Origin of the sequence: Flavobacterium undicola, assembly GCF_009909155.2 — a bacterium.
GTDB lineage: Bacteria > Bacteroidota > Bacteroidia > Flavobacteriales > Flavobacteriaceae > Flavobacterium > Flavobacterium undicola.
This window is the reverse complement of record NZ_JAAAPM020000014.1, coordinates 57,672-109,051: the sequence shown is the minus strand read 5'-3', so window position 1 is coordinate 109,051 and position 51,380 is coordinate 57,672. Positions and strand designations below refer to the sequence as shown.

Here is a 51,380-nt window from a genome sequence, read left to right as displayed (position 1 = left end):
AAAAATCCTCTTGAAAATCTACAAATTTATTTTACGATAACTCCATAGTGTGACGGATGTGTAATCGGTTCCGTTCAACACGAGTTTCATTGTTCGTGCTGCGCACGCAACGAAACTCTAACTGTTATGCGCAAGTTTTATTAATTATTGACGCGTATTATATTTTTCTCAAATATATACAAATTATCTTAATAAAAATAAAAGTTCTGTTTTAGCCCCGATAGCAGTGAAAATCCTTTTTTGAGTCTTTTCGAAAAAAAGATTGCAACGAATAGCGGGAGGGATGCTCATTGAAAACACAAAAAGTTCTGCTTCTAAAGAGAAAAGATTGTGAAATAAATTCAATTACGATTGGTGGTAGAATGAAAAAGATTCTGAAACAAGTTCAGAATAAAAAAAATCCCCAACTACTTTCGTAATTGGGGACTCTGTTATTGATGCGGTCTACTTTCTGCTACTGCATTCTGAGTATTATTCGTTAACAATAACCCATTCTCCAGTTGCTAATAAGGCTTCCGCTTTTTTGTATTTCATAGATTCCGTTTTTCCGGTAGCTATTTGTTGTACAGTTACGGTATCGTTGCGATTGATTTTTGGCATCTCTCTTACGATAGTTTCCGTTACCTGACGTTGTTGTGTTTCGCCAGCTTCACGATTGATATTTTCGCTATTTGGAATTTCGTCTCTCGTTAGTTGTAATTTTTCTTTTGGACGAACTACTTCTCTTGCTTCTTCAATTTCAGGAACTGCTTGTTGAGGTAAATCACCCTTGAACAAGAATGAAATTACTTCTTTGTTGATTCCGTTCAACATGCTGTTGAATAAATTGAAAGCTTCAAATTTATAGATAAGCAATGGATCCTTTTGTTCGTGAACGGCTAATTGAACTGATTGTTTCAATTCGTCCATTTTACGCAAGTGTTTTTTCCAGGCTTCATCAACAATAGAAAGCGTGATGTTTTTCTCGAAATCAGCTACTAATTGTCTCCCTTCTGTTTCGTACGCTTTTTTCAAATCAGTTACTACACTTAATGATTTTACACCATCAGTAAAAGGAACTACAATGCGCTCAAACTGATTGTTTGGATCTTCGAAAATGTTTTTCACGATAGGGAAAGCTTCTCTGGCACTACGCTCACATTTTTCAGTGTAATAGTGTAAAGCTTCTTTGTATACTTTTCCAGTCAATTCGATTTCTGTTAATCTGGTAAATTCAGCTTCAGTTACAGGAGAAGTGATAGAGAAATAACGAATCAAATCAAATTCGAAAGTCTTGTAATCATTAGTTGCTTTGGTATTTTGAACAAAAAGTTCGCAAGTATCATACAACATATTAGCGATATCCAGTTTCAAACGCTCCCCGAACAAAGCGTGACGACGACGTTTGTAAACTACTTCACGTTGTGCATTCATTACGTCATCATACTCTAATAAACGTTTACGAACACCAAAGTTGTTTTCTTCTACTTTTTTCTGAGCACGTTCGATAGATTTAGTCATCATCGAATGTTGGATTACTTCGCCTTCTTCCAATCCCATTCTGTCCATTACTTTAGCCACTCTTTCAGAACCAAATAAACGCATTAGGTTATCTTCAAGAGAAACATAAAATTGTGAACTTCCCGGATCTCCCTGACGACCAGCACGACCACGTAACTGACGGTCAACACGACGAGAATCATGACGCTCCGTACCTACAATTGCTAATCCACCCGCCGCTTTTACTTCGGCAGTTAATTTAATATCGGTACCACGACCAGCCATGTTGGTAGCAATTGTTACCACACCTGCTTTTCCTGCTTCTTCCACAATTTGAGCTTCTTGCTTGTGCATTTTTGCATTCAAAACGTTGTGAGTTACCCCACGCATTTTCAACATTCGACTTAATAATTCAGAAATCTCAACAGAAGTTGTACCAATAAGAACCGGACGACCTGCATTAGATAATTGAGTTACATCTTCAATAACGGCATTGAATTTTTCACGAGTCGTTTTGTAGATGAAATCTTCTTTATCATGTCTTGAAATTCCTCTGTTTGTTGGGATTTCAACAACATCTAATTTGTAGATTTCCCAAAGTTCTCCAGCTTCAGTAACTGCAGTACCGGTCATTCCACCTAGTTTGTTGTACATTCTAAAGTAGTTTTGCAAAGTTACCGTTGCAAAAGTTTGAGTAGCTGCCTCGATTTTTACGTTTTCTTTGGCTTCAATCGCCTGGTGTAATCCGTCAGAATAACGACGACCATCCATGATACGACCTGTTTGCTCATCGACAATCAAAATTTTGTTGTCCATGATTACATATTCTACATCTTTTTCAAAAAGGCTGTAGGCTTTTAAAAGCTGTGTCAAAGTATGAATACGTTCGCTTTTGATACTGAAATCCTGAAATAATCTTTCTTTTTCTTCAGCTTCAGCGTCTTTGTCTAATTTTTTCTTTTCGATGTTGGCAATTTCAGTTCCAATATCCGGTAAAACGAAAAAGTCAGCATCAGTATCTCCTGAAAGGAATTTGATTCCGTTATCAGTCAATTCTACCTGATTGTTTTTTTCTTCGATAACAAAATACAATGCTTCGTCAACCTTTGGCATTTCGCGGTTGTTGTCTTGCATGTATTGGTTTTCAGTTTTTTGAAGCAATTGTTTGATTCCTTCTTCACTTAAAAACTTAATCAAAGCTTTGTTTTTTGGTAAACTTCTGTAAGCTCTTAAAAGCATGAAACCACCCTCTTTAGTGTTTCCTTCTTTGATTAATCTTTTAGCTTCAGTTAAGAAACCTGTTGCTAATTGACGTTGTAAACCAACAAGAGTTTCGATTTTTGGTTTTAACTCGTTAAATTCATGACGGTCTCCTTGCGGAACCGGACCAGAAATAATCAATGGAGTTCTGGCATCATCAATTAATACCGAATCCACCTCATCGACAATAGCAAAATTATGTTTTCTTTGAACCAAGTCTGATGGCGAGTGTGCCATGTTATCTCTCAGGTAATCAAAACCAAATTCGTTATTGGTACCATAAGTAATATCAGCATCATAGGCTTTTTTTCTACCTTCTGAATTCGGTTGGTGATTGTCGATACAATCAACAGTCATTCCGTGGAATTCGAATAAAGGTGCTTTCCAAGTACTATCACGTTTAGCCAAATAGTCATTCACAGTTACTAAATGTACTCCGTTTCCAGTTAACGCATTTAAATACAATGGCAAGGTTGCAACTAAAGTTTTACCTTCTCCTGTTTGCATTTCGGCAACTTTACCTTGGTGCAAAACCATACCACCAATTAATTGCACATCATAGTGAATCATATCCCAGGTAATTTCTTTACCAGCAGCGTTCCATTTGTTTAACCAAATAGCTTTGTCGCCTTCAATAGATACATAAGTTTTTGTAGCCGAAAATTCACGGTCTTTTGCGGTTGCAGTAACCGTAATTTCTGAATTTTCTTTGAAACGTTTTGCAGTTTCTTTTACTACAGCAAAAGCTTCAGGAAGAATATCCATTAAGGTTTTTTCTGAAATAGCATAGGCTTCTTTTTCAAGATTGTCAATCTCTACATAGATGTCTTCTCTTTTGTCGATATCTTCAATGCCTTCTACTTCAGCTTTTAAAGCTTCTATTTTAGTATCGGCAGCAGCGCGAGCCTCTTTGATGACTTCTTTAAAATAAGCTGTTCTGTCTCTAAGTTCATCGTGAGATAAAGCACTTAATTGACTTTCGAAAGTTTTTATTTTATTGATATAAGGTTGTAAAGCTTTAACATCTTTCTCCGATTTGTCTCCGACAAAAGCTTTAATAATGCTGTTTATAAAACTCATAATGGGTTTGTATTTCTAAATTAATTGTCTCTCTATGTTGAACCAAAAAAAAAGCCTCTTTTGAGACTTTTTCTTAGTTTTTTTTAATATTCATCCTCATTCCAAAGATAATCTTCGTCAGTAGGGTAATCCGGCCAAATTTCTTCCATTGACTCGTATATTTCGCCTTCATCTTCAATAGATTGTAGATTTTCTACTACTTCTAATGGAGCTCCTGCACGTATAGCGTAATCAATAAGTTCGTCTTTGTTAGCAGGCCATGGGGCATCACTAAGATAGGATGCTAATTCTAATGTCCAATACATCTTTTGTCGATTTAGTTTTGTGCAAAAATAAATTTTTTACTGAAAAAGACAAGTAAAAAACCATTTATTTTTAATTAAATTTAAGAACGTGTTTTTTTAAATTCCAAAAAAGAAATTCCAAATTCCAAAAAAAGTCTTTGAAGGCTTGGGATTTGGGATTTTAAAATTGGAATTTTAAGAAAGTTTTACTTTCGAGGAATCCATTTTACTTCCTCGGCGTTTAAATCATGGGACAACTTTCGTGCCAACACAAAAAGATAGTCAGAAAGTCGGTTTAAATAGCTAATAACTATTTCAGAGACTGCTTCGTTATGACTTAAATGCACGGTTAGGCGTTCGGCACGGCGACAAATACAGCGTGCAATATGACAATGTGACACAGTAGGGTGACCTCCTGGCAAAACAAAATGAGTCATTTGAGGCAACTCCATTTCCATAGCGTCAATTTCTTTTTCTAATAATTCGATATCAGCTGCTATAATTCCTAATTTTTGTAAACGAGGAGCGCCATTTTTTAAAATTTCTTTTTCAGCAGGTGTTGCCAGAATCGCACCAACGGTAAAAAGACGGTCTTGAATTTCTATTAAGATTTCTTTGTAATGCGAATTGATGTCCTGATCCCGAATCAACCCGATATAAGAATTCAATTCATCGACAGTTCCATAACTTTCTATTCGGATATCATCTTTAGGAACGCGGGTTCCTCCAAAAAGCGAGGTTGTTCCTTTGTCTCCTGTTTTAGTATATATTTTCATTTTTTTTGTTTTTCCTCCCCCCAGCCCCCTCCGAAGGAGGGGGAGACTGTGTGGAGTTTCTTTGTCTTATTTTTGATTGTAGATTAACGATTTCTGATTTTGCGTTAGGGAATAAAAAAATATCCTAATTTTAGAACTTTTACTTCTGAAATCAAATAATCAAAAATCTTTTTTTGTCTTTAGCTGTTAGTTGTTGTGTTTTTTACTTTATCAACCAATAATAAATTCCATAAATCACAATCACTATTAGAATTATTTGGTTAATTAATAAATCATATCTTTTTTTAGGGATTTTGTGTTCAGGATATTTTATATCCCATTTTCCTTTTTCCGCAAATTTAAATAACATTTTTGGCGTAACTGCGATACGTTCAACTTGGCTATTCGGTGGTTTAAAAAAAAATCCACCAATACTTCCGAATCCTTCTTCTTTAGTATGAAAGTACCATAAATATGTCGACATATCAACGTTAAAATGTTCCGAATATTTTTCAATTAGTTCGTCAAAGTCATCTCCAGAGCAACCAAGATCATTTTCAATGTCGCTGTTTTTAGTTACTTTTTTAGTACCAGTTAAATCTTTTACGAACTCTAAAATTTCGGTTATGTTTTTCATACTGGAAGGTGTTAAAAATATTTGCCAACTGCTTTCTAAATTCTGCTTTCTAAATTCTGCTAACTGATTACTGCCTTCTGAACACTGATTACTTCGTATTGTCACTTTCAATCAATCCGTCTCTCAAACGAATAATTCGGTGGGCATAGGATGCAATTTCTTCTTCGTGTGTTACTAAAATTACCGTATTTCCATTTTCATGAATTTCGTTAAAAAGTTTCATGATTTCTACCGATGTTTTACTGTCTAAATTTCCTGTGGGTTCATCAGCAAGAATAATCGAAGGTTTGTTGACTAAAGCTCTGGCTACAGCTACACGCTGGCGTTGTCCTCCCGAAAGTTGGTTGGGTTGGTGATCCATTCGGTCAGCAAGATCCACTTGTTTTAAGACTTCAGTCGCTCTTTTATTGCGTTCTAATTTTGGGTGTCCCGCATAAATCATTGGTAATGCCACATTGTCCAGTGCTGTAGTTCGGGGTAATAAATTGAACGTTTGAAAAACAAAACCAATTTCTTTATTGCGAATTTCGGCTAGTTCGTCGTCCTTCATTTTACTGACATCTTTTCCGTTTAAAATATAACTTCCCGATGTTGGAGTATCTAAGCAACCTAAAAGATTCATTAATGTCGATTTCCCGGAACCTGAAGGTCCCATAAGCGCTACGTATTCTCCTTTTTTTATTTCTAAATCAATACCTTTTAGTACATAAACGATTTCGTTTCCCAGTACAAAATCTCGTTTAATATTAGATATTTTAATTAATGGTTGGGTCATTGAATTTTAAGATTTAAGATTTTAAAAGTACAAAAGACTTTTGATAAAGTAGCTATTTTTTGAATTTGTTAGATTTATACTCTAAAATTAGAATAGCTTAAATATGATTTAAACTCATAGATAATTAAAATTTGGTCTTTTTTCTGTTTTTAATAAATAAAAAGCCGCTTTTAAGTTTTATATAATTTTGATAATAAATTATATAATTCACGTTTTATCTTTTTAATTTTACAATATTCCCATGTCATCGTTATTATTTTTGGTTTTTTTATTAAAAAATCACTAATTTGCTTTATATTAGCTAACAGAGTATTTAATTTTAATTAAAATAAAAAAATTATGAAAAGTACAAATTTGTTATTAGGAGTAGCGGTAATCGCATTAGGATTTACATCATGTAAGGATGAAAAAGAAGAGCAAGCAGAAAAAACAGTTGATATGTATGTTGTTTATGCGGATTCATTAGGAAATGTAGCGCCAGCTGATGCTGGGGAAAATTGGCAGGGAATTGAAGCTACTTATCAAGTAAAAAGTGAAGCCGCCGAAGCCGCATTAGCAGATTTAAAAGATAAAGAAAAAGCGCAGTTACGTATTGATGCCAGTAGAGCGAAGTATGAAGAATTAAAAGCTAAAGTGGATGCTGAAATGGCAGTAAAACAAGCAGCTGCTACTGCACCTGTAAATTCAAAACAGCAATTGAGAGATGCTTTGTTTGGGCAAGGAAAAATTGGCGATGATATGGATTTCAGTTGGGTAAATAAAGACAATATCCTTAGTGTTTATCGACAATTTATACATACATCGGAAAATAATAAAGATAAATATTCTCGTGAGGATTGGGATGAGATCAAATTAATGTACGAAGCTTTAGATAGCAGAAAAAACACTGTTGAGAAAGAAGGGCTTTCTTCTTCAGACAATAGAGAAATTGCAGGATTGAAATTTAAATTTGCTCCAATGTTAAAGGTTAATAGAATGGGAGCAAAAGCAGGAGAAATGAAAAGAGCAAAAGAATAATTGATTAAATATTTTATAGGTATTTATCAGTTTAAGAAAATGACAGTCAGAAATGGCTGTCATTTTTTTTTTAGATGCGAATTATAAAATGCTCTTTGGGTTGTTCTCTTCTAAAGAAAACCAATCCCCATTGAAAGGTGTCAATTGTGACGCTTACTTTTGGATGTTTTTTAATATCCTCCCAAGCTTCTTCCATTTCTGGAGACCAATGAATATCGTCAAAAATCCAGATGCTGTCGTTAGTAATGGTTGGTAATAAAAGTTCGAAATAATCTAAAGTGGCTTGTTTGGAATGATTGCCGTCGAAGTAGATTAAGTCGTGAGGTATGAGTTGTGAGGTATGAGTTGTGAGATATTCTGAAAATTCAGTTACTACAGGATTTACATTGTTGATATTATACAATTGCAATTGATTTTTTGCAATTGCCATTGTGTTTGGGCAACCTTCTAAAGTGGTTATTTTTGCTTTTGTCCCGAGGCTTCGGGATCCTAAGGCGAGGGCAGAAGTGGCTAATCCTAATGAAGTGCCTAATTCTAAAATGGTTGATGGTTGAAAATAATTGGAAATACGGAAAAGTAATTGAGCTCGTCTTGGCGAAATTCCTGCTGTTTTGGCTATTTGGGCAATAATTCGGGTATTCGATTTAAAAACTTTTGAGCCTGCTCCAAAATCAGTCACTTCAATGCTGTTTTTATTTTCTAAAAGTGCATTTCGATATTCTTTTAAAAGGGAATATTCTGGTATTGATTTTTTGTCATAAAAACATTTGGTAATCAGAGTGAATACAAAAGGGGAGTGCACCGCATGTTCGTTCTTAGAATGCCAAAGGAATTTTAGATAAGCTTTAATTTGGAAAAACATAAATTAATAAAGGATTTTTCTTTTTTGTTTCTAAAAATAAATTGCCACAGACCTGTCTGTAGCAAAAATAAAAGAATTTAAATCGTGTAAACTTTTAGTCAGCTAGTTAAATATTTTATTTACACTTTTTAATACACACTTTTCTAAAATCAATTGGGAAACCTTCGTATTGCAATAAAACTCTACCTTCAGTAACTGAAGACTCGATGCCTTTATTTACTGTTTTTCCATTTAGTTTTTGAGTGATTACTCCATTTTTTGAAGTGACAACTATTTTGTTCCATTCTCCAATAGGTTTTTCAGCATCAAGAAAACGTTTGGCAACGACACTTTTTCCTGGTTCTGTTTTCTTTCCATTGATGTTTAAAGTTACTTCCTGAAGAAAAACAAAATCACCGGTGGCTCCTTCTTTTATTTGAAACTGAATTCCTTTTGGCCACAAAACATCAGGAGTTTCGGATGGGACAAGGTACATAACACCGCTATTTTTAGAATTATTTTTTTTAGCAAATTGAGTATCGGTGTTCCAACGGTATTCCACTGTCAATTGGAAATTACGAAACGATTGTTCCGACATTAGGTAACCCGCCTTTGGACCATACATTCGAATCATATTATTTTCTACCGAAAAAAGATCAGCTGCATTAGTCTGCTTGCCTTTTTCTTCTCCAAAAGCATACCATCCTTTTAAGTCTTTTTGGTTAAAAAGAGCAATGCATTTTTGGGCGTTATTATTTTGCGAAAATAAAAATAGAATGATAATTAATGAATGATAGATATGATTCATGATGAGTTGAAATTTTGAATTTTTATGTTTGGGTAAAAGTTAAATTAGATAAAATCTTCTCGCAGCGGAGTGAAGCTATCCACCAGCTTTACATATTCGCTTAAGGTTTGGATACAATGATTTAGGTTAGATGCTATTTTGAAAACATCTCCCTCGTTCAAAAGGTATTCTCTGTCTTCTACAAACAATTTTAAAGAACCAGAGGCTATGTAAGTAATCTGTTCGTGAACGTGTTTGTGAGGATGATCTGGAGTTTCCATTGGGCCATTAAGGAATTCCATTATGGTAACCATCAAATGGTCAAGGTGCACTACTTTTCGCATCAATGACGGATTGGAGTTGATAGATTCAAAACCTTCTGTGCTTTTTATTACTTCCATGAGAGTTTGTTTATAGGAGGCTCAAAGTACTAAAATATTTTTCTATTACACAATTCATCTTGTCTTTATGTATAAGAGGCTTGAATTTTATTAATTCATGAGTTTGAAAACAGGGACTATTTGATATGAATATTTTGGGTGTCTTCCTGAATTAACCAAGGTCTTTTATCTTCGGATTTTGTAGTTATTTTACAATTTGTAAAAGTAACAGCATCGGCATGTCTCACAAAAAAGCCAAACGCATTCGTGTTCCCAAAATAACTGCCTTCTGGATATTTACCATCGTATTCCATAACAGTTTGATTGGTTGTTTGAATTCCTCCCTTTAATTCGAAATTTAGATTTTCGAAAGTTACATTCTGGATGTTGTGTCCTTTTATTCCTGTAATAATGGAAGGATATTGTTGGGTGAAATTAGTCCCCGTTATATTTTTAAAATAAATATTTGAAATGGTTCCAATGCGGGTTTTTCTATTAGGAACAGTTCTTTTTCTATCGGCTAATAGGATGAAAATGGCTTGTCCACAATTTGAAATTTGGCAATCGCGAAAATTTAAATTATCAATTACCGCTCCATCCATGGATTCTATACAGAAAGCTGAATTTTGATATGCATTTTTTAGCGTAAGTTCAGAAACATCAAAATTCATAAAACTTCCTAAACCATCGGTACCTAATTTAAAGCAATTTCCAGCTTTTACGTTTAGTTTGTCTAAGGTACATCGTCTTACAATGATGTCTTTACAGCCATATTCGCTACCGCTTTTAAAACAAATACCATCGTCTTCTGATTCAATATAGCTGTCTTCAATAAGTACTTTATGACAATCAACAATGTCAATACCGTCACGATTGGGTGTAAGCTGTCCTGTGTTTACTTTTATTTTTTGAATAGTAATATTTTCAGATTCAATATAAACCTGAGTCCAACAAGCAGGTTTAATAAGAGTTATATTGGATACCGTAATGGTATTACAACCTACAAAGGCTAGGATAGAAGGACGGTCTTTTTCGGTGCCTATTTCTTTTACATGCATCCAGGGCTCAAAATCACCTTGTCCGTTAATAGTTCCACCTCCAGTGATGGTTACGTTTTTTACTTTGTTACCATAAATTAGTCTTCTCTGACAATCTTCGAGCATTCTATTAGGATATTTTGTGTCAATAAGATGATGTGGATAATCTTTTTCATCATCTGATTTTATACCTAAAATAGTTGCTGAAGCATCGATTTTTAAAATTAAATTGTTTACCAATAGCAGTTGTCCAGTTAAGAAAATACCTTTTTCTAAAAGTACGGTGCCTCCTGACTTTTTGCAAGCATCGATTGCTTTTTGAATGGCAGCTTGATCATTTGTGATTCCGTCACCTTTTGCACCAAAAGCACGTACATTATAGTTGTGTTGATTTATTTGAGCATTGGAAAATAGAATGAATAGGGTGAAGAAAAGTGTTATAAAGTTTTTTTTCATGTGCAGTAGAAATAGTGGTAAGTGCAGTATTTAATGAATAAATTCTATTAGTGAGTTAATCAAGGGATTAGGCAGAGAATAATTTATAAAAATAACCCATTGGAAGTAATGCTAAAAAGCAAATACCAATAATGGGTTATTTATTAAAATTGAAAGATTTAGAAAATTATTTGTCTCTGTTAGGCATAGGTGTCAAATCGGTTAAATCGGCAATTTTTATGGGATTTCCTGATTCGATACTATTTCGGGCAGCGATACCAATTAAAACAGACATAGCGCCGTCTCTACTTCCGGCAGATCTTTCAAATGGGTCAGCGGTACCAGCTGTTCTGAATATTTTATCATGAAGTCTTTGATCGCCTCCTCCGTGTCCGCCTTTTTCAGTCGGAATAGTTACTTTTTCAAAATCTTTCCAAAGTTTATGTACTATAATTGTTTCGTGGTCTGCTTCTTCCAAGGCAGATTGTTCCATTTCTTTTGCATGCATTTCGGCCTGATCCACTTTTGTTTTTTTATCGTAAGGAATATCCAATGAAGCTTCAATACGTCCTTCAGTACCGTTAAAAGCTAATCTCCAGCCTTCAAAAGGAGAATAGGTGGTGAGTGAGTAGTTTACAGTGGCATTGTTAGCATATTTTATTTGTGCTGACATTTTATCATAAATATCAATTTCATTTCTGAATAGGCAGTTGTCCCTGATATAACCATCATGTTTTTCATTGGCTACATAAAGATCCATTAAGTGTTGGTCTTTAGTTATGTCAAAATAGTAATTGCAAGTTGTTTTATGATCACAACTTCTACAGTTTTTACCTCTAAAAGGATTTTTTCCACCATAGTGTTCTAAATCCCCCAAGGCAAAAACTTCTACTGGATCTGAATTGAGCCACCAATTCAAAAGGTCAAAATGATGTGTAGCTTTGTGTACCCAAAGTGAACCTCCACTTTCTTTTTGACCATGCCATCTTCTAAAATAGGAAGCACCGTGATAGGTGTTTAAATACCAATGGAAATCAACAGATGTGATTTTTCCAATAGTATTATTGGCTAATAATTCTTTTATTTTAGTACTATAAGGACTCCATCTATAATTAAAACCTACAATCAAATTTTTACCTGATTTTCTTTCGGCATTTAGAATTTCCTGACATTTATTTTCGTCTGTAGTAAGTGGTTTTTCGGTAAGTACATCATAACCAGATTCCAATCCTTTAATGATGAAATGATGGTGTGTAGAATCTTTTGTGGTAACAATAATTAAATCAGGTTTGGTCTTTTTTAGCATATCGTCAAAATTCGCAAATGTAGGACAGTTGACACCAATGAATTTTTTCGCATATTCTAATCTTCCTGGATTAATATCGCAAAGTCCTACAAATTCAAGAATGTCTGAATATTCCTGAACTAATCTTTTTCCCCAGAAACTAATGCCTCTGACTCCAGTTCCAACAAGAACAATTCGAAGTTTTTTAGTGTTATCAAAATCAAAAGAACTAAGAGGGAATGCTGTATAAGCTGCAAGCATACTTATAGACGTTAAAAATTTTCTTCTAGTGACATCCATAAATTTTTGGTTTTAATTTTGGTTAATTAATAAATTTAATAAATGATTGGTTTTTTAGGTTTTTAAATGTAATTAATTTATTGATAAGTTGTTATGCCTTATTATATTTTGGCTAAGGAAACAAACGTTTTAATAGAAGTCTTTATATATAAAAAGGCTGTCCGAAAATCACTTTTCGGACAGCCTTATTTTAATTTACTAAATGTGTTTAATTTACTATTGATTTGGAAAACCATAATCGTTAGATACCTTACCGCCCGAAGCTTGAATAGTTGCAGCAGGAATAGCTACTAAATAAAGCGGAGCATAATTTGCTGTAAAATCAGCCGGAAGGTAACCTCCAAATACCCCATTAGTATTTACTTCCCAAGGTTTAGATGTATCATTAACAAGATCAATTCCATAAGCTACTTTTGCATAACCTGCTGTTGTAGCAGCTGTAATTTCTGGAGTTGTTAAAGGTTTGAATAATCCTTTTATAGCTAACATCGATTTCTTTAAGGTAACAGTGGCAGGAGCAATCCAGTCAGTAGCAGTACCTCTCCATCCAGGGAATAACAATGGATACAACGGATCAGATTCGGAAACATAATTATTACCTGTTAGTATGTCATTTAAGCCCAAAGTTTGTGCTTGTGCGAGGGTATAGGTTTTTGTATAGATATAGCTGGAAATAACATTACCATTTGGAAAAGTGTAAGAACCGTTAGCACGAAGCGCATCAGCCATTGCTGTCATTTGCGTTTGTAGTTCATTTACTTTCTTTCCTAATAATCCCCAACGAACTAAATCCATTTTACGTTGACCTTCTCCTCCTAACTCAAATGCACGTTCGTCTTGAATAGCAGTTAAAAGTGATGCTCCTGATTTACTATTAACATAAGTTGTAGTTTTGATAGTATATTCAGTATCGCTTGGATTAAAAGCACGTCGACGAATTTTTAATAATTCAGTTCTGGCATTAGTATCATCTCCAAGGACTGAGTAAGTTTCGGCTAATAATAATATCATGTCTCCCATACGCATTACTGGTGCATTAATACCAGCTACTCTTTGTTGGGTAGCATATTTTTTATCTGTCATACGGGAATAATCCCATTTGTTTAAAGATAAGCCTCCAGATGTAGTACTTCCTTTTTTGAATAGAAGCATTTTTTCATCAGCAACTCCACCTAATCCTGTTGTGGTAACAGTAACATCACGTCTTAAATCTTTGTTGTCAAACATACCAAAATAGTAGGTGGGAAAAAAGCGTATTTGTCCATAAGCTTTTGGAGGATAGGCTGTACTACCTCCACCAGAAGGACGACCAAAAGCATAAGGACGTTCTGTGGAACTTCCGGCTGTTTGACTTACTTCAAAAATCATTTCAGGACTTATATTATAGTCCATTCCGCTTTGGAAAACAGCTTGAAAAGGATTACTGAATTTTTGTACAGGTGTTCTTGAATCAGTAGTTACCAATTTTGCATTTCCTTCATATACTAACTTTTTTAAATAAGTGTTCGCTAATGTATAATATTTTAAATAATCGGTTCTACGAACCATTTTTCCTTTGGTGCTATGGGATTGAATAACATCTCCGTCACCTGTATAGCTAGGTGGTCTAAGCGCATAACCTCCTCTTATTAGGGCTAAACGTCCTATTAATCCTTGGACGTATTCTTTAGTCATACGGGTTGCTGTTGTAGCGTTCCCCACCGAATTTAATCGAGACATCATTGGTTCCACTCTAATTAGATTATTTAATTCAGATTCCTGAATAATATTTCGATCTGTCAAACCTTCATTTTTATAGTCTGATTCTGATAATATTGGTTTTGTAAAGTAAATTACATCTCCCCAGTTTCTGGTTAATTCAAAATACATCGTAGCACGAATGGCAACTGCTTCACCATACAAATGTGTTAAAGTGGAGACTTTTGTTTTGTCTGCAGCAATATAAGCAGCATTTTTTTCGAAAGCCGCAATAATCACATTGCAACGATTAATTGTTTTATAGATTCCATTCCAGGCATCTGGCGGATTATCTGCTAAAGTTGGGGTTTTATAGTATAAATTTTCTCCATTATAACGTCCGGAGTTAGATACAAATTCAGGTCCTAATTCAATGTCAGACCCTACACCAGTTACTTCATAAAACAATCTGTTGGAATGTATTCCAGATTCAGAACTAACTAATTGATAGGCTCCTAATAATGCTTTATCTGCTTCTGATGCTGACTGAAAAACAAATTCAGAGTCAAAATTGGAATCCGATTGGGTTTCAAGATATTCCTGACATGAGGTAAACATCATGGCAGATAAAAGTCCTAAGTATATTATTTTTCTTTTCATTTTTATATTTTTTTTAATTAATTGCCAACTTAGAATTTAACACTTATCCCAAGAGTGAAAGTGCGTGCTTTAGGGTATGCTCCAAAGTCCATTCCGGGAGTTGGGTAAGTACTGTTTCTACCGTTACCAGCGTCAACCTCAGGATCGTATCCAGAGTATTTTGTCCAGATCCAGGCATTTACAACAGTTGCATATACTCTTAAATTTTGAATAGCTACTTTCTTTGATATATCTGTTGGTAAAGTATATCCTAAAGTTACGTTGTTTAACCTTAAAAACGAACCATCTTCAATTCCGCCTGAGTGTATTACTGCACGTTCGTGAAACGGCATATAGGTTTTTGCATTAGCATTTAATGCGCTTAAAGCAGCAGGATCATAAATTCTTACTAAATCTCCACTTGAATTTACATCAAATAAAGTATAAGCATTTTGTGTAGATGTATTGAAATTACGGAATGGCGCTTTGTTTCCAAAAGAATTTCCTAATTTATTGGCATTGTATATATCATTACCGTAAGAACCATTAAATCCTAACAATAAATCAAATGATTTATAAGAGGCGTTAACATTGAATCCACCAGTAAATTTAGCATTAGTGTTACCTATGATTGTTGCATCGTCTGTTTCGTTAATATTTGCAGCATCAGTTGTCGTGTTTAGTTTTTTAAGTTTCATCATACCAGGGTAAGCTGCGTTCGCTGGAAGACCAGGGAAAGTTCCTAAAACACTACTTGTGTTAGTTATTCCGGATTTTAGTGTATATGCTTTTGTGGTAGCGTTGTAATCAAAATCATCAGTTGTGTAGAATCCATCGTATTTGTATCCACGAATTAACCCAACAGGATCTCCTACTTTGAAAGCATAATCTCCATTAAGAGGTGAGATTGTTGTTGATGCCCATCCACTGTTATAATAATTGTAATTTATTCCTTCAGAAAGTGATTCTACTTTATTTCTGTTAAAAGAAATATTCATATTAGCAGATAATTTAAAATCTCCATCTTTAAGGATATCTCCTCCCAAAGAAATCTCAAGACCAATATTACGAGTTTGACCAATATTATCCATTTGATTTTGATAACCTGTGTAAGGAGGTAGGTTTTTTGGTAACAAAAGATCTTTGGTTGTATTCCAATAGGCATCAACGGTTCCGTATAATCTATTGTCAAATAATCCATAGTCGATACCAAAATTTCTTGTTATAGTTGTTTCCCATTTTAAATTAGGGTTTATTAACATAGAAGTGGAAGGGATATAAATACCGTTATTGATTTCATTATATGCGTATCCAGTGCTTCCTGTCCAATTCTCTGTCCATAGACCAGGAGAAATTTGGTCATTACCCACCTGACCGTAGCTTAAGCGAAATTTTAAATTGCTGATTACTTTTGAATTTTGTAAAAATGATTCATCTGAGGCTCTCCAGGCAAAAGCAGCAGCTGGAAAATACCCCCATCTGTTTGCAGGAGCAAAGTTGCTGGAACCATCGGCACGTAATGTTGCTGTAAATATATATTTGTCTTTAAAAGTATAGTTTACACGCCCGAAAAATGAGGCTAAATGTCCAGGGACATCATAAGTATTCTCAATTTTTACAGCGGTTTGATCTCCTTGCTGACTCATTAAAGCAAATGCTCTGTTGTAATCAAATGAAATAGGATAATTAATACCGGAAAGACTAGTGTTTTCGCCTTCTTTACTGTTTATCTCTTGTCCTATTAACACATTTAAATTATGATTGTCTCCTAATTTTAAGAATTTATAATTAGCAGTATTTACTAAACGATATCCTTTTTCATAATTTTTACTAATTGTAGCATCTCCTCCTCTTACACCAACAGTGTTTTTTGCAAATGCACCGGTAAATTGATAGCGTGAACTGTAATTTCTAGTTGTACCATAATCAGTACGTAAAGTCAGTGCTTCATTAACTTTCCAGTTGATTGCAAGGTTGGCTCTGTATTTTTGACGCTCTGTTTTGTCATAGATATCCTTGATCACTAAGATCGGGTCATACTGTGGTTTAACATAAGCTTCAAAAAGTCCAAGATCAGTGGTAGGATCTCCTAAAGGAGTAACTGGAGTATAACGAGAAGCATTAGTTAGTCTCGAGCCTACTGCACTAGTTTGTGATTCGCTTCCAAAAACTTCCTGATCACTGTAATACATATCTGCTTCAAAATCAAGATTCTTAGTGATTTCACTTTTTATTTTTGCCAATACATTAGTTCTTTTGTAATAGGACTCTATTTTTAAACCATTATCGTCTAATTTATCAAAAGAAACACTGTATTTGGTTTTTTCATTACCACCGCTTATGGTAATATTATGATTTTGTGCAGTTGTACTTCTAACCACTTCTCTTTCCAGATCTCTGTAAGCAGCAGTTTTGTATGCATTTATACCTGCCGGATTTAAGCTGCTATTTGCAGTTCCAAGCCCATACTCACTTGCCCATGCGGTAGCATTACCAAAAAGAGTTCCATAGTCCCAATTTAGTTTTACAAAATCATAGCCATCTAATGCTCCCAGATATTTTGCAGGAGATTTAATTTGAGTACTACCAGTGTAGGTGACAGTTGTTTTTCCAGCAACTGGTGTTTTTGTAGTAACAAGAATAACTCCATTGGCACCACGGGCTCCATAAATGGCAGTTGAAGAAGCATCTTTTAATACATCAATGCTAGCAATTTGAGATGCTGGAATGTCATTAATATTGCTTACCGGAAAACCATCTACAATAAACAAAGGATCGTTACTTTGTGTGATAGAACCACCACCACGTACTCTGATTGAAACTTTGGAGTCAGGACGACCGTCTAATGCTGTTACAGTAACACCAGGCATTTTTCCTTGCATTGCTGAAGCAACATTGGCTACCGGATATGCAGCAAGATCTTTTCCTTTTACAGAAACAACAGATCCGGTAAGGTCTTTTCTTTTAGCGGTACCGTATCCTACAACAACAATTTCTTCTAATTGATTGCTTTCTTCTTTTAAACTAATATTGATTGTGGTTTTTCCATTTACTGATGATTCAGTTGTTTTGTAACCAATATAACTAAATTGTAATATTTCTTTAGAATCAAGATTTATACTGTAATTACCATCTAAATCTGTAGAAGCTCCTTTTTTAGTGCTTTTAATAAGAACAGTAACTCCTGGTAAAGGCATTCCAGTTTTGGCATCTTTGACAACTCCTTTAATGTTTGTTTGTTGTCCAAGCATTGGTAAATAAAAGAGTATTCCAAGTAGAATGAAATAATACTTCTTGTTTATTGTATCCATATTTTTTTTTGCTTTTGGTTTTTAATTTGAATTTTTAATAATTGTTTTAGTTTCTGTGATGTTTAGCTTTTTTGCATAGAGAGAATTGGTTTATGTTAGTAGATAGGTTTGATTCAATGTAATCGATTGCATAGCGTGGGCTAAAGTAATAAAAACAAATAATAATTAGCGGAAAAATAATTTATTGTGTAAAAAAAAGCGAATAAAAATATGTTATGTGTTTTTTATCGTTATTTTTTGAGGAATAAAGGGGTGTTTTTATTGATTACTAATATTCTGTTAAAAATTTAGGATTTCTTATTAGTGAATTGATTCAATTTTGTTAGAGTAAAAGAAATTAAAAGATGTGTTGTTGAGTAAATAAGTAGATTTGTGAGAAACAAATACTAATTTAGTAGAGATAAATTAGTGGTAAAAAAAAATCATCTGGTATTTTGAAATAATACCAGATGATTTTTTGTATAAAGCTGAAATGATAATTTCTTATGTGCTACATAAACTAGTTTGCGTTGTTTCCTCAACTTCTGCTTTTTTTCTCCAATAATTGGCTAATAAAGAACCTGAAACATTCATCCATGGACTGAAAACTGCAGAAGCCAAACCTACAGTAGCTAATTTACCCATTGCACCCGCTAATCCGGAAGCCATTCCTCCGTTCTGTAAACCTACTTCGAAGGCAATGGTGCGACTACTGTTTTTGTCTAAACCGCAAATACGACTCAGGTAATAGCCAAAGAAATAACCAGCACCATTGTGAAGAATTGCCACTAAGAAAAGCAAGAATCCTATTTGTAATAAATTATCTCTACCGGCTGCTGTGGTTACTAAAGTGAAATAAATAATTCCAAACATCGAAAAATACGGCATTAGGCTATCAATTTTTGGATAAGCTTTATAGACTAAATGATAACCTTTTCCAACTAAAAATGCTCCGGCTATAAAGCAACTAATTTCGATTAAATGGCCAATAGTACTATCGGTTTCATAGCTTAATGAACTACTAAAAAAGAATAGCACCGCTAACCAAATAGCCGATAAGATACTTAAGATATCAATTCTTTTTCGGGCTGTTTCTCCGTAGTTTTTAAGAATGTCATGAATCATAGCGGCTGCTAATGGGACTAGAACAATCTTGATAATTTCCATCATCATGTTGAAAAACTGTACTTCAACCATAGTTCCGGCAAAGATTTTCATTAAAAACGGCGTCATAATAGGAGCTGCCAAGGTAGAAATAGCAGTTACTGTAACGGATAAAACTAGGTTTCCTTTGGCAATATAAGTCATTACATTCGAAGCTAAACCACTGCTGCAAGAACCAATTAATATAATTCCTGCGGCAATTTCGGGTTCAAAATTAAAGGTTTTAGCTAAAATAAAACCCGTAATAGGCATAATCGTAAAATGACCTAAAAGCCCAATTATAACTCCTTTTCCTGATTTCCGAATGCCTGTGAAATCTTCAATACTCATTTGAGTTCCCATTCCGAACATCACCAACTGAATGATGATTAGGATGAGCCATTTGTTGCGTAAATCTATCGAACCAATATGCAAAAAGGTTTGTGGGTAAATCAATCCTGCGCATACGGCAGTGATAATCCAAAAAGTATATTGGTAACCACTCAAAAGTTTGCTGTGTCCAATGCCAATGGCTAAACTTGAAAAAGCTGCAATTAAACTAATTTTCCAAATACTGTCTATTTGTAAAAACCAACCACTAGCAGAAAGGATAAATAAGATAGGACTAGCCCAAAGAAAAAATTTACGCATATAGAATGGTATTAAAAGTAAATTTCGGCTAATTTTTTCATCGCAATTCCCGGACTGGCTAAAATAGGAACTACTTTTTCAGCCTCGCTTAGACCATCAACCACACGTGCCATTGAAGCCTGTGCCAAAACAATAACACCTACTTCCTGCATCAATTCTTTTAAGGCTTTGGCAACCATTTCGTCATGTTTTGCCGCATCGCCACTCATCAGGGCTTCAAAAGCGCCATCGCATAATTTAGAAACAATAGTTACATTTTTTCCAGCTGCCACAGCTCTTCTGCGTACCAAATCACTCGTTGGTTCCAGCGTGGTAGGCAAGGTCGCAATAACACCTATTTTATCACTTATTTGCACAGCTTCGTCAGCCATTGCTTGATCTACTCTAATTACAGGAACGTTACACAAGGTTGCTGCAGTTTCTATGGCTACGCCAATGGAAGAACAGGTTACTAAAATCACATCGGCTCCCGCTTCTTCGGCTGCTTTTACGTGATTGACCACTCTGGCTGCCGTATTAGGCATTAGTTTTCCTTTTTTTATAACATCTTTAATCAAGCTGTCGTCAACAATGTTGAAGGTTTCTACGCCACTTAAATGCTCTGAACTCAATTGTTGAAATAAGGGTACTAATGTTGCTGAGGTGTGGACGAATCCTAATGTTTTTGCTTTCATGTATAGCTGTTCTTTTATTTGAGTTATATTAATTTTTCTCCTTTTAATACTTTTATAAAATAATCTGAGGCGCCTACCTGGCCTCCTTTAAAATTTAATTCTAATCCGTTTACGTGCTCATCTTCCGAAATGGCTTTGCAAAGCGGCGCTCCGGGTGCTAATGGTGCTAACATTTCTAAGGCAAAAATTCCTAATTCTGATGCGGCGTAACTTGAAGTATCGCCACCGGCAAAAAGGATTCTTTGCACTTTTACAGACTTTAAAACTTCTTTGATAATCTGTCCTAAAACGCGACCGTAAATTTTACTGCTTTGTTTTTGGATTTCTTTTTGGTTAAGACCGCTGTGTTTTAAATAATCTTCGGTTTCAGCAATTCTTGGGTCATTAGTCCCGATGCTGGTATGTAAAACCGTATTTCTTCCTTCTTTTAGTTTACCAATAATTGCTGCCGCAACATCGGCAATGCTTTGTTCCTGATGGTCGTGATGCATGACTTTGCTTTCTAAAGCAATGCCTTCAAAACCATTTGCAAGGGCATATTCTATTTGGCTTCCGGTTACAGGCGAACAACTTCCGGAAATAACCAGCAGGGGAGCAGCCTCGCCAGGATGTTTGAACTCGAATTTATTATTAATTCTCTTTTCGTCTTTCCAGGCTAATCCTAATGCCATTTCGACTCCGGAAGAACCTACCGTGAAAAGTGTTTTTTCTTTTGCTAAGTGATGAAAAATTGCTCCAATGGTTTTTAAATGCCCTTGATTGAATCCGTCAAAAAACAGAATTTCTTTTTCTTCTTTGGTTTTAATTTCGTCTAAAACTGCTTCAGTACCCACCTCAATAGTGTTGAGGTTGATAAGGTCTATGGTTTTCGAAGTTTGCTTTGCCAAATGCAATCTCAGGTCGGCTTCATCGGCAGGAGTAACAGGATGTTTACTCATCGATGGATGGCGATCAATGCGATGGATTTCGCCATTTCCGGTGGTTCCCATTCGGGCAAATAAATTTCCAAAAGCACAATACCTTCCTAAATGCGGTGCAGAAGGAGAAATGAAAGTTGTTTTTTGATTAAAAACTTCGCTTCCTATTTCGATGGCTTTGCCAATATTCCCCACATGTGGTGCCGAGTCAAAAGTCGAGCAAACCTTGTAATGTACCTGTTCCGGGAAAAAGTCTTTTAATGTTTCGAATGCCGGATACAATTCGCCCTCCATTTCTAACGGAGACATCGAACGGCTTTTTCCTGCTAGACCAATAGCTTGGATACCGGGAAAAAGTTCTAAATCTTTGTGAAGGGGATGACGAAGAAAAAGAACGGTTTTTATACCGGCTAAAGTCAGGAATTCCAAAGCATCCGTGGAGCCTGTGAAATCATCTCCATAGTATGCCAATAATAAAGGATGTTCTTTGTTCATTATTTTGAGAATTTTTTTACTGATGCTGCAAATTCAGGATATTGTAATGCGGCTTCTTCTACTGAAAGTCCGTCAACTGCAGCTTTCCACGCCTGTTGTAGCGCGTTTACACCCGCTGTTGCTCCCATAGGATGTGCTAAAATTCCGCCACCTGCCATATACAATAAATCGGTAGTTTGGGTTCTTCTATAGGTTTCCGGTGCCTGTCCGCCCCATTGTCCTGAAGACACAACCGGTAAAGGATTGTTTTTGCCAATAAATGGTTTTAAGCAGGATTGTATCGAAGTCACCACTGAATCATCGGATTCCCAGAATTTATTCTGGATTCCGTTCACGTGCATTTGGTCAACACCTGCCATACGCCATATTTTTTGATAAGCAGGAAATTCAATTCCCAGTAACGGATGACGGTTCAACATTCCCCAGCCATTTCTGTGTCCGTGAATAACCAAATCTCCCTGATCACAAATTTTCTTGGTTGCACTCAATCCCACGCTATTGATGCTAATCATCGCGCAAGTTCCTTCGTGTTTTTTGATTAAATCGTATTTTCGTTGCATTTCGTCAATCTCATCGCTGATGTTGAATGCATACATTACTTTCTTGCCAGTTTTTTGCGCATGATTATTAATTACCTTCATGATAACGTTTACACGGTCGTTAAAAAGAGAGTTTGCGGTAGATCCCATCAATTCATCATCCTTGATAAAATCGATACCAGCGTCAATTAATGTTTTAACTAAAGCAGCTGTTTCGTCCACTCCCATACCAACACTTGGTTTGATAATAGTACCAATCATTGGTCTGTCACTCACACCGCAAGATAATTTAGAACCTTTGATTCCAAATTGTGGTCCTCTGTACTTGTTTTTAAAAGAATCAGGAACATCAAAATCCATTAGTTTTAAACCTGTAAACTGACTGATTTCGTATAGATTTCCTTGTAAGGTGCTGATGAGTACCGGCAAATTATAACCAAAATTCTCAATTGACCAACTTACCTGAACTTTAGCTCTTTGGTATTTTTTACCCGGAATGCTGTTTCCCGGAATCGAAGGTTCATCAGCCGAATCTAATATTTCAATGTTTTCTACCCGGGCAGCAAAACGCTCTTTCAGTTCGGCAGTTTCGCCTGGAACGGACACAAAAGTTCCCGATGATTGTTCACCTGCCAATACCGCTGCGGCTTGTTCTACTGCATAAGGAGTTTCGATATAATATTCTGCAAAAATTCTTTCCATTTCTTTTATTGAGCTATTCTTTTGTTATTGTTTTAGTCCTCTTGTAAAATTAAGACTTAAAATTACAAATACAAATGATTAATGCTTTTTTCGAAAAAAATAAATAATTTTCGAAAATAATAGTAAATAAAGCCAAATGAAAAAGCAACTCGGGGAGGAGTTGCTTTTGGTTTGCTGTTTGGGTAGATTTTTTCTTAACATATCTGGTGCTCGATTGCATCGAGTACCTACTTACTTGATAATCCTTAAATAAAGCGTTTGCAACGCGGCTAATTTAGCAACTTACCATAAAGGCTCTACATTTACATTACAAAACACAGTATTATCTTCTTCATAATTTCTATAACTGCTATTGACATAATCTCTTTGATGAAAGACAATTTCAGCTTCAACAGGATTATAATGAATGTAATTTATTCTTTGTTCTATTTTTTCTAAAGTGTCTAATATAACAGGATGAAAACCATCCTGCCATAATTTATAATCTTTTGCCCTTCCTGATTTTTGTGCTTCATAGCTGAATTTTCGTAATAACCATTCTCGTCTACTTTCAGGGTATTCTTTGATGGCTTCTATTAGTTTTTTTGAAGTGAATTTTTTAAAATTCCGGATAACATTTTGTAACTCACCATCAAATGCTGTAGCAATTAAATGAATATGACTGCTCATATAAACATAAGCATGTATGCTCAATCCTTTTTCTTTAATACAATAATTTAAAGAATCATCTATGATATTGCAATAAACAGGTCTCACCAATAAATCTACCCAATCTACAACCGTTATAGTAATAAAAGTGGGAACGGTACTATCAATAACTTTATATTTCTCAGACATTGATTTGTTTGTTTAAGAATTATTTTTTTAGTGAACCGCGTTGCTAACGCTACGATTTATCTAATCATGTAAGTAGGCACTCGTTGAAAACGAGCGCCAGAGTGGTTTCGAACGCGAAAGGATTCGCGCACGAGCAGGGGGAATAACTTTACGATGCTTTACATAGGAGTAGCTGTTAGTATCAGTAAGTTTTGCTTTTTAATTTAAACTGAGTTTGTTTATTTATGTCCAGGTAATATTTCCATTCCGGTCAATATTCGTTGAGTTATCTACACAACGAACCGTTAAACCTCCTGATGAGTCAACATTTACAATTTTACACTTGAAACTACGGTCAGGTCTATAAAAGCGATGGTAAGACTCTGGTTTCATTGCAATACATTCAGTTCCTGATCTACTAATGCTGGGATACACCATTCCATCAGCCATTTTGTTATCAAGATAAAACTGTGCAATAGCTATAGTTCCTTTATACATGTGTGTTTTATTGCTTCCAATTATTTTTGTGATTTCACTAACTAAAAAGTTATTAATCAGATTGTATCTCTTTTTGTTGTCCTCCGTCATTAAATTTTTTGCGAGAACGATTTTGTTTTGCTCAATAAATTCGGGGCTATGATTTTGTTTAATCAACAACTCCCTTATTCCAACTTCAGTAAATTTGGGTAAGTGTACGGAGTTGATTATTCTGCTTTCTAGAACTGTTATTTCATCTCCACGCTTTGGTCTCAACTCAAAGATAGCTGTGTTATGGTCTGATGCACCGTAAAATAATGGTTGACCAATATTATTAAGTCTGCCTAATGTTGTTGGATTTTTTGGGTAAATTAATTCTTCGACATTTTTAAATAAACTTTTGTCAGTATGTTTTCTTGCACGATATATTATAGGGGCATCCCAAAAAATTGTCTGAATAATAAAGTGTTTTATTATAAGTCTAAATTGCTTGTCTGCATCAGAAATTGAACAGACATTAAAATCTAATGATTGATAAACCCTTATAGCCTCTTTGAGGTCATTTAAACTTAAATCCGAAAGTTGTAAATATTCCATAGATTTTTTTTCTTATTGATACTAACTTGTATATACTCGCTACAAAAGCTCCTATACACCCAAAATTGGGTAGATTGTCGCTACTGTATAGCGTATTATATTTTTACCAAATATATAAATAAATCTTACAAAATCTCAGGTAGTTTTATTGTTTACAGAGCATTTCCTTTAAGGTTTCGAACTAGTATTTTTTATTAAATGGTCGCGCTAAACCACCCCGCCTTTCAGGCACCCCTCCAGCGGAGGGGAAATTACACGACTTCCCCTCCGCTGGAGGGGTGCCCAGAGGGTGGGGTGGCTTTTCTATATTCAGGAGCTTAGCCTTTTTAACAGAATTAGTTCTTAATTTAATGATATTGAAAGAGTGCCAGACAGCAGCTTAATGTACAAGCAATCTGTACGCTGTTGATAGTAGGATTTGCGTTAAGGATGGAAGCGGCATCCTTTTATTCCTCTCGTTTTTTAACGAGAGGAATAAAAGATATAGCGAACAGCCTGACCTCGTTGAAAAAATCCAGAATTTAATAATCAATTTTTTCAACGAGGTAACGCCCAAAAAAACAACCTCTTTTAAAAGGATAAAAGAGGTTGTTATAAAAAGTAATTAAAACACACCCCTAACCCCTCTCAAGAGGGGAATTGGGTCGTATAAATTAATGTTCTTTATTACCAAAAGGCTTTATGATAATGCCCAGGCTGAAAATAAATCCGTCAGTAGGGGCATAAATTTCAGGAAAGCCGGGATTGTCATGCGTAGGCAAAACCAAAGGAGAAAAACGGCTTTGTCTTCTGTCAGTAAAGTTTTCAAAATTGCTAAAGATGGATCCCCATTTGAAATTTCGCATCAGCAAAAATCCCATAGTGGTATAATCACGGGTTTTAGTACCATTCGATAAAAGTTGTCTTCCTGTATAATAGGTTTCAAAACCCATACGCCAGCTTTCGTTTTCATACATGATTACACTGCCGGCATTGTGCCTTGGAGTCAGTGGTTTTTGTGGGTTTCCTGCCAGATAATGCAAACGGGCATCAATAAAAGCATAGTTTAAAAACCATTTAAAGTCCTTGTAATTAAACTTGATGTTGGTTTCGGCACCTTTGCTCAGAATAATTTCAGCCGCATTTTCAAATTTGAAATTAGTATTAGAACTATTTAACAACAGTGCATTTTTAATGGCGGTAACATAAAAAAGTTGGTTTGCCGAGAATCCAATTTCGCCCAAATGGGTTTGGAAATTCACATCATAATTGGCACCATAAGAACGTTCGGCTTTTAAATTGTCTTTGTCAATGCCGAGAATATTTTCGAAATGGATGGATTCGGCTTCTTCGGTAAAAATATCGGGGATTTTATAGCCTAATCCACCACCAATCCGGCTCGAAAAACCATTTTCGTTTTTGTACAACAAAGAGATTCTTGGCAAAGGGAAAAATCCCCAATCGGGATTGTAATCGGTGCGCAAGCCGGTTTCCAGAATCCAGTTTTCGCTAATATCAAAAATGCTATTGGCAAACAAGCCATAGGTGAATTCTTTTTGATCGCGTTGCAATGCGGCTTCATCGCCTTCGTCAAAATTCACCGAATATGCATTAATACCCAGAATCCAGTCGGTTTTAGCAGCGGCTCTTTCGTAACTTACTTCGGTAAAACTGTTAATTTGCTTTCCGCTAAAGCTAAAATCAGGTACTTTGAGTGTGCGGTCAAAATAAGAAATACTATTCTTGATATTGAAATTGCTTAGAGAATCCAGTTGGGTTTTGTACACGGCCTGAGTGCTGAAACGTTTGGAAATGTTGTCCTCGGTGTATTGATGCATTGCTGTTTGACCGCGTTTAATTTTGGTCATATCACCTCCAATTCGGTCATCGTAAGTTCCGTTGACACCTAACCAAAAAGTAGTTTTTTCGGAAGGATAATAAAAGAATTTTGGGTTGAAGGAAATGGATTTTGTTTGTGGTAAATTGCTAAAATCATCATCTTCCGGGTCATAGGCTTTCTGATAATGTGCCGAACCATAAAGTGTTGTCCCGAATTTTTCATTTCGCTTGCTGTAAAAAACATTGGCAGTACTTCCCAAAGCATGGGTTTGGGTTAGCATGATGTCCAAATCAGCATCTTCATCAGGAGTTTTTGAAACCATGTTGACTAATCCCGCAATGGCACCACCACCATAAAGTGTAGATGAACTTCCTTTGATAATCTCGAATTGTTTTAGGTCTAAAGGCGGAATTTGCATAATACTCAAGCCGCTGGAAAAACCGGAATATAAAGGAAAACCATCTCTTAAAAGTTGGGTATAACGCCCGTCAAGCCCCTGGATTTTAATGTTCGAATTTCCGCTGCTCAACGAAGTTTGTTGCATTTGGATTCCTGTGTTTTCGCGCAATACCATCGAAATATTCGTTGGGTTCATCGTGGCTTTTTCTTCTAATTCTTCGCCATCAATAAATTCAATTCGGGTTGGGATTTTTTTAACCGTTCTACTGGTTCGGGAAGTTTGTAAAACTACTTCTTCAAGCTCGTTTTCATTGGGTTCTAAATGAAAAACAAAAACGGATTGGCCGGGAAGTTGAATTGTTTTTTTCAGGGTTTCGAAGCCCAAAAAAGTAATTATGATGTTTTGTTTTCCATTTGAAATATTTGAAAATTGTACTTTTCCCTCAGTATCCGTAATAGCTCCTTTTTGGTCTGATTCCAGATATACATTGGCACCAATTACGGCTTCGTTTTCAGAAACTACTTTTATTTGGATATCAGTTTTTTGTGCGTTAACTGACAGGCACGACAATAGTATGAGCAGTGTACTCATTATAAATTTGTTCATTTGAAATGAATTTTAATTAATTAAAAAATTAGACTTTTTGTCTTGATAATTTTAACTAATTAATTGGGGAGGTTGCCAAATAGCAGCAACAGAATCAAATTGATAATTTGATTGATAAGAAGATAATACTACATTAGAAATGGCAGTATGCACTCTAAAAGTATAGATTTTAATACTTTCGAAAGTAACCGACATTCCGCAGCAACTACAAAAACAAGTCACAGGGCAAGAATCATCATGGTCTTCCTGATGATTATGCTTAAGACTAATGCTATCTTTTTTCAGGTCTTCCGAATTATGTCCATCCGAGCAAGGTTTTAAAGATAAAAAAAGTATCAAAATGGATAATATGAAGGTACTTATTTTCATTGCGGCAACGAAGTTAAAAAATCTATCCCATATTTTGCTTTAAATCGTAAAAAAGGATTTTTAAGAGGTGTTATTTTCTTTTATAAAAGATATAATCGGTATTGATGGGTTCGATTCCATTTGCTTTTAAATCGCTTGCAATTTGCGCCCGATGATAAGTAGAATGATTGATTACATGAAAAATAACATCCTGAACCGTATTTGAAAACACGATTCCCTTGGAATTTTTATAGATTATTTTTTGGCTTAATTCACTATTGTTTAAAATACTTAAGCTTTTGTTGTAATTGATTTTATTATGATTTTTTAGACTTTCTAAGGATCGAATTTCCAAAACATCAACAGCAATTTTTTCGTTTAGAATGCGCTCATTCCAAATTTGTTGTGCGTTAATCAAGTGATTCAAAAGTTGGATGGATTTTTCGGGAATGATTTGTTTATTGTTTTCGAATAGCTGGATGAGTTCTTGGTTGAAATGATAGTTGTATTCATATGCGTCTTTAAAAAAGTCGTTGGTTTCCATTTGATGAACAGTTGTTGTAGTTAAGACTTGTTTAATTAATGGAATTTTTGTTGTTATATTTATTTTCTAAACCAATTTTCAATTTTAATTCTGTCAATATTTTCGAAATCTTTACCATTGTCAGTAACTAAGATTAATTTGTTTTCAACCGAAGTTACTCCAATTAGTAAGTCAAATTCATCATTTATAGGTTTTCCTATTTTACGTAATCTAACTTTTTCTTTTGCATATTTTTTGACAGAACCAAAAATTGGAATTACAGCTATTCCACTTACAAATAGGTCTACAGCTTTGTGTGATTTAGAAGGGTTTTCACTATTTTCAGCACCAAAACGAAGTTCAAAAACAGTTATTTCGGAAATAAAGCAATTTTCTTTTCCCTTTTCACGTATAATTTCGTCTAAATTTAATTTTCCACGAAGAAAGAAAATACAAATATTAGTGTCTAATAAATATTGCATTAAAATTTAATTTCTTTGTTGCTAAAATTTCTACTAGCTTTAATTTCTTTAATAATCTCTTCAGCAGGTTTTTCTGAGCCAAAAGCACCAAAAGATTCAAAAAAATGGTCTTTTTTAGCTTTTTTTTCTCTTTTTAAAGATTTCGTTAAACTTTCAATTAACTCAATTTTAGTTAATGAGTTTAGCCCTTCAAATAAGATCGAATAATTTTCAATAATATGTTTATCAGTATAGCTCATAATAAAAATCTTTTTGTAAAGTTATGAATTCTTTTTTGTCTAATAAATTTTTGTGGCAGGATATAAACGTAATGCTTGAAAAATTAAAAAAACTTACTTTTGCAATTCTTGAAAAAAGCTTAGAAATTGATTTGGCTGGCTTTAATCTTATAATCTTTCACCAAAGAATGAAACAGTATTTTAACTTATTTGATTTTTCGCAAAAAGTAAATTATAGAACTGAAATATTAGCAGGATTAACGGTCGCTATGACTATGATTCCGGAGTCGCTTTCTTTTGCTATTTTGGCTGGATTTCCGCCATTGGTAGGTTTGTATGCTGCTTTTATAATGGGATTAGTAACGGCAATTTTTGGCGGACGTCCAGGTTTAGTTTCCGGTGGAGCAGGAGCCACCGTAATTGTGTTAATTGCTTTAATGAAATCGCATGGTTTGGATTATGTTTTTGCCGCAGTGGCATTGGCAGGAGTTATCCAGATTTTGATAGGCGTATTTAAGTTAGGAAAATTCATTCGCTTAGTGCCACAACCTGTTATGTTTGGTTTTGTAAATGGTTTGGCGGTAGTCATATTTATGTCGCAATTAGAGCAGTTTAAAACTGTAATTAATGGAGAAAGTGTTTGGCTTTCAGGAAGTCCGTTGGATATTATGTTGGGCTTGGTAGCTTTGACAATAGGAATTGTGTTGTTTTTTCCAAAAATAACCAAAGCTATTCCGGCTTCTTTGGTGGCTATTATGGTAGTTTTTGCGTTGGTTTTAGGCTTCGGAATCGAAACTAAAACGGTTGCTGATATTGCATCGGTAAGCGGTGGATTTCCACCTTTTCATATTCCGAATATTCCTTTTAATTTAGAAACTTTGCAATTGATTCTTCCGTATGGTTTGATTATGGCTTGTGTTGGCTTGACCGAAGGTTTGTTGACTTTAAATTTAGTGGACGAAATTACTGGAACTAAAGGAAATGGAAATAGAGAATGTGTGGCTCAGGGAAGTGCTAATATTTTAAATGGTTTTTTCTTTGGAATGGGTGGTTGCCCAATGATAGCACAAACTTTAGTGAATTTATCAGCAGGTTCCAGAGCGCGTTTGTCAGGAATTGTTGCGGCGCTAACGATACTTTGTATTGTGTTATTTGGCGCTCCTATTATTGAAAAATTACCAATGGCAGCTTTAGTTGGTGTAATGTTTATGGTGGCAATTGGAACTTTTGAATGGATTAGTTTTCGAATCATCAACAAAATGCCAAAACACGATATTTTCGTAGGTATTACAGTCGCACTTATTACTATTGTGTTGCACAATTTGGCTTTAGCCGTATTGATCGGAGTCATCATTTCGGCATTGGTTTTTGCCTGGGAAAGTGCGAAACGCATTCGTGCCAAAAAATATATGGATGATAAAGGAGTGAAACATTATGAAATATTTGGTCCTTTGTTTTTTGCTTCAACTACCGCATTTGCTGAAAAGTTTGATGTATTGAATGATCCAAATGAAATAATTATTGATTTTGAAGAAAGTAAAATTGCCGATATGAGTGCTATTGATGCCGTACACAAAATTACCGAGCGTTATGCTAAAGTAGGGAAGACGGTTTATTTACGTCATTTAAGCGAAGACTGTCGTCAATTATTGCAAAATGCCCAGGGAATTATTGAGGTGAATATTATCGAAGATCCTACTTATAAAGTGGTTTCTAACTAGTATTTAAGTTGAATGGAATATTTCGATTGTCAGTTCGAGCGAAGTCGAGAACGAATCCCTCGACTTCGCTCGGGAAGACATCCCAATATTATTTACTCGCATAATCCTGATAAATTTCATCAATCGGAATGCTGTTAGCATTTCCGTCGTGAATGATTAATCGGTAGCGCAACACAGTTGGTTTTTTATTCGATAGCGGAACTGTTTTTGCTCCGGGAAAAGGATAGACTGCATTTTGCATGCTTTTTTTAGCACGTAAAATCCAGGGATTTTTAGCTCCCGGGTTTTTAGGATTACATAAAATAGTAAGTCCCGCTTGATTTTCATTTTTACCTAAAGAACCCGAAAGATCCATCCACTCGCTGGCAGGGATAGGAAGGTTGGTAGGGGTAATTTTTCCGTTTGGATCAGTAAACACAATATCATCGCTCAGGCGAATCCGGGGAGAAAAACCACCATAACCTTTTTCGTCTTCTGAGCCGCCAATTTTCATATTTGGTTCGAGTGCTAATAGAGCAATTTCAATATCAATTAGGCGATAATGCGGTTGTTTTGGATAGACTTTAATAATTGTCGTTTCTTTTACAAAAGCTTTTTCTACGCCGTTTTTGGATTTCCATAAAGGCGATTTCCAAAGAACAGTAGTTTGTATTGCTTTGCTGGCGTCTTTTTGCTTTTTCTCCTTTACAGCAGTAACTTCCCATTTGAAATTTTCAATTTCCCATCCGTCACCAATTCTTTTATCGCCAATATACAATTGATGCCAAGCCCAGAAAATACCGCGATGATGCAAATGATCGGCAGGAAAATCTTCGGTTAGAATTGTACCATCCAAGGAGTATAATGGATGAATGTAATTCAAACGAATGTATTTTCCATTAATCGACTTTTCTGAAGCTTGGTATGTTAAAATACTGTCTTTGCCTTCGGAAAAATGGCTTTGATTCTTTTCAATTTTTAAATTGACTTGGCCAAAACTGATTTGGCTCAAAAGAACAACTGCAATTAATAGACTGGCTTTTTTGAATAGCATCATTTAGTTACTTCTTTTAAATATTCATCCAAATTGCCTAAAGCCATAGTAAATCCTTCTTGGAATCCCATAGCGATGATTTGTTCCAGATCGGCTAGTTTTTCATATTGAGCCACAATGTTTACAGTTGTGGTTTCTCCTTTCTCAGTAAATGTATTATTCCAAACCGTACGGGGAAAATCGGTATTGATGGTTCCGTTTTCGTCACAAAAGGCATCTAATCCTGAAAAAGATTTTAGTATGTCTATTTTTTTATAATCGTTTCTACACCAGTGTGTTTGACCTTCAGGGCTAATCATCGCGTAAAACCAAGAACCACCTTCTCTAAAATCCATCGACTTAGTTTTAGTTTGATACGGTTTTGGTGCCCACCATAAATCTAATATTTCAGGCTTTGTCCAAGCGTCCCAAACTAATGGCAATTGGGCTGCAAATTCTCTTTTTACATTTACGGTATTGTTTTCTTTGTTGACAATGAAGTCAAATTGTAGATTCGTTTTCATCTGTTTTGTTTTTAAGGTTTGCTAAAATAGTGTCAAGTTCGTTAAATCGGTTTTCCCAAATGGCTTTAAATTGTGCTAACCATTGGTCTATTTCTTTTAGTTTATTCAGTTCGAGTTGGTAAAATATTTCTCGTCCTTTTTGTTCTTGTTGAATTAATTCACATTCCGAAAGAATCCGCAAATGTTTAGAAATGGCTTGTCTGCTGGTTTCAAAATGTTCAGCAATGGCATTTGGCGTCATCGCTTGAATAGCAATGAGACCTATGATGGCTCTTCTTGTAGGGTCGGCAATAGCTTGAAAAATATCTCTTCTCATTTAATTTAAATTAAGAAACCAATTAGTTGCAAATTTAAATGCAATTAATTGGTTGCGAAAATTTTTAAGACACTTTTTTTAATATTTCTAATAAAAATGACTTAGAGGAATATTTAAATATTATTTTTCTCCATAAATAACGATTGCACTTGAAGGAATTGAGACATTACCATCGGGAAATCTTTCATTGATTAATTCAGAAACTTCTTTTTTAATTTTTGCTCTCATAGCGTCATCGGCTTTACTCAGAGCAGCCACAAATGGAGCAGCAATTTCAGTCATCATAGACCAATAAGTTTCGTCTGTTCCACAATTTAGTGTCCCCAATACTTCGGTTTCTGAAATGTTTTTAAGTCCTGCTTCTTTAAAAATACTGGCAATAAATCCCGGTTTAGCACAGCGAAACATACCCGGAGCTCCTTCAGCTGGAGCAGCAATTTCCATATTTTTGTTTATTGTTCCTCCAATGGCGGTTACCCAAAAGTTTTTTTCCGGACCACTCCATACCGAAGTTGTAATTCGTCCTCCAGGTTTCAGTACTCTTGTTAGTTCTTTGGCTGCCATTTGCATATCTGGAAAAAACATGAAACCGAGACGGCAACTAATAATATCAAAGCTGTTGTCAGCAAACGGAAGTTCAGAAACATCACAAACCTGGGTTTCGAAATTTGGAATTCCTGCTTTACGTGCGTTTTCTTCGGCTATTTCAAGCATTCCTGCAGCAAGATCGGTGAATATTATTTTTCCATTTCCAATTTTTGCAGCAATGCTGATGCCTGGCTGTCCGGTTCCTGTTGCTACGTCTAGTACCGTTTCATTTTCTTTTGGGTTTATCAGTTTTATCATTTCATCACCTATTGGTTGTAGGAATTCCATAATCAGGGTGTCCCATTTTTTCCAATCAGGTGAAAATTTGTTCCAGGAGTCTTTTTGTTGCTCCCGAATTTGTTCAAGTTGTGCTTCCATGTCTTTTTGCTTTAGTTGTAAATAGATTTTTAAACCTTATTTTAATGCGGTTTTGCTTAGTTTATAACAAAGTTTAGTGCTGATTTTTTCAGTTGTTTTTCTAAATAAATTTACAAAAAAATCTTCCCGATTGTTTTAAATTAAGAATGTTTATTTTGTTTAAAGTGTTGGATTATAGTTTGTTGTGCTGTTGTTCTGGCTTTGTCTATTTGTTTTGAGAAATATTTTTTACAGCAAGTTGTAAGTTTTTAGAAATAAAGACAACTAATGAATCAAAATCAAAACTTATGAAAACAGTTATATATGATACTACTTTTTATGGTAGTGGCTTGCGGAAAAGAATCATCTCCAGAGGGAAGATCAAAAATTAGAGATAAAAATCTTCAGGAACAGCTGGATAGTTTAAAACTTCAAAATGAACAAATTCAGGAAGATATTCGATTGATCAAGAAAGAATTAAATCTAAAAAATAAATGAAATTAGTTTATCTTGGTTGTATTCGAAAAGAAATAAATTAAGTATGGAAGCGCTTGAAAAAGATTTTTTAGCCAATTTATCTCAGTACAATGCGATGATTCATAAGCTTTGTCGGTTGTACCGCGATAGTCTTGAAGATCGGGAAGATTTATTTCAGGAAATTGTTTTCCAACTTTGGAAATCCTATCCAAATTATAGAGGAGATGCAAAAATAAGTACCTGGATGTATCGCATTGCTTTGAATACTGCGATAGCTTCTTTTCGAAAGAAAACCACAACAATTAATTATTCTCCTGAATTACCTGATTTTGCCGAAGAGCTGCCAAGTGATGAAGTTGAATTAAGACAAGAGCGATTATTCGCTGTTTTAAAATTATTAGACGATAGCGAAAAAGCATTGATAGCCTTGTATTTTGAAGAGTTGTCCTATCAGCAAATTGCTGAAATTACGGGGATCAATGAAAATTATGTTGGGGTAAAACTCAATCGTATTAAAGCTAAAATTAAAACTTTACTAAATAAATAGCTCATGGAAATAGACGATTTAAAATCCGATTGGAATGCAATACAGTCCATTCCAAAAAACGAGGAAACATTATTGTTGATGTTAAAAGAAAATACGCATCCCGTTTTAAAATCAATTCGAAAACAAATTGTGATTGAAGTTACCGCTTGGTCGCTTTTCTTGATGGTTTATTATTCGATGTTTGATGGAGCGACAAAACCTCTTTGGATTAATTTGGTTTTGATAATTGCTCTTTTAATGCCAATACTTCATAGTTTTTATGGTTATCACTATAATAAGTATTTAGCAGATGGTTCGAATATTAAAATGGCTTTAGAACAGCTTTATGCCAGGTTAAAAAAATATGCTTTCATTACAGTTATTGCCAGAGTGGGTTTTATTTGTGGTTTACTGTTATTCTTTAGCTATAATATTCATTTTACAACTACAAAGTATTTTTTATTGCTGCTTATTTTGGTTGTTTTTTCTATTCAAATATTTGTTTTGTATCAGGTTTGGGCAAAGCGATTAGGCGTCCTTCAAGTTATAATAAGAGCATTTTCTGATTTGAAATAAGATAATTCTTGGTTTTTTATTAATTTGTTGTCAAAAAATCACTAAAAGTGGGTATTGCTGTAAAATGTTAATTCATATACTTTTATTCCGCCTAATAAGAGGGAAATTAATTTTATAATTAACACTTGACAAGATGACAAATTCAGATAAAATTAAGAAGGTAAATGAATTGATTATTGAAGTAATCAAAGACGAAGAGCATCAATTAGAGAGTTCTTTCAGTGGATTAAAAGATGTTGTTTTGAGTATCCTTGCTGAGTATTGGCACACCGAAAGAGAGCCAGAAATCTTCATGGAAAATGTTCTGGTAGAAATAGATTAATACATTATATAAAAATAGAATTTGTCATTTTAGGGTTTGATGAATTTTTATAGATAGCCACTTTAGTTTTAAAGTGGCTTTTCTTTTTCATTTAATCTAAAAAAAGATCTCCAATTAGATAGCACTTTGCGTATCCGCTAATGCGAACTCTATTCCCCAATAATTCACAATCTAAATAGCCTTTGCGTTCCGAAAGTTGGATAGCCGATAATACCGTTTTATTGAGTTCTTTTGCCCAATAAGGAATAAGAGTCGTATGTGCCGAACCCGTTACAGGGTCTTCATTAATTCCTGATTGAGGTGCAAAAAAACGAGAAACAAAATCAGTCGTATTGCCTTTAGCTGTTATAATGACACCACGAACGTCCAATTTTGAAATTTGATCAAAGTTGGGTTTTAAATTCAGTATTTCTTCTTCGGTATTAAAAAGAAGCATATAATCGGTTTTTCCTTTAAAAGCCAATTGTGGTTTGCTATCAAAGGCATCCAATATTTCATTGGTCAATGTTATTGGTTCCAAAATATCCGTTGGGAAATTTAGTGAAAGTAAATCGCCATCTTTAGTTACCGTCAAATCACCACTTCTGGGTGAGTAAAATGTAATAACAGAATCGCTGTGGTTTTCATAATGGAGCAAAACAAAAGCCGCTGCTAGTGTAGCATGTCCGCAAAGATCCACTTCAGTTTGAGGTGTAAACCATCTGATTTCATATTTATCGCCATTTTTTACATAAAAAGCAGTTTCGGCCAAATTGTTTTCGGCGGCAATTTTTTGCATGATTTCATTACTTAACCATTGTTCCAGCGGACAAACGGCAGCTGGATTTCCGGAAAAAACGCTTTTAGTAAAGGCATCAATTTGATATATTTTCATTCTGATAATTGTTGTTTAATTAATAATCCTAGATTTTGAAGGCTGCGTTGGACTTTTTCATCCCATTTTATGGCAAAATTCAATCGCATACAATTGTTGTATTGATTGTGTTGCGTAAACATTCTTCCCGGAGCAAAACCTATTTTATGTTGTATAGCAATATCGTATAAAACGGCTGTGTCGATTTTTGGATCTAACTCTAACCAAAGTACAAAACCACCCTGTGGTTTTGAAATCTTGGTGTTTTCAGGAAAATATTCTTCAATTGTGCGTTGAAAAAGCAAATAGTTCGCATACAGTGTATTTCGCAATCCTCTTAAATGATGTTCGTATCGGCCATGTTCCATGAAATTGGCAATTACTTCTTGAAATAATGGCGGACTCGACATGGTATGTAATAGTTTTTTTCGAATCAATTTTTCCTTGAATTTCCCGGGCGCAACCCAGCCCACACGATAACCTGGAGCTAATGTTTTAGACACCGAACCACACCACATGACAATTCCTTCTTCGTCAAATGCTTTACAGGGTTTTGGTCGGCTGGCGCCAAAAAAAAGATCACCATATAAATCATCTTCAATCAACGGAATATTATGTAACGTTAATAATCGAACGAGTTCTTTTTTGTTTTCGTCTGGCATGCAACTTCCTAGAGGATTGTTGAAATTAGTCACGAAACAACAAGCCTTAATTTTAGGTAATACTTTTTTCAAATCTTCGATAGAAACACCTGTTACAGGATGGGTAGGGAGTTCAATGATGTTAAGTCCCAAGGATTTTATCATTTGTAAAATACCAAAATAAACAGGAGTTTCAATTGCCACAGTGTCTCCCTGGTTAGTTACAGTAATTAAAGAATAAAACAGCGCATTTAACGCTCCCGACGTGGTTACAATATCATCCTCGTTTAGATTTCCATCCCAGGTAAAAGACCATTTGGCCACATTTCTTCTCAAATTGATATTTCCCTGTGCAGGCTCGTAGCCCGTTCCGCTGTCTTCTAAAGTGCGTAACACTTTTATAATTCCTTTGTTGAGTTTAGTAATGGGCAGCATACTTTTATCAGTAACTCCCAATGCAAATTGGGTTAAATCTTTATTCGTTAAAGTATTGAACACCTTACTGATTAAATCTTCAGGAGTTTTTTCTTTGTTGGATAAATGAAGTTTACTTATCGAAGGAAGCGCGAGTCTGGTATTGAAAGTTTTACTAACATAATAACCTGATTTTGGTCGGGATTCTATTAGCGATTTACTTTCTAATTCTAAAAATGCTTGTTTTACCGTATTGATACTGATGTTATAAATTTTTTGTACAGTACGAATTGATGGCAGCTTTTCTCCTGTTTTTAGAGTTCCAGATGCTATTTGCTCTTCGATTATTTTTGCAATTTTCAGATATAAAATTTCTCTCGACATTTTAGGAAAGCTTAATTTGTGTCTTATAAAAGTAATAAAAAATACAACTGTGTCCTTTTTTGCTTTTTAGGAATTCGAGTTGTTCAACCAATTGACTAAATGTGCTATAGAAATGGATAGGTTTTTATAATGACTATTTTGCCATTCATTTTTGAAAAAAAGTTCTGATTCTCGTATTAAACTTTCATCAATTTGATTATTAGAAAAATTAGTATCTATATGGGTGTTAAGATGGTAATTGTTAGCATTTGTTGGGGTTGCATAAGAATAACCAACAATTTTACGATCTATTTCGGCTACATAAAACGGAAGTCCAAAGTGATTAGTCAAAGCTGAATCCAATGTTGCTTTTTGTTGTTGGTAAAGCTTTACAATTGTATTCATATCAGAGATTGTAACTGCTCTGAAGCTTATTTTTTGCTGTTGTTTGATAATTGTTTCCATACTTTCATATTTAGAAAGTAAAATTATCTATTCTTAAAGAACAAGTACAGATACAGAAATAGTATTGTTTACGGGTACAGTTTGTGTTGATAGAAAGCAAGGGAATAAAAAAAATCCTCTTTTTAAAATGATTTAAAAAGAGGATTTCGTTTTGTAAAGCTTAAGGCTTTTTTTTATAAGTTCGCTTTAATCTTTTCAATGATAGCATCGTATTCAACATCTGAAAGCGATACTTTGTTTGGGTTCATTTCGAAAACACTTCCAAAACCATAACCGTCTTTGTATTTAGGCACTATATGAAAATGCAAATGCGACAAAGTATCAGAGAAAGCACCATAATTGATTTTGTCAGGATTAAAGGCTTTAGTAATGGCATTTGCAGTGGTAGCAACGTCGTCCATAAAAGCATTGCGTTGTTCGTTGCTTAGTTCGTGGAATTCAACTCCGTGATCTTTATAGACTACATTTAAACGACCTGTGTACGATTGCTCTTTGAATATGAACAATTGCGATACTTTCAAGTCGGTAATTTTAATCATTAACTTATGTAATGTTTCGTTTTCCTGGCAATACAAACATTCAGAAACTGGTGATGGCATATTTTTATTTTATAAATTAATAATAGTATTTTGATTGACTCTGGCAAAGCTATCCATACTATTTTACTTTTCCAAATGCCCTTTTGCTTTAAGTTGTTCTATAACTTTTTCGCTAATTTGTTTTCCCCAAGCTTGTCCCGCAATCATAGATTCTTGCATTACTTGAGGCATGGTGCTAATCATTTTTTTTCCAACAGGGGAGTTGTAAAAAACGATTAATTGGTCAATGTCACTTTCGGTGTAATATTTATCATAAATAGGAATAATCATCTTTTCTAGATCTTCTGCTTTTACTTCGTTTTTAAAATCATCCCAAAATTTGTCACCAGCTTTAGAATAGGAAGTTTTAAAACTAGTTATCATCTGGTTCATCATTTGGATTCCCATTTTTCCCGTACCCGTTAATTCAAGGAGTTGATTTATTTTATTGCTTTTTGAAGTATTTTGTGCATTTGCTGAAAGCGAAAGTACACAGAAGCTTAGAATTAGAAGTGATTTTTTCATGGTTTGTTTAATGATTAAAATAGGGTTTAAAAGTAAGGATTTATAATTTACCAATAAAAATTATCTAACAAAAAAAGCGCTCTCTTTCGAGAACGTTTCCGTTATTAAAAACTAAAAATTAGTTGTTTTCAATCCACTTTCAGGTATTAACAAAGGCTTCTTGTCAAGGTTAACCTTGGTGTTTCTATATGTTGTATTTATTTAAATATGTCTTTTAGTGCTGATTCTGAAGCCTTAAATGTTAAATCAAATTTCTCTAACATTTTATTTATATTTCGTCTGTGCCAGTCAGTTGATTGTGGATGAAATATAATTTCGAATGGTAAGTTTTTAAAATTAGGTAAGAGCAGATGGATTACTTTGATGTTTTGTGCTTCGTTTATTTCGTCAACATCTTCATCTGGAATAATTCCTCTAGCTTCTGTATATTTTGGTTCTTCTTTTATTTCTACAATTATTCTAAATTCCTGTTCATGTCCAAAACTTGAATCTTTTATAAATCCTTGTAAATCATTTTTTAAGTCAGTACTACATAACTTTTCAAAATTATTAAATTGATGATAGTCAACACAACCATAAGTCAATTTTTCATAATTGTGGTTTGGAAGATTAAAATTATAATTGGATAATTCGTTTAGTAAGTCTTTAAATGGAATTCGGATTGCAACACTATCTGGTTTAGAATATAATTGCCACATCGCAACAGACTCATGATTATTTATATACCAACAACTCGCATAGTTTGTATCTTGAAAGTTTTCTCTTTTTCGTCTGAATAAATTTCTTTTTGTTGGATTAATATTTAAACCAAGATATTCAAATGCATTGCCTTCATTTTTCATCTGCTCGGCAATTTTATCACTTTTATAATTAAGTTGTAGATGTTCTAAATTAACACCTTCTAGTTTGTCTTCAAAGAGGTTTAATTTTACAAGAGAAATTCTAGCTTCTAATAAAAAATCAAGAAGTTTGTCAATTGTGATATACCTACATAGAATTGCATCGTCAGACGGGAGATTATGAAAAGATTCTATTTTTAAAGGAGTTTTTATCATTTGTATTGGATTTCAAAAAATATTAATTAAACTATTGTTGTTTAAATCTTTAAACCTACAAATAATATTGACTTGCAATAGAGGAAATCTGTTTTATCTCACAAAAAAAGCGCTCTCTTTCGAGAACGCTTTTCATTATTTAAAACTAAAATTAGTTGTTTTCAATCCATTTTCTGGCATTGACAAAGGCTTCTTGCCAAGGGGTTACTTCGTCATTTCTGTTGCTTGGATAATTAGCCCAGTTCCATTGGAAAACAGAACGCTCAATGTGTGGCATCGTCACCAGATGACGTCCTGTAGCATCACACAACATGGCTGTGTTGAAATCAGAACCATTAGGGTTTGCAGGATATCCTTCATAACCGTATTTACCAACGATGCTGTAGTTTTCTTCACCCATAGGTAAGTTAAATTTTCCTTCACCGTGAGAAACCCAAACTCCAAGAGTTGTACCAGCTAAACTAGATAACATTACTGAGTTGTTTTCCTGTACGGTTACCGAGGTAAAAATACTTTCGTGTTTGTGGCTGTTGTTGTGTAGCATTTTTCCGTGTACTTCGTGCTCAGGATTGATTACTTCTAATTCCATAAACAACTGGCAACCATTACAAATTCCAACAGATAAAGTGTCTTCTCTTTTGAAGAAGTTTTTCAAAGCTGTATTGGCTTTTTCGTTGTATTTGAATGCTCCGGCCCAACCTTTAGCAGAACCTAAAACATCTGAATTAGAGAAACCACCAACAGCTCCAATAAACTGAATGTCTTCCAGGTTTTCACGTCCCGAAATCAAATCGGTCATGTGAACGTCTTTTACATCAAAACCTGCCATGAACATCGCATTTGCCATTTCGCGTTCAGAATTACTTCCTTTTTCACGAATAATAGCTGCTTTTGGTCTTGGTTTAGAAGCATCAACTTCAGGTTTTTTTCCTGTAAAATGAGCAGGGAAACTAAAGTCTAAGGCTTGGTTTTTATAATTGTCATAACGCTGTTGCGCTGTTCCGTTTTTAGATTGTTTTTGGTCTAACAAGAATGAAGTTTTAAACCAAACGTCTCTGTATTTAGTAATATCTAATTTACATGGACCAAAATCTAAAGTAGCTTCATTAGTTGCTGTTCCTAATTTGTAGAACGAAACTCCATTCGCATTCAATTTGCTTTCTAAAGTAGCGTCTTCTTTCGCCTGGAATACAAGACCGATGTTTTCAGCAAATAAATATTTAATGATGTCTTTTTCTTCGAAAACAGAGAAATCTATTTTCGCTCCTAAATTCACATCAGCAAAACACATTTCCAATAAAGTAGTGATTAAACCACCACTTCCAATATCGTGACCCGCTACAATTTGATTGTCTAAGATTAATTCCTGGATAGTGTTGAACGCATTTTTAAAGAAAGCAGCGTCTTTAATTGTAGGTGTTTCAGTTCCAATAGTGTTCAGGATTTGTGCAAATGAAGAACCTCCTAATTTGAATTCGTCTTGAGATAAATTGATATAATAAATAGAACCACCGTCTTTTTGTAAAACAGGTTCTACTACTTTTCTAACGTCAGTACAGTTACCACCTGCCGAAATAATTACCGTTCCCGGTGCAATTACTTCGTCATTTGGATATTTTTGCTTCATTGAAAGTGAATCTTTTCCTGTTGGAATATTGATTCCCAATTCGATTGCAAAGTCAGAACAAGCTTCAACAGCAGCATACAAACGAGCGTCTTCACCTTCGTTTTTACAAGCCCACATCCAGTTGGCCGAAAGAGAAATTCCTTTCATTCCGTTTTTTATTGGAGCCCAAACAATATTTGATAATGATTCGGCAATAGCAGTTCTTGTTCCGGCAACCGGGTCAATTAAGGAAGCAATAGGAGAGTGTCCAATAGATGTTGCAATTCCTTCTTTTCCTTGATAATCCAAAGCCATTACACCACAATTGTTCAATGGCAATTGCAATGGTCCTGCGGTTTGTTGTTTAGCTACTTTTCCACCCACACAACGGTCTACTTTATTAGTCAACCAGTCTTTACAGGCAACAGCTTCTAATTGCAATACCTGCTCTAAATAGCTTGATATATTTTTTATGCTATACTCTAATTCAGAATAATTGTACTTAATAGTTGAGTCAGTCATAATCGTTTTTGGCGAACTTCCGAAGAAGTCTTCCAAAGCATAATCCATTGGTTTTGCACCAGTAGTTTTTGATTCGAAAGTAAAACGATGGTCGGCAGTTACATCTCCCACCTGATACATTGGCGAACGCTCTCTGTCGGCGATTCTTTGTAAGATGTCAATGTCTTTTTTACCAATAACCAATCCCATTCTTTCCTGAGATTCGTTACCAATAATTTCTTTTGCCGAAAGGGTAGGGTCGCCCACAGGCAATTTATCCAAATCGATTAATCCTCCTGTATCTTCCACTAATTCCGAAAGACAGTTTAAGTGTCCACCAGCACCGTGATCGTGAATAGAAACAATTGGGTTGTTATCGCTTTCTACCAAACCACGAATGGCATTGGCAGCACGTTTTTGCATTTCCGGATTCGAACGTTGGATGGCATTTAATTCAATTCCTGAACCAAAAGCTCCTGTGTCTGCAGAGGATACAGCAGCTCCACCCATTCCAATTCTATAATTTTCTCCACCAAGGATAACGATTTTATCGCCTTCTTGTGGTTTGTGTTTGATAGCCTGATCTAATTTTCCATAACCAATTCCACCTGCTTGCATGATTACTTTATCGTAACCAATTTTACGAGCCTGAGCTGAGCCTGTCGAAGCTTTTTCTTCGTGTTCGAAAGTTAAAACGGAACCTGTAATAAGCGGTTGTCCAAATTTGTTTCCAAAATCAGACGCTCCATTTGAAGCTTTGATTAAAATATCCATTGGAGTTTGATACAACCATTTTCTTTCGGCTACAGCGTCTTCCCAAGGTCTGTTTTCTTCTAATCTTGAGTAAGAAGTCATATAAACCGCAGTTCCAGCCATTGGTAACGAACCTTGTCCACCAGCCAAACGGTCACGAATTTCTCCTCCTGAACCTGTTGCAGCTCCGTTGAAAGGCTCTACAGTGGTTGGGAAATTATGCGTTTCTGCTTTTAACGAAATAACAGAATCAAATTCTTTTATTGCGTAAAAATCCGGTTTGTCAGCAGTTTTAGGAGCAAATTGTTGCACTCTTGGTCCTTTAACAAAAGCCACATTGTCTTTGTAAGCCGAAACAATATCGTTAGGATTTTCCTGTGATGTTTTCTTGATTAATTTGAAAAGAGAAGTTTCTTTTTCTACACCATCAATAACAAAAGTTCCGTTGAAAATTTTGTGACGACAGTGCTCCGAATTCGCCTGTGAGAAAGCAAAAATTTCAGAATCAGTTAGTTTTCTACCTAATTTGGTAGCCAAATTATCTAAATATTCAACCTCTTCTGAGCTTAAAGCCAAACCTTCTGTTTTGTTATAAGCAGCAATGTCCTCAATATCCAAAATTGCTTCTGGCTGCACATTGATGGTAAAAATATCTTGATTTAATTCGGTATATTTTTGAGAAAGCATTGGGTCGAAATCAGTGAAATCTTCTGATGCTTTATAAAATTCTTCGATACGAATGATTCCTGAAATCCCCATATTTTGAGTAATTTCTACGGCATTGGTACTCCAAGGCGTAATCATAGTAGCGCGAGGACCAACAAAAAAATCCGTCAATACGGATTTCTCTATTTTATTTGCATTGGCAAAAAGCCAGTTCAGTTTAGAAATATCTTGAGCCGAAATTTCGCCTTGTGTTTGTACGGCAAAAATTGCGTTGCTTTGGTTTTCAAAGAAATGAATCATTGTTTTGTATTTGATGAATTGCGATGCAAATTTAGGTTAAAAAAACAGTACCGACAAGTGTAAAAATGACTTTTTAAAGTAGTCGAAATCAGTGTTCAATTTGTAGTATTCAGAGTTCAATATTCAGAAATCAGCAAGTATAATTCATTAATTAGAATTTAATTTCTTTGTGTACTTTGCGAAATCTTTTTCTCTTTGCGGTTAAATTTTAGCCACAGATAATAAAAAACTTAGTGCTCTTAGCGAAAGCTTTGTGTCCTCTGCCTGTCGGCAGACAGGTTTGTGGTTAAATAAAAATGATTATCAATTTTCTTTAGGAAACACCATACTCTGGTAAGCACCCAAATCAGGAGGCGAAGTCCTGGTTTTTCCGTTGATGTCCAGCGGAATTGAATAAGCCGGATTTCCTTTTGCGAAAGCGGCAGAAGTATTGTCAATATTGAGTTTGTTCTTTTCGATTGAGAAAAAACGAGGATTTTGGTTCAGAATGATGTTGTTGTAATGAACGTTATTGCTGAAATTATATAGTGGATTCGTACTATTGGCTTCAAATTTTAATAGGCAATTGTTGAATTGGTATTCAAAAAGAGCTGCATTGTTTCTGTCCAAATTCAATTCATTTGAATATGCGCCATAAATGATACAATTGTTAAAAGTAGCTTTGGTTAAATTGGATGTTTCTGGATTAGCTCCCGTTTTGTAATTGTTTATCGTTAGCGCGAGTTGTTGGACATCGTTCCAGTTGTTGTTAAAAGTACAATGAGTAAACTGGTAATTTCCTCCATAAGTGCAAGCCAGCGCCGCTTTTCCAGCGGTGTTAATGACGATGTTTTCGCCTTCAATTTTCGCATTTTGAGCCAGAATTCCATAGTTGGACGAATTGTAAATTTGGCTGTTTTTTATCGAAACGGTAGTTTGATCCTGATTGTCAATTCGCAAACCTATTGTAGCATTTTTAATCGTCAGGTGATTGATTTTGTGAGCCGTACTGCTATTACGAAGCCAAATGGCGGCCCATTGTCCTGGAACATTAGCGTAATCTGCTTCGAGACGATCGCCTTCAAAAATAATTTCGTTTTCCTGCTTGGTAGTAGTTGAAATACTTCCGTTGCATTCCAAACTAGCCGATTGCGGTACAATCAAACCCGAATTAGTATGAAAATAAACGCGGGCTCCAGCATCAAAAACTACTTTTTTTCCTTCGGGAACGGTGGCGTAGCCGTAAATTACATACGCTTTTTGATTGGTAAAATGCAGTTCGTTACCATTTACAGTATCATTTTCGTCCAGATAAAAACCGTTTAGTTTTGTGTTGTCAAAAGTTACAGTTTCGGTGGTGCCATCGTTCAAACGTTTTGGATACAGAAAAACAGCATCTTTTACTAATGTCAGTAAGGCTACTTTTTGCAAATTTGTACCACTGTCAAATTCAATGTTGTCGGTATATAAAAAATTCACAGGATTAGCATCGGAGCTGTTTGGAGTAGTTTCAATAAAAACATAGAGGCTGTCTTTGGCTAAAAGCGTTACATTGTTGAAAATTTTGTTGTTTTCGCCCTGCATTCCGTCAACGGTCATGCGGTATTTAGAATTTAAACTTTTGCCTAATTTAATCGTTGGAATGTTAATATCATTTTTACTGTGATTGTAGACTTTCAATAAGTAAGTACTCGAACTAATAGTCGAAAAAACAGTATCTAAAAAAACAGTATCTTTCGAAAAAACTAATTTTCCATCACTGGGTACGGTTGAAAAATCGGTACGACAAGAACAGATTGAAAGTAATATTCCGAAGATAAATAATAGCGAAAAGGAACGCATGGGTTTTGTTTTTTTGTAAAAATAGAAAAAATCTTATTTGTTAAGGCTTAATTTTAAAATGGATTGCAGAATATGCTTCGCATTTGATACATAGTCTCTATTCTTTTCTTTATTTTTACAATCGATTAAAATAAAATTCATGACATTCGATAAAGAAAAGATATTGGAATACTGCAATCGTATTTCAAAAAATACCTTAATGGAAACCTTAAATATTGAATATGTGGATGCGGGAGAAGGTTTTTTGACTGCTACAATGCCCGTGAATCCTAGCGTTCATCAGCCAATGGGCTTGTTGCACGGAGGCGCTTCGGTAGCTTTAGCCGAGAGTGTAGGTAGTGCCGCTTCCTTTATATTCATCAATCCCGAAGTTAGTGAAGTACGCGGAATAGAAATTTCAGCCAATCATTTAAAAGCCAAGCGAGAAGGTGTGGTTACTGCTACAGCAAAAATCATTCACCAAGGCGCAAGCATACATTTATGGGAAATTCGCATTGTGGACGAAAGAGATAATTTGATTTCGCTTTGTAAATTGACCAATATGGTTTTGCCAAAAAGAAAAAAAGCCCATTAGATTTTTGAAGAAAAACAAACCTTTAATAAATTAATATATGATTGATTTTTTTATAAAAGTTAAGCAACAAGAAGCCCAAAAATTACCTTTTGTTATTTATAAAAAACCGTATAAAACAGAAGTGAGAGGTTTTTTTCAAAAAAATGATCATTTGTATTTTGCCGAAGCTTTAGACGAAACGGGTTTTGTCTTTGCTCCATTTGATGGCAATCAGATGATATTGATTCCAAAAAATCAATCGGTTATTTGGGAATCGGATGTTACTTCTTTTGGTGAAAATCATTTAGAAAGTTTAAATCAATCAGAAAATCAACAAGAAAAAGAACGTTTTGAGCATCTTATTCAAAAAGCAATAGAGGCTATCGAAAAAGGGACTTTTAACAAGGTGGTTTTGTCTCGAAAAGAAATTCTGGAAGTGCCCAATTTTGATTTGGTTACTGTTTTTACACGGTTAATCCAGCGTTTTCCAACAGTTTTTTGTTATTGTTGGTACCACCCAAAAATAGGTTTGTGGATGGGAGCTACTCCAGAGCGATTGTTAAAAGCCAGCCGAAAAAAGTTTTGTACAATGGCGTTAGCAGGAACACAAAATTTTAACGGCACTACTGACATAGTTTGGGGCGCAAAAGAAATAGAGGAACAGCAATTTGTTACCGATTTTATATTGGAAAACCTGAAAGGATTAACTTCTGAAGTGGCTATTTCCAGTCCTTACACCGTTCAAGCAGGAAATGTGTTGCATATTAAAACTGATATCGAAGGAGTAATTAATAAGACATCCAAATTGAATCAGGTGGTTTCAGTTTTACATCCCACACCCGCGGTTTGTGGTTTGCCTAAAGAAACGGCAAAAGGATTTATTTTAGGGAATGAAGGCTATGATAGAGAATATTATACTGGTTTTTTAGGCGAATTGAATAAGAAGGGTTTTGCTGAGAAGAAACAAAAATCTGATTTGTTTGTTAATTTACGCTGTATGCAAATAAAGGAAAAACAAGCGCATTTGTATATGGGTTGTGGTGTTACTAAGGAAAGTATCCCCGAAAAAGAATGGAACGAAAGTGTCAATAAATCTATGACGATGAAAAGCGTGCTTTGAAGTTAGAAGTTAGAGGTTAGAAGTTAGAAGATGGAAGTCAGATTTCAGAATGCAAAAATTAAAACATAAGGAATAACACAATAAAACTCCGTACAGTCTCCCCTCCTTTGGAGGGGGCAGGGGAGGAAAAACAAAAATAATGAAACTAGATATATTAGCTTTTGGAGCGCATCCCGATGATGTGGAATTAGGTTGTTCGGGGACTATTTTAAAAGAGATTTCCTTAGGGAAAGCAGTTGGAATTGTGGACTTAACCCGTGGAGAGTTGGGGACCCGTGGTTCGGCAGAAATTAGAGATCAAGAAGCTAATGATGCTGCCAAAATATTAGGGGTTTCAGTTCGAGAGAATTTAGAGATGAGAGACGGTTTTTTTGTCAATGACGAAAAGCACCAATTGGAAATCATCAAAATGATTCGCAAATACCGACCTGAAATTGTTTTATGCAACGCTATAGACGATCGTCATATTGATCATGCAAAGGGAAGTAAATTAGTTTCTGATGCTTGTTTTTTATCTGGCTTAATGAAAATAGAAACGGAGTTAGATGGGGAACAGCAAAAAGCTTGGAGACCTAAAGTAATTTATCATTATATTCAGTGGAAAAATATCGAACCTGATTTTGTAGTGGACATCACAGGATTTACTGATAAGAAAATTGAAGCTATTTTAGCCTATCGTTCTCAATTTTATGATCCCAATTCGACAGAACCAGAATCGCCAATAACGTCTAAAAACTTCTTTGAAAGCTTAAATTATCGTTCCAGAGACTTAGGTAGGCTAGTAGGGGTAGATTATGCCGAAGGATTTACAGTTGAAAGATGTTTGGCAGTCAATAGTTTAGCGGATTTGCTGTGATTTTATTGATTTTTTTTGAAAAAATAGTTTGCAGAAGTCAATAAACGTTGTATATTTGCAACCGCAAAGCAAATGGTGGTTGTAGCTCAGCTGGTTAGAGCATCGGTTTGTGGTGCCGAGGGTCGCCGGTTCGAACCCGGTCATCCACCCAAAATGCAAAAGCCTCTTCGAAAGAAGAGGCTTTTTTTGTGCGTTTAATTTTGAGGGAATTTATTATTGGTGTAAATTTACACCAATATAAACTATTGAATTATGGCACGTCAAAGTATAACTTTAGCTAATCAGAATGACGAATGGCTAAAACAGCAAATTGTCAAAGAAGAATTTACCAGTAAAAGTGAAGCGGTAAATTATTTGATAAAGCAAGCAAGAGAGAGAGAAGCCTATGATGATTATGTTAGTATGAAATTGGAAAGAGGTGAAAAAAGCGGGTTTGCCAAGCAACAAACACGTGAGGAGATGCTGGCAGAGTTTAAAAAGCGATTAAAAAATGTATAATTGTTTTTTGACTCGTGAAGCCAAAGAAGATTTATGGAGAATTTATGAATTTGGAGTATATAAATTTGGAGAAGTACAAGCAGATAAGTATTTCAATTTGATTAACGATTGTTTTGATAAAATTGCTTCCAATCCTTTTATGTTTCCAGAAACAATAAAAAACAACCAGAAGTATCGATTTTGCGTTTGTGGAGTGGATACCATTTATTACAAAATCAATAATGATGCAATTGAAATCATCACTATTATTGGGAGACAAAATTTTTAGTTCAAACCCATTTTAGACTAAGTTTCAAAATTGTATTTTAGTTTATAATTCCCAACTTAAAATCTATAATTGTCTTTTGATTACTGTTGTGAATTGATTTCAAAATTTCCTTTTTGCAAATAAAAAATCCCATTTTGAACTGATGTCCAAAACGGGATTTTTTAGTATTGTGAAATGATTTTATTAAAAAAGCTTTTCCCAAGGATTGTCACTTCTAAAAGGAACGGCAGGAAGTCCTTCTTTATTGATGAAATTAGACTGAGCAGCTTCATTCCAACCAAAACGCACCGAATAGGGGTGTTGGACTTCGGGAGCAGAAACAATTACTTTATTGCCGCTTATTTCCGCTTTTGCGGGTACAAATTTGCCATCTGCTCCAGCAATAGTAAACCAACTTAGCGGTTTTCCATTACGACTGCTTAAACCACTTCCTGTATTTGAATAGCTAACTTCAATAGTGTTGTTTACAATTTTCATTTTTTGGAATACAGGTCCGGAGTAAACTACATTAGTTTGTCCGTAAGCTTTATTTGCAGCAAGCAGGCTTAAACGACGGCCTACTTCCCATTTGTATCCGGGATGTAAATCGGCGATGCTATCTACTAAATCAGTAATTGCTATTGTATTGGTGTTTTTTAAATGCAATGTTAGTTTTTGTGCTTCCCAGAATTCAGGAAGCTGTTCGGCGGTAAGTGGTCTGTCTTTAGAAGCCGAATAGTTATAAGGGGCTATTTGGACAAAATAAAAAGGCATTTTTTTATCTTTCCAATCGTTACGCCAACTTTCGATCAATGTTTTAAGTTTATAAGCATAACGGATGTTTTCGTTTAGAAAACAATTTGATTCTCCCTGATACCAAAGCATTCCTTTCAAGGCAAAAGGAATGATCGGTTGTATCATAGTATCGTAAAATTTACCTATATCGCCACCATCAGCACTTAATTTGTTTAGGATTTTCCCATTTTTTAATTTAGGTTCTATTTCCATTTTCGAAGCCTGAATCCAAGGTTCAATTCGACTACCAGGCACTGCTGCCGAAATCATCCCGATGGGCACGTGTAATTTGGTATATAAATCTTTTGCAAAATAATAACCCACTGCCGAAAAATCAACCAATGGTTTTCCCATTGCCGCATCCCAACCGAGATGCTCCGGACTTGGATCCATGTATTTTCGACGATCTAAGAAAATGCGGATATTGGTATTATTAGCGTTGTTTAAATCATCTTCGGGTGGTTTGTATCCTTTTACTGCTGTCTGGAATTTGCTGTATTTTCGCATTGCATATTCCATGTTGGATTGTCCTGAACAAAGCCAGACTTCACCAACTAAAATATTTTTCAATACAATGGTGTTTTTTCCTTTGATCGTCATTTCGCGTGGCATAAACGAAGCTTTCATTGGACTAAGTTTTATAGACCATTTTCCAGATTTATCAGCAACTGTAGTTTTATTTTGTCCCGCAAAAGCAACTGATATTTTTTCGCCTGGAGTAGCGGTTCCCCATACAGGTACTGCTTTTAGCTGTTGTAAAACCATATTATGTCCCAGAATTTTTGGGATCGTAATTTGGCTAAAAAGTGGGGTAGTAAATAAGACGAAAGCACTTAATAGGAATAAGTATTTTTTGAAATTCATAAGTTATGTATTGTAAAAAGAAGTTTTTTTAATGCTTTAACTCATAAATAGTGCCACAACGAGCGCAGTCGAGATTTTTTTGAAAAATATTTAAAATCTTGACTGTGCTCAAATTGACAGCA

Annotated in this window: 47 protein-coding genes and 1 tRNA gene; 12 read left to right on the top strand and 36 right to left on the bottom strand. The window is 34.9% G+C overall.

Features of this window, described 5'->3' with window-relative positions:
• Positions 1–471: 471 nt before the first annotated feature.
• The 5 genes from secA to GTZ96_RS10025 form a co-directional block, all read right to left on the bottom strand.
• A complete protein-coding gene (secA, locus tag GTZ96_RS10045; protein WP_161643683.1) occupies positions 472–3,819 on the bottom strand; it encodes a preprotein translocase subunit SecA in 3,348 nt (1,115 codons plus the stop codon).
• Between the two features lie 83 nt (positions 3,820–3,902).
• Complete coding sequence (locus tag GTZ96_RS10040; RefSeq protein ID WP_007138072.1) at positions 3,903–4,124, bottom strand: DUF2795 domain-containing protein; 222 nt, start codon at positions 4,122–4,124, stop codon at positions 3,903–3,905.
• 185 nt (positions 4,125–4,309) lie between these two features.
• A complete protein-coding gene (locus GTZ96_RS10035; RefSeq protein WP_161643681.1) occupies positions 4,310–4,879 on the bottom strand; it encodes a cob(I)yrinic acid a,c-diamide adenosyltransferase in 570 nt (189 codons plus the stop codon).
• A 202-nt stretch (positions 4,880–5,081) separates the two neighbouring features.
• Complete coding sequence (locus tag GTZ96_RS10030; protein WP_161643692.1) at positions 5,082–5,495, bottom strand: DUF1493 family protein; 414 nt, start codon at positions 5,493–5,495, stop codon at positions 5,082–5,084.
• An 88-nt stretch (positions 5,496–5,583) separates the two neighbouring features.
• Entirely contained in the window at positions 5,584–6,270 is a 687-nt protein-coding gene (locus tag GTZ96_RS10025; protein ID WP_161643679.1) for an ABC transporter ATP-binding protein, read from the bottom strand.
• A 339-nt stretch (positions 6,271–6,609) separates the two neighbouring features.
• Here GTZ96_RS10025 and GTZ96_RS10020 point away from each other — a divergent pair, with 339 nt between their 5' ends.
• Positions 6,610–7,287 carry a hypothetical protein gene (locus GTZ96_RS10020; protein ID WP_161643677.1) on the top strand — a complete coding sequence of 226 codons (678 nt, stop codon included), beginning with the start codon at positions 6,610–6,612 and terminating at the stop codon, positions 7,285–7,287.
• 70 nt (positions 7,288–7,357) lie between these two features.
• On the opposite strand, the gene GTZ96_RS10015 is transcribed toward GTZ96_RS10020, so the two are convergent.
• The 18 genes from GTZ96_RS10015 to GTZ96_RS09930 all read right to left on the bottom strand — a co-directional run bounded on the left by GTZ96_RS10015 (position 7,358) and on the right by GTZ96_RS09930 (position 29,386).
• A complete protein-coding gene (locus tag GTZ96_RS10015; protein WP_161643675.1) occupies positions 7,358–8,149 on the bottom strand; it encodes an O-methyltransferase in 792 nt (263 codons plus the stop codon).
• Between the two features lie 115 nt (positions 8,150–8,264).
• On the bottom strand, positions 8,265–8,936 hold the full coding sequence (locus tag GTZ96_RS10010; RefSeq protein ID WP_161643673.1) for a 3-keto-disaccharide hydrolase: 672 nt from the start codon (positions 8,934–8,936) through the stop codon (positions 8,265–8,267).
• Positions 8,937–8,980: 44 nt separating this feature from the next.
• Entirely contained in the window at positions 8,981–9,316 is a 336-nt protein-coding gene (locus tag GTZ96_RS10005) for a cupin domain-containing protein (RefSeq protein WP_161643671.1), read from the bottom strand.
• A gap of 116 nt (positions 9,317–9,432) precedes the next feature.
• Positions 9,433–10,788 carry a glycoside hydrolase family 28 protein gene (locus GTZ96_RS10000; RefSeq protein ID WP_161643669.1) on the bottom strand — a complete coding sequence of 452 codons (1,356 nt, stop codon included), beginning with the start codon at positions 10,786–10,788 and terminating at the stop codon, positions 9,433–9,435.
• A 166-nt stretch (positions 10,789–10,954) separates the two neighbouring features.
• Positions 10,955–12,352: a Gfo/Idh/MocA family protein gene (locus GTZ96_RS09995; RefSeq protein ID WP_161643667.1), complete on the bottom strand. Its 1,398-nt coding sequence runs from the start codon at positions 12,350–12,352 to the stop codon at positions 10,955–10,957.
• 216 nt (positions 12,353–12,568) lie between these two features.
• Complete coding sequence (locus tag GTZ96_RS09990) at positions 12,569–14,689, bottom strand: RagB/SusD family nutrient uptake outer membrane protein (RefSeq protein ID WP_161643665.1); 2,121 nt, start codon at positions 14,687–14,689, stop codon at positions 12,569–12,571.
• Positions 14,690–14,718: 29 nt separating this feature from the next.
• A complete protein-coding gene (locus GTZ96_RS09985; RefSeq protein ID WP_161643662.1) occupies positions 14,719–17,979 on the bottom strand; it encodes a SusC/RagA family TonB-linked outer membrane protein in 3,261 nt (1,086 codons plus the stop codon).
• A 483-nt stretch (positions 17,980–18,462) separates the two neighbouring features.
• Positions 18,463–19,752, bottom strand: a complete 1,290-nt coding sequence (locus tag GTZ96_RS09980) for a bile acid:sodium symporter family protein (protein ID WP_161643660.1) — start codon at positions 19,750–19,752, stop codon at positions 18,463–18,465.
• An 11-nt stretch (positions 19,753–19,763) separates the two neighbouring features.
• Positions 19,764–20,426: an aspartate/glutamate racemase family protein gene (locus tag GTZ96_RS09975; protein ID WP_161643658.1), complete on the bottom strand. Its 663-nt coding sequence runs from the start codon at positions 20,424–20,426 to the stop codon at positions 19,764–19,766.
• A gap of 23 nt (positions 20,427–20,449) precedes the next feature.
• Positions 20,450–21,838 (bottom strand): four-carbon acid sugar kinase family protein, encoded by a 1,389-nt coding sequence (locus GTZ96_RS09970; protein WP_161643656.1) that lies wholly within the window; start codon positions 21,836–21,838, stop codon positions 20,450–20,452.
• Positions 21,838–23,079, bottom strand: coding sequence for a ribulose-bisphosphate carboxylase large subunit family protein (locus GTZ96_RS09965; RefSeq protein WP_161643654.1), 1,242 nt, complete (start codon positions 23,077–23,079; stop codon positions 21,838–21,840). Before GTZ96_RS09965 ends, GTZ96_RS09970 begins: the two co-directional genes overlap by 1 nt.
• A gap of 282 nt (positions 23,080–23,361) precedes the next feature.
• Positions 23,362–23,916, bottom strand: a complete 555-nt coding sequence (locus GTZ96_RS09960) for an REP-associated tyrosine transposase (protein ID WP_161643652.1) — start codon at positions 23,914–23,916, stop codon at positions 23,362–23,364.
• Positions 23,917–24,138: 222 nt separating this feature from the next.
• Positions 24,139–24,969, bottom strand: coding sequence for an RES domain-containing protein (locus tag GTZ96_RS09955; RefSeq protein ID WP_161643650.1), 831 nt, complete (start codon positions 24,967–24,969; stop codon positions 24,139–24,141).
• 653 nt (positions 24,970–25,622) lie between these two features.
• Positions 25,623–27,794 carry a TonB-dependent receptor gene (locus GTZ96_RS09950; protein ID WP_161643648.1) on the bottom strand — a complete coding sequence of 724 codons (2,172 nt, stop codon included), beginning with the start codon at positions 27,792–27,794 and terminating at the stop codon, positions 25,623–25,625.
• Between the two features lie 51 nt (positions 27,795–27,845).
• Positions 27,846–28,163, bottom strand: a complete 318-nt coding sequence (locus GTZ96_RS09945) for a DUF6660 family protein (RefSeq protein WP_181033170.1) — start codon at positions 28,161–28,163, stop codon at positions 27,846–27,848.
• A 70-nt stretch (positions 28,164–28,233) separates the two neighbouring features.
• Positions 28,234–28,686: a DinB family protein gene (locus tag GTZ96_RS09940; protein ID WP_161643646.1), complete on the bottom strand. Its 453-nt coding sequence runs from the start codon at positions 28,684–28,686 to the stop codon at positions 28,234–28,236.
• A 59-nt stretch (positions 28,687–28,745) separates the two neighbouring features.
• On the bottom strand, positions 28,746–29,147 hold the full coding sequence (locus tag GTZ96_RS09935) for a type II toxin-antitoxin system VapC family toxin (protein WP_161643644.1): 402 nt from the start codon (positions 29,145–29,147) through the stop codon (positions 28,746–28,748).
• The gene (locus GTZ96_RS09930; protein WP_161643642.1) at positions 29,147–29,386 is read right to left on the bottom strand and encodes a hypothetical protein; all 240 of its coding nucleotides are present in this window, start codon (positions 29,384–29,386) and stop codon (positions 29,147–29,149) included. The genes GTZ96_RS09935 and GTZ96_RS09930 overlap by 1 nt, the downstream gene beginning before the upstream one ends.
• Before the next feature lie 167 nt (positions 29,387–29,553).
• On the opposite strand from GTZ96_RS09930, the gene GTZ96_RS09925 reads away from it, so the two are divergent.
• A complete protein-coding gene (locus GTZ96_RS09925; RefSeq protein ID WP_161643689.1) occupies positions 29,554–31,086 on the top strand; it encodes a SulP family inorganic anion transporter in 1,533 nt (510 codons plus the stop codon).
• 88 nt (positions 31,087–31,174) lie between these two features.
• Here the strand turns inward: GTZ96_RS09925 and GTZ96_RS09920 are convergent, their stop codons facing one another.
• From GTZ96_RS09920 to GTZ96_RS09905, 4 genes are all read right to left on the bottom strand, one after another.
• Positions 31,175–32,122 (bottom strand): DUF6807 family protein, encoded by a 948-nt coding sequence (locus GTZ96_RS09920; protein ID WP_161643640.1) that lies wholly within the window; start codon positions 32,120–32,122, stop codon positions 31,175–31,177.
• Positions 32,119–32,622 (bottom strand): SRPBCC family protein, encoded by a 504-nt coding sequence (locus GTZ96_RS09915; protein ID WP_161643638.1) that lies wholly within the window; start codon positions 32,620–32,622, stop codon positions 32,119–32,121. The genes GTZ96_RS09920 and GTZ96_RS09915 overlap by 4 nt, the downstream gene beginning before the upstream one ends.
• A complete protein-coding gene (locus GTZ96_RS09910; RefSeq protein WP_161643636.1) occupies positions 32,600–32,938 on the bottom strand; it encodes an ArsR/SmtB family transcription factor in 339 nt (112 codons plus the stop codon). The genes GTZ96_RS09915 and GTZ96_RS09910 overlap by 23 nt, the downstream gene beginning before the upstream one ends.
• A gap of 120 nt (positions 32,939–33,058) precedes the next feature.
• Positions 33,059–33,904 (bottom strand): class I SAM-dependent methyltransferase, encoded by an 846-nt coding sequence (locus GTZ96_RS09905; protein WP_161643634.1) that lies wholly within the window; start codon positions 33,902–33,904, stop codon positions 33,059–33,061.
• A gap of 303 nt (positions 33,905–34,207) precedes the next feature.
• Between GTZ96_RS09905 and GTZ96_RS09900 the strand changes: the two genes are divergently transcribed.
• The 4 genes from GTZ96_RS09900 to GTZ96_RS09885 all read left to right on the top strand — a co-directional run bounded on the left by GTZ96_RS09900 (position 34,208) and on the right by GTZ96_RS09885 (position 35,784).
• Positions 34,208–34,381: a hypothetical protein gene (locus tag GTZ96_RS09900; protein ID WP_161643632.1), complete on the top strand. Its 174-nt coding sequence runs from the start codon at positions 34,208–34,210 to the stop codon at positions 34,379–34,381.
• A gap of 43 nt (positions 34,382–34,424) precedes the next feature.
• A complete protein-coding gene (locus tag GTZ96_RS09895; RefSeq protein ID WP_161643630.1) occupies positions 34,425–34,907 on the top strand; it encodes an RNA polymerase sigma factor in 483 nt (160 codons plus the stop codon).
• Between the two features lie 3 nt (positions 34,908–34,910).
• A complete protein-coding gene (locus GTZ96_RS09890) occupies positions 34,911–35,462 on the top strand; it encodes a hypothetical protein (RefSeq protein WP_161643628.1) in 552 nt (183 codons plus the stop codon).
• 133 nt (positions 35,463–35,595) lie between these two features.
• Positions 35,596–35,784, top strand: a complete 189-nt coding sequence (locus GTZ96_RS09885; protein ID WP_161643626.1) for a hypothetical protein — start codon at positions 35,596–35,598, stop codon at positions 35,782–35,784.
• Between the two features lie 91 nt (positions 35,785–35,875).
• Here GTZ96_RS09885 and GTZ96_RS09880 read toward each other — a convergent pair whose 3' ends face one another.
• The 8 genes from GTZ96_RS09880 to GTZ96_RS09845 all read right to left on the bottom strand — a co-directional run bounded on the left by GTZ96_RS09880 (position 35,876) and on the right by GTZ96_RS09845 (position 46,325).
• Positions 35,876–36,658: a PhzF family phenazine biosynthesis protein gene (locus GTZ96_RS09880; protein WP_207720176.1), complete on the bottom strand. Its 783-nt coding sequence runs from the start codon at positions 36,656–36,658 to the stop codon at positions 35,876–35,878.
• Positions 36,655–38,076, bottom strand: coding sequence for an aminotransferase-like domain-containing protein (locus tag GTZ96_RS09875; RefSeq protein WP_161643623.1), 1,422 nt, complete (start codon positions 38,074–38,076; stop codon positions 36,655–36,657). The genes GTZ96_RS09880 and GTZ96_RS09875 overlap by 4 nt, the downstream gene beginning before the upstream one ends.
• Before the next feature lie 66 nt (positions 38,077–38,142).
• Complete coding sequence (locus GTZ96_RS09870) at positions 38,143–38,520, bottom strand: GNAT family N-acetyltransferase (protein WP_161643622.1); 378 nt, start codon at positions 38,518–38,520, stop codon at positions 38,143–38,145.
• 173 nt (positions 38,521–38,693) lie between these two features.
• Entirely contained in the window at positions 38,694–39,119 is a 426-nt protein-coding gene (locus tag GTZ96_RS09865) for an HIT family protein (protein ID WP_161643620.1), read from the bottom strand.
• Positions 39,120–39,182: 63 nt separating this feature from the next.
• Positions 39,183–39,623 carry a DUF2059 domain-containing protein gene (locus tag GTZ96_RS09860; RefSeq protein WP_161643618.1) on the bottom strand — a complete coding sequence of 147 codons (441 nt, stop codon included), beginning with the start codon at positions 39,621–39,623 and terminating at the stop codon, positions 39,183–39,185.
• Positions 39,624–39,820: 197 nt separating this feature from the next.
• On the bottom strand, positions 39,821–40,678 hold the full coding sequence (locus GTZ96_RS09855) for a DUF2971 domain-containing protein (protein ID WP_161643616.1): 858 nt from the start codon (positions 40,676–40,678) through the stop codon (positions 39,821–39,823).
• Between the two features lie 151 nt (positions 40,679–40,829).
• Positions 40,830–44,504, bottom strand: coding sequence for a phosphoribosylformylglycinamidine synthase (gene purL, locus GTZ96_RS09850; RefSeq protein ID WP_161643614.1), 3,675 nt, complete (start codon positions 44,502–44,504; stop codon positions 40,830–40,832).
• 303 nt (positions 44,505–44,807) lie between these two features.
• Complete coding sequence (locus GTZ96_RS09845) at positions 44,808–46,325, bottom strand: hypothetical protein (protein WP_161643612.1); 1,518 nt, start codon at positions 46,323–46,325, stop codon at positions 44,808–44,810.
• Between the two features lie 139 nt (positions 46,326–46,464).
• On the opposite strand from GTZ96_RS09845, the gene GTZ96_RS09840 reads away from it, so the two are divergent.
• The 6 genes from GTZ96_RS09840 (at position 46,465) to GTZ96_RS09815 (ending at position 49,620) form a co-directional block, all read left to right on the top strand.
• Complete coding sequence (locus tag GTZ96_RS09840) at positions 46,465–46,899, top strand: PaaI family thioesterase (RefSeq protein WP_161643610.1); 435 nt, start codon at positions 46,465–46,467, stop codon at positions 46,897–46,899.
• A gap of 37 nt (positions 46,900–46,936) precedes the next feature.
• A complete protein-coding gene (locus tag GTZ96_RS09835) occupies positions 46,937–47,998 on the top strand; it encodes an isochorismate synthase (protein ID WP_161643608.1) in 1,062 nt (353 codons plus the stop codon).
• 139 nt (positions 47,999–48,137) lie between these two features.
• Positions 48,138–48,854, top strand: a complete 717-nt coding sequence (bshB1, locus tag GTZ96_RS09830) for a bacillithiol biosynthesis deacetylase BshB1 (RefSeq protein ID WP_161643606.1) — start codon at positions 48,138–48,140, stop codon at positions 48,852–48,854.
• Between the two features lie 75 nt (positions 48,855–48,929).
• Positions 48,930–49,003: transfer RNA gene (locus tag GTZ96_RS09825), tRNA-His, on the top strand.
• 103 nt (positions 49,004–49,106) lie between these two features.
• The gene (locus GTZ96_RS09820) at positions 49,107–49,352 is read left to right on the top strand and encodes a ribbon-helix-helix domain-containing protein (protein ID WP_161643604.1); all 246 of its coding nucleotides are present in this window, start codon (positions 49,107–49,109) and stop codon (positions 49,350–49,352) included.
• Complete coding sequence (locus GTZ96_RS09815; protein ID WP_161643602.1) at positions 49,345–49,620, top strand: type II toxin-antitoxin system RelE/ParE family toxin; 276 nt, start codon at positions 49,345–49,347, stop codon at positions 49,618–49,620. Before GTZ96_RS09820 ends, GTZ96_RS09815 begins: the two co-directional genes overlap by 8 nt.
• Positions 49,621–49,803: 183 nt before the next feature.
• Here GTZ96_RS09815 and GTZ96_RS09810 read toward each other — a convergent pair whose 3' ends face one another.
• Positions 49,804–51,258: a sialate O-acetylesterase gene (locus tag GTZ96_RS09810; RefSeq protein ID WP_161643600.1), complete on the bottom strand. Its 1,455-nt coding sequence runs from the start codon at positions 51,256–51,258 to the stop codon at positions 49,804–49,806.
• Between the last annotated feature and the right edge of the window lie 122 nt (positions 51,259–51,380).

Excerpts from the sequence above, each read along its gene's own strand:
- GTZ96_RS10005 (WP_161643671.1), bottom strand. The coding sequence starts at position 9,316 with ATGGAAGTAATAAAAAGCACAGAAGGTTTTGAATCTATCAACTCCAAT.
- GTZ96_RS09885 (WP_161643626.1), top strand. The coding sequence starts at position 35,596 with ATGACAAATTCAGATAAAATTAAGAAGGTAAATGAATTGATTATTGAA.
- GTZ96_RS09925 (WP_161643689.1), top strand. The coding sequence starts at position 29,554 with ATGAAACAGTATTTTAACTTATTTGATTTTTCGCAAAAAGTAAATTAT.
- GTZ96_RS10000 (WP_161643669.1), bottom strand. The coding sequence starts at position 10,788 with ATGAAAAAAAACTTTATAACACTTTTCTTCACCCTATTCATTCTATTT.
- GTZ96_RS09810 (WP_161643600.1), bottom strand. The coding sequence starts at position 51,258 with ATGAATTTCAAAAAATACTTATTCCTATTAAGTGCTTTCGTCTTATTT.
- GTZ96_RS09900 (WP_161643632.1), top strand. The coding sequence starts at position 34,208 with ATGATACTACTTTTTATGGTAGTGGCTTGCGGAAAAGAATCATCTCCA.
- GTZ96_RS09865 (WP_161643620.1), bottom strand. The coding sequence starts at position 39,119 with ATGCCATCACCAGTTTCTGAATGTTTGTATTGCCAGGAAAACGAAACA.
- GTZ96_RS09910 (WP_161643636.1), bottom strand. The coding sequence starts at position 32,938 with ATGAGAAGAGATATTTTTCAAGCTATTGCCGACCCTACAAGAAGAGCC.
- GTZ96_RS09820 (WP_161643604.1), top strand. The coding sequence starts at position 49,107 with ATGGCACGTCAAAGTATAACTTTAGCTAATCAGAATGACGAATGGCTA.
- GTZ96_RS10010 (WP_161643673.1), bottom strand. The coding sequence starts at position 8,936 with ATGAATCATATCTATCATTCATTAATTATCATTCTATTTTTATTTTCG.
- GTZ96_RS10025 (WP_161643679.1), bottom strand. The coding sequence starts at position 6,270 with ATGACCCAACCATTAATTAAAATATCTAATATTAAACGAGATTTTGTA.
- GTZ96_RS10035 (WP_161643681.1), bottom strand. The coding sequence starts at position 4,879 with ATGAAAATATATACTAAAACAGGAGACAAAGGAACAACCTCGCTTTTT.
- GTZ96_RS09985 (WP_161643662.1), bottom strand. The coding sequence starts at position 17,979 with ATGGATACAATAAACAAGAAGTATTATTTCATTCTACTTGGAATACTC.
- GTZ96_RS09970 (WP_161643656.1), bottom strand. The coding sequence starts at position 21,838 with ATGAACAAAGAACATCCTTTATTATTGGCATACTATGGAGATGATTTC.
- GTZ96_RS09945 (WP_181033170.1), bottom strand. The coding sequence starts at position 28,163 with ATGAAAATAAGTACCTTCATATTATCCATTTTGATACTTTTTTTATCT.
- GTZ96_RS10015 (WP_161643675.1), bottom strand. The coding sequence starts at position 8,149 with ATGTTTTTCCAAATTAAAGCTTATCTAAAATTCCTTTGGCATTCTAAG.
- GTZ96_RS09855 (WP_161643616.1), bottom strand. The coding sequence starts at position 40,678 with ATGATAAAAACTCCTTTAAAAATAGAATCTTTTCATAATCTCCCGTCT.
- GTZ96_RS09995 (WP_161643667.1), bottom strand. The coding sequence starts at position 12,352 with ATGGATGTCACTAGAAGAAAATTTTTAACGTCTATAAGTATGCTTGCA.
- GTZ96_RS09860 (WP_161643618.1), bottom strand. The coding sequence starts at position 39,623 with ATGAAAAAATCACTTCTAATTCTAAGCTTCTGTGTACTTTCGCTTTCA.
- GTZ96_RS09965 (WP_161643654.1), bottom strand. The coding sequence starts at position 23,079 with ATGGAAAGAATTTTTGCAGAATATTATATCGAAACTCCTTATGCAGTA.
- GTZ96_RS09840 (WP_161643610.1), top strand. The coding sequence starts at position 46,465 with ATGACATTCGATAAAGAAAAGATATTGGAATACTGCAATCGTATTTCA.
- GTZ96_RS10020 (WP_161643677.1), top strand. The coding sequence starts at position 6,610 with ATGAAAAGTACAAATTTGTTATTAGGAGTAGCGGTAATCGCATTAGGA.
- GTZ96_RS09895 (WP_161643630.1), top strand. The coding sequence starts at position 34,425 with ATGGAAGCGCTTGAAAAAGATTTTTTAGCCAATTTATCTCAGTACAAT.
- GTZ96_RS09875 (WP_161643623.1), bottom strand. The coding sequence starts at position 38,076 with ATGTCGAGAGAAATTTTATATCTGAAAATTGCAAAAATAATCGAAGAG.
- secA (WP_161643683.1), bottom strand. The coding sequence starts at position 3,819 with ATGAGTTTTATAAACAGCATTATTAAAGCTTTTGTCGGAGACAAATCG.
- GTZ96_RS09815 (WP_161643602.1), top strand. The coding sequence starts at position 49,345 with ATGTATAATTGTTTTTTGACTCGTGAAGCCAAAGAAGATTTATGGAGA.
- purL (WP_161643614.1), bottom strand. The coding sequence starts at position 44,504 with ATGATTCATTTCTTTGAAAACCAAAGCAACGCAATTTTTGCCGTACAA.
- GTZ96_RS09920 (WP_161643640.1), bottom strand. The coding sequence starts at position 32,122 with ATGATGCTATTCAAAAAAGCCAGTCTATTAATTGCAGTTGTTCTTTTG.
- GTZ96_RS09890 (WP_161643628.1), top strand. The coding sequence starts at position 34,911 with ATGGAAATAGACGATTTAAAATCCGATTGGAATGCAATACAGTCCATT.
- GTZ96_RS09935 (WP_161643644.1), bottom strand. The coding sequence starts at position 29,147 with ATGCAATATTTATTAGACACTAATATTTGTATTTTCTTTCTTCGTGGA.
- GTZ96_RS09880 (WP_207720176.1), bottom strand. The coding sequence starts at position 36,658 with ATGAAAATATATCAAATTGATGCCTTTACTAAAAGCGTTTTTTCCGGA.
- GTZ96_RS09960 (WP_161643652.1), bottom strand. The coding sequence starts at position 23,916 with ATGTCTGAGAAATATAAAGTTATTGATAGTACCGTTCCCACTTTTATT.
- bshB1 (WP_161643606.1), top strand. The coding sequence starts at position 48,138 with ATGAAACTAGATATATTAGCTTTTGGAGCGCATCCCGATGATGTGGAA.
- GTZ96_RS09835 (WP_161643608.1), top strand. The coding sequence starts at position 46,937 with ATGATTGATTTTTTTATAAAAGTTAAGCAACAAGAAGCCCAAAAATTA.
- GTZ96_RS10030 (WP_161643692.1), bottom strand. The coding sequence starts at position 5,495 with ATGAAAAACATAACCGAAATTTTAGAGTTCGTAAAAGATTTAACTGGT.
- GTZ96_RS09955 (WP_161643650.1), bottom strand. The coding sequence starts at position 24,969 with ATGGAATATTTACAACTTTCGGATTTAAGTTTAAATGACCTCAAAGAG.
- GTZ96_RS09845 (WP_161643612.1), bottom strand. The coding sequence starts at position 46,325 with ATGCGTTCCTTTTCGCTATTATTTATCTTCGGAATATTACTTTCAATC.
- GTZ96_RS09870 (WP_161643622.1), bottom strand. The coding sequence starts at position 38,520 with ATGGAAACAATTATCAAACAACAGCAAAAAATAAGCTTCAGAGCAGTT.
- GTZ96_RS09990 (WP_161643665.1), bottom strand. The coding sequence starts at position 14,689 with ATGAAAAGAAAAATAATATACTTAGGACTTTTATCTGCCATGATGTTT.
- GTZ96_RS09975 (WP_161643658.1), bottom strand. The coding sequence starts at position 20,426 with ATGAAAGCAAAAACATTAGGATTCGTCCACACCTCAGCAACATTAGTA.
- GTZ96_RS10040 (WP_007138072.1), bottom strand. The coding sequence starts at position 4,124 with ATGTATTGGACATTAGAATTAGCATCCTATCTTAGTGATGCCCCATGG.
- GTZ96_RS09905 (WP_161643634.1), bottom strand. The coding sequence starts at position 33,904 with ATGGAAGCACAACTTGAACAAATTCGGGAGCAACAAAAAGACTCCTGG.
- GTZ96_RS09940 (WP_161643646.1), bottom strand. The coding sequence starts at position 28,686 with ATGGAAACCAACGACTTTTTTAAAGACGCATATGAATACAACTATCAT.
- GTZ96_RS09915 (WP_161643638.1), bottom strand. The coding sequence starts at position 32,622 with ATGAAAACGAATCTACAATTTGACTTCATTGTCAACAAAGAAAACAAT.
- GTZ96_RS09950 (WP_161643648.1), bottom strand. The coding sequence starts at position 27,794 with ATGAACAAATTTATAATGAGTACACTGCTCATACTATTGTCGTGCCTG.
- GTZ96_RS09930 (WP_161643642.1), bottom strand. The coding sequence starts at position 29,386 with ATGAGCTATACTGATAAACATATTATTGAAAATTATTCGATCTTATTT.
- GTZ96_RS09980 (WP_161643660.1), bottom strand. The coding sequence starts at position 19,752 with ATGCGTAAATTTTTTCTTTGGGCTAGTCCTATCTTATTTATCCTTTCT.